The sequence below is a fragment of the Mycobacterium sp. genome, assembly GCF_035506235.1.
In the GTDB taxonomy this organism is placed as follows: Bacteria; Actinomycetota; Actinomycetes; order Mycobacteriales; family Mycobacteriaceae; genus Mycobacterium.
Window position 1 is genome coordinate 56729 of sequence record NZ_DATJPU010000140.1, and the last position, 57281, is coordinate 114009.

Consider the following 57281-nt stretch of genomic DNA (forward strand, 5'->3'; position numbering starts at 1 on the left):
CGGCCGCGGCGCCTACGGGATCTCGGCCGCCGCGAAGGCGTACTTCGACAAGCCGGTCGAGCAGCTCACCGTCTCGGAGGGGGCGCTGCTGGCGGCGCTGATCCGCCGGCCGTCGTCGCTGGACCCGGCGGTCGACCCGAAGGGCGCCGCGGAGCGCTGGAACTGGGTGCTGGACGGCATGGTGGAAACCAAGGCGCTGTCACCGAGTGACCGTGCGGCACAGGTCTTCCCGGTGACCTTGCCGCCCGATCAGGCCCGTGCGCAGAACCAGACCACCGGCCCCGACGGGCTGATCGAACGCCAGGTGACCAAAGAGCTGATGGAGCTCTTCAACATCGATGAGCAGACGCTGAACACCCAGGGCCTGCAGGTCACCACGACGATCGATCCGAAGGCCCAGCAGGCCGCCGAGAAGTCGGTGTCGAAATATCTGGACGGGCAGGACCCCGATATGCGGTCGGCCGTGGTGTCGATCGATCCGCACAACGGCGCAATACGCGCCTACTACGGCGGATCGGATGCCAACGGTTTCGACTTCGCTCAGGCCGGGCTGCAGACCGGATCGTCGTTCAAGGTGTTCGCCCTGGTCGCTGCGCTGCAACAAGGCATCGGCCTGGGCTATCAGGTCGACAGCTCCCCGCTCACCGTCGACGGGATCAAGATCACCAACGTCGACGGCGAGAGCTGTGGGACGTGCAATATCGCCGAAGCGCTGAAGCTCTCGCTCAACACCGCCTACTACCGGCTGATGCTCAAGCTCAAGGGCGGACCGCAGGCCGTCGCGGACGCCGCGCACCAGGCCGGCGTCGCAAAGAGCTTCCCCGGCGTCGCGCACACCCTCTCCGAGGACGGCAAGGGCGGCCCACCGAACAACGGAGTAGTGCTGGGCCAGTATCAAACCCGACCGATCGACATGGCCTCGGCGTACGCCACCCTGGCCGCGTCCGGCGTCTATCACCGACCGCACCTGGTGCAGAAGGTCGTCAATGCCGAGGGGCAGGTGCTTTTCGACGCGGGCAACTCCGACAACAGCGGCGAGAACCGAATCGACAAGGGCGTCGCGGATAACGTCACCGCCGCGATGCAGCCGATCGCCGCCTACTCGCGCGGCCACAGTCTGGCCGGGGGCCGCCCGTCGGCGGCCAAGACGGGGACGGTGCAGCTGGGCGACACCCAGGCCAACAAGGACGCCTGGATGGTCGGATACACGCCGTCGCTGTCGACGGCCGCGTGGGTGGGCACGGTCCAGGACAACGTGCCGCTGGTGACCGCTTCGGGCGCTGAGGTTTACGGCTCCGGGCTGCCTTCCGACATTTGGAAGTCGACCATGGACGGCGCCCTCAAGGGCAGCTCCAACGAGAGCTTCCCCAAACCCAGCGAGATCGGCGGCTATGCGGGCGTCCCCGCCGCGCCCCCGCCGCCGGCGCCGCCGCAGGTGAGCGTCATTCAGCCCACCATCGAGGTGGCCCCGGGCATCACGATCCCGGTCGGTCCGCCCACGACGATCACCAACGCGCCGCCGCCGCCGGGCGGCAACCAGCCGGGCGGCCCGCAGCCGGGCGGCCCGCAGGCGGGCGGCCCGCAGCCGGGTGGCCCGGGCGGGTTCCAGCCGCCCGGCGTCCCACCGGCCGGCCCGCAAGCGCCCCCGCCGCCACCGTGACCGGCGCTCGGCAGCAGAGCGCCACCATCTCACCGCAGCCGTTGGCGGCTGATCTGCGCGGCCTCGACAACCGCGATTGCCCAAGCCGCACCGATTTCTTGGGCGCTGCGCTGGCCGAGGTCGGCGGCGGGCCCGTGGGTCGGCACGCGCTGATCGGCCGGACCCGGGTGATGACGCCGGTGCGGGTGATGTACGTGATCGCGTTGGTGTTCCTGGCGCTCGGCTGGTCGACCAAGGCGGCGTGCCTGCAGAGCAGCGGCACCGGAACGGGCGATCAGCGGGTCGCCAATTGGGAGAACCAGCGCGCCTACTACGAGCTGTGCTACTCCGACACCGTGCCCCTGTACGGCGCGGAGTTGTTGAGCCAGGGCAAGTTTCCGTACAAGTCGAGTTGGATCGAGACCGACTCCAGCGGAGCTCCCCAGACCCGCTACGACGGGCGGCCCGCGGTGAGATACATGGAGTATCCGGTGCTGACCGGCGTCTATCAGTACGCGTCGATGGCGGTGGCCAAGACGTATACCGCGCTGAGCAAGCTCGCCCCACTGCCGGTTGTCGCCGAGGTGGTGATGTTTTTCAACGTGGCGGCGTTCGGCTTGGCGTTGGCCTGGTTGGCCACCGTCTGGGCGACCGCGGGCCTGGCGGGCAGACGCATCTGGGACGCGGCCCTGGTGGCCGCCTCGCCGGTGGTGATCTTTCAGATTTTCACCAACTTCGACGCCCTGGCAACGGCTTTCGCGATGGGCGGTCTGCTGGCCTGGGCGCGAAGAAAACCGGTGCTTGCCGGTGTGCTGATCGGCTTGGGCGCCGCGGCCAAGCTTTATCCGCTGCTGTTTTTCGGGCCGATGCTGGTGCTGGGGATCCGCACCGGTCGCCTCGGCGCCTTCGCGCGCACCGCGGGGACGGCCGCGGCGACCTGGCTATTGGTGAATCTTCCCGTGCTGGTGCTGTTCCCGCGGGGCTGGTCCGAGTTCTTCCGGCTCAACACCCGCCGCGGCGACGACATGGACTCGTTGTACAACGTGGTGAAATCGTTCACCGGCTGGCGGGGTTTCGATCCGAAGCTGGGCTTCTGGCAGCCGCCGACCGTGTTGAACGCGGTGGTCGCTGTGACGTTCACCGTGTGCTGCGCGGCGATCGCGTACGTCGCACTCACCGCTCCGCGGCGACCGCGGCTGGCTCAGCTGGTGTTCCTGGTGGTGGCCGCGTTCCTGTTGACCAACAAGGTATGGAGCCCCCAGTTCTCGTTGTGGCTGGTGCCGCTGGCGGTGCTGGCCTTGCCGCATCGCCGAATCCTGTTGGCCTGGATGATGATTGACGCCCTGGTGTGGGTACCGCGGATGTATTACCTGTACGGCAATCCGAACCGGGGGCTGCCGGAGCAGTTCTTCACCACGACGGTGTTGCTGCGTGACGTCGCCGTCGTGGCGCTGTGCGCGCTGGTGGTCCGGCAGATCTATCGCCCCGAGGAGGACCTGGTGCGCTGGGACGGCCGCGTGGACGACCCGGCGGGCGGCCCGTTCGACCGTGCCTCCGACGCACCGCCCCGGTGGCTGCCGGGCCGGCTGCGGCCGCCCGGGCTGCGGCGCGCGGACGCGCCGGCGCCGGAACTCGACACCGAAGCAGTGGCCTTGGGGTAGCCATGACGCTCGTCGCGATCCCGCTGTTCGATCGGTTCACCGCGCTCGACGCCGTGGGCCCCTACGAAGTGCTGCAACGGATTCCGTCGATCGACGTCGTGTTCGCGGGGCACCGCCGAGGGGAGGTGCGCACCGAGAACGGGATGCTCGGCGTCACCTGCGACGCCACCTTCGATGAGGTCGGCGCTCCCGATGTGGTGGTGGTCCCCGGCGGCATCGGAACCCGCCGGCTGATCCGCGACGCGGGAGGAGACGCCATCCGCGCGTGGCTGCAATCGGTGCATCCCAACACCACCTTCACCACCTCGGTGTGCACGGGCACGCTGTTGCTGGCCGCCGCGGGCCTGCTCGATGGAGTCACCGCGGCCACCCATTGGCGCGCCGCGGACCAGCTCAACGAGCTGGGCGCGCGTTACGTCCCGGACCGGGTCGTCGAGCACTTACCGCAGCGCATCATCACGGCCGCGGGCGTGTCCAGCGGCATCGACATGGCCTTGCGGCTGGTTGAACTCCTGGTCGATCGACGGGCCGCGCAGGCCGTCCAGTTGCTCATCGAATACGACCCGCAGCCGCCGTTCGATGCGGGCACGCTCGCCAAGGCCGACCAGCCCACCGTGGTCAGGGCGAACGAGTACCTGCAAGCCCGGCAGTAAGCAGGATTTTTCCGGTCGGCCCCGCGTCCGGTACCCTGGTGCGGTTGCCGACGCAGGCGACCCTCCTGCCACGGACAGGCCGTGGCCGCACAGACCAGAGGAGGTGGTGAGGTTTCCATGCGTCCATACGAAATCATGGTCATTCTTGACCCCACGCTCGACGAACGCACTGTTGCCCCGTCCCTGGAGACGTTCCTCAACGTCGTCCGCAAGGACGGCGGAAGCGTCGACAAGGTCGACATCTGGGGCAAGCGCCGGTTGGCCTACGAGATCGCCAAGCATGCCGAGGGCATCTACGTCGTCGTCGACCTGAAGGCCGAGCCGGCGACGGTGTCCGAGCTCGACCGCCAGCTGAGCCTCAACGAGTCGGTGCTGCGCACCAAGGTGATGCGCACGGACAAGCACTGAGTGCCGGTTGTCGTCGAAGCTGCGTAGGCTCGGCGAGACTACGCTCATGACGATCGCGCTTCCGCCGCACCCCGTGAGGGCGGATCGAGGAGGAAACTGTGGCTGGTGACACCACTATCACCGTTGTCGGCAACCTGACTGCGGACCCCGAACTGCGGTTCACTCCCTCGGGTGCTGCCGTGGCGAACTTCACCGTGGCGTCGACGCCGCGGATCTATGACCGCCAGAGCGGGGAATGGAAGGACGGCGAGGCGCTGTTCCTGCGCTGCAACATCTGGCGGGAGGCCGCCGAGAACGTCGCGGAGAGCCTCACCCGTGGCTCGCGGGTGATCGTCACCGGGCGGCTCAAGCAGCGTTCCTTCGAAACGCGCGAGGGGGAGAAGCGCACCGTCGTCGAGGTCGAGGTCGACGAGATCGGGCCTTCGCTTCGGTACGCCACCGCCAAGGTCAACAAGGCCAGCCGCGGCGGCGGGGGCGGTGGCTTCGGCGGGGGCGGGGGCTCTCGCCCGGCGCCGGCGCCGGCGCCGGCACAGCCGGCCAGTGCACCCGGTGACGACCCGTGGGGCAGCGCCCCGGCTTCAGGGTCCTTCGGTGGCGGCGACGACGAGCCCCCGTTCTGAGCCCAGAACTTCAGTTCAGTAGTAAACGAAAAGAAAGACAGGCATGGCCAAGTCCAACAAGCGGCGCCCGGCTCCGGAAAAGCCGGTCAAGGCGCGCAAGTGCGTCTTCTGCGCGAAGAAAGAGCAAAACATCGACTATAAGGACACCGCGCTGCTGCGCACTTACATCAGTGAGCGCGGCAAGATCCGGGCGCGCCGTGTCACCGGCAACTGCGTGCAGCACCAACGTGACATCGCGACCGCGGTGAAGAATGCCCGCGAGGTGGCACTGCTGCCCTTCACCTCTTCGGCGCGTTAGTCGCCGAAAGACCAACGGAGAGTTTGTAACGATGAAGCTGATTCTGACTGCGGACGTCGACCACCTCGGGACCGTCGGCGACGCGGTGGAAGTGAAGGACGGGTACGGGCGCAACTTCCTGCTCCCGCGCGGCTTGGCGATCCTCGCCTCGCGTGGGGCTCAGAAGCAGGCGGACGAAATCCGGCGGGCCCGCGTGACCAAGACGGTCCGCGACCTCGAGCACGCCAACGAGATCAGGTCGGCGATCGATTCGCTGGGCCCGGTCACGCTGCCTGTCAAGGCCGCGGGCGACTCGGGCAAGCTGTTCGGCTCGGTGACCGCCGCTGACATCGTCGCGGCCATCAAGAAGGCCGGGGGGCCAAACCTCGACAAGCGTACCGTCCGGTTGCCCAAGACCCACATCAAGGCCGTCGGCACGCATCGGGTGTCGGTGCATCTGCACCCGGAGATCGACGTCGACGTCGCGGTCGACGTTGTCGCGGACAGCTAAGTAAGTAGCGTTTGCTCTTTTCGGGCGGCGGCCGCAAGTCGGCCGTCGCCGGATTTTCGGCGCCTGGCGTGCGCTTTGCCCAAGCCTTGCCCGCCCGTCGTGCCTGGCCGGCTGGCGAACTATTTCCAGGGGCTCGTCGCGCGAACCCCTTAACCACCCCGTAACGCGGCGAAAATGTGGTTGAAAGCCAACACGCCCGGCGCAGTAACCTGCGCCGACACGCCGTAGAGATTCTTGTCCACACCAAATGGGACAGGTTGTACGACCCTTATCAGCAGTAATGTCACACTGCGTCGAATTAATCCACAGGTTCTCCACAGCCCGCTCAACACAGGTGTCGAAGGATATGCACACACGATGCACAGCGTTATGAACAAGCGCCCCTTTAAGTGCTGGCCAGCAACGTTTACGGTCGTCCCGGCGCGATGCGATATGGGTGCATGTGGTCGTTGGGTGTCGGCGTCTTGACTTAAGCTCTGACCGTCGGTTATCGAATGTATGTTCGGGTACTCGTGCTAGGGGAGGTTGAGAGTCCATGGCGGTCGTCGATGACCTGACGTCTGGCGTGGGTTCGTCGCCGCCGAGTGAAGACTTCGGTCGTCAGCCCCCGCAGGATCTCGCCGCGGAGCAGTCGGTGCTGGGCGGGATGCTGCTGAGCAAGGACGCCATCGCCGACGTGCTGGAACGGTTGCGGCCCGGCGACTTTTACCGCCCGGCGCACCAGAACGTCTACGACGCGATCCTCGACCTCTACGGGCGGGGTGAGCCGGCCGACGCCGTGACGGTGGCCGCCGAACTGGACCGCCGCGGCTTGCTGCGTCGCATCGGCGGGGCGCCGTATCTGCACACCCTGATCTCGACGGTGCCGACGGCCGCCAATGCCGGCTACTACGCGGGCATCGTCGCCGAGAAGGCGCTGCTGCGCCGGCTGGTTGAGGCCGGGACCCGGGTGGTGCAATACGGCTACGCGGGTGCCGAAGGCGCCGACGTGGCCGAGATCGTCGACCGCGCCCAGGCCGAGATCTACGACGTCGCCGACCGTCGGCTGTCCGAGGACTTCGTACCGCTCGAAGACCTGCTGCAGCCGACGATGGACGAGATCGACGCCATCGCCTCCAGCGGCGGTGTATCGCGCGGCGTGCCGACCGGCTTCACCGAACTCGACGAGGTGACCAACGGCCTGCATCCCGGGCAGATGATCATCGTGGCGGCCCGACCGGGCGTGGGCAAAGCGCTCGCTTTGAATACGCCGCTGCCCACCCCGTACGGCTGGACGACGATGGGTGACGTCGCGGTCGGTGATGAGCTGCTCGACGCCGACGGGAAGCCGACACGGGTGGTGGCCGCGACCGAGGTCATGCTGGGCCACCCGTGTTACGAGATCGAATTTTCTGACGGGACGGTCATTGTCGCCGACGCCGCGCACCAATGGCCCACGACTCGCGGCATCCGGACATCGTCTCAGTTGCGGTGCGGTTGGGACACTATCGCCGCGGCGGGGTCAACGATGCGCTCCGCCGAGCACGGGACCATTACGACCGTGTTGGCTCCGGTATTGCAGATCGAGTCGGTGCGACGGGTGGACAGCGTTCCCGTGCGCTGTGTCGAGGTGGACAATGCCTCGCGCCTGTATCTGGCCGGCCCAGGAATGGTGCCGACGCACAATTCCACACTGGGACTGGACTTCATGCGGTCGTGTTCGATCAAGAACCGCATGGCCAGCGTCATCTTTTCGCTGGAGATGAGCAAGTCGGAGATCGTGATGCGGCTGCTGTCAGCGGAGGCGAAGATCAAGCTCGCCGACATGCGTTCGGGCCGGATGAACGACGACGACTGGACGCGGTTGGCGCGGCGGATGAGCGAAATCAGCGAGGCACCACTGTATATCGACGACTCGCCCAACCTCACCATGATGGAGATCCGGGCCAAGGCGCGCCGGCTGCGGCAGAAGGCCGACCTGAGGCTGATCGTGATCGACTACATGCAGCTGATGACGTCGGGCAAGAAGCACGAGTCGCGTCAGGTGGAAGTCTCCGAATTCTCAAGGCATCTCAAGCTTTTGGCCAAAGAGCTCGAGGTGCCGGTGGTGGCGATCAGCCAGCTCAACCGTGGCCCCGAGCAGCGCACCGACAAGAAGCCAATGTTAGCTGATCTAAGGGAATCCGGGAGCCTGGAGCAAGATGCCGACGTCGTCATCCTGCTGCACCGGCCCGACGCGTTCGAGCGCGACGACCCGCGCGGGGGAGAGGCGGATTTCATTCTCGCCAAACACCGTAACGGCCCGACCAAGACAGTCACCGTCGCGCACCAGCTGCACTTGTCGCGGTTCGCCAACATGGCGAGGTGACCGCCCCACTGTAAACGTTGCTGGGGGGCGGAAATTCTGCAACTGTAGGTTTCAATCCAAGATGGCGCAATTGCCGCCTTCGTGACGTACAAATGGCGGATCTGCCACAAGCCGGGAGACGGGTTAGCACTAGGTGTCTGACAGTGCGTGAGCCCTAGCCACCCGCTTACGCCGGGCCTGCGTTTTGCGCTGGCCCTTCGCGGACGAACGTGCGATCCGGAAATCAGCGGTCGGCGCGGACGGGTACGGTCGCTCTTGGGTGCGCCGCGGCGGTCAGCAGATTATGGTCCGGGCGTAAGGATTCGCTGATAGGCATGGTGGTGAAGTTGTGGCAATGACAGCGCCACACCGCTGGGAATAAGCAGGGGCGCATGTGAAGCTTGCCGACTGTCCCGTCTTTCCCGCCGAGGCGGGAACCGCCCTAAGCACGGACCGCGGCTTGGGTTGGCGCCTGGGGCGACAGGCCGGTCCGGTTTTGCGAGATCCACGGGCTAACTGGGTGTTCGTCGTCGGGCGGGAGCAGGTATTAGCGCATCTGGACGATACAAGGTTGGATCGCGCCCGTGCCGTTCCCGACCGCGATCTCGAGGTTAACCAGCAGCTATTCGCGCCAAAATCAGCTCATGACATTGCGGAGGTGTTCCGTCCGACCGCCGCCGCGCTGATCGATCGTTTCGCCGCCGCCGGCGGCGGTGACGCAGTAGCCGACGTGACCACGCCGATCGCTCTGCGAAATCCTTTGTGCCGCAGCGCCGCTCGATGCATACGGCATGCGTGAAAGCTGTTGTGCTGCAGCGCAAGCCCGGGGGAGGTGGCCCGTGAGCTCTCCGGCCAGGCCTTGCCGCGAGGGCGGTGCTAGCCTGCCCCAATGGGCATGGCTGACGGCTACGACGAATCGGAGGATCGCGATTCGGCCGATGCGTTTTTCGATATGGAACGGCCACCAGTTTCGGTATGCCTGGCGCGTTAAGGCCGGGCCGCTTGATTGCAGGTCGCCCGCCCATATTGCCGCGGAGGCCGAAGGGTTCGGTCTCCTTGGGAATCTTGGCCTGGCCGACCTCGGAGTCGACCAATACACCTCGGGCAAGCTCGACCGCTGTGAACGATTCTCGAAGGTCTACTCGATCGCGTTTGCGGCGTTGATGTTCATCGCCAGCATCGCGTTCTTCGTGTGGTTCGCGTGGGCAATCATCACGGGGAACATTCACCGCCACTGACCGTCACCGAAGGCGGCCGCCGTCACCATGGCGGCCACCTCAGCGGAAGCGAATGTTCAACGTCGCCAGGCCGAAGATCTTCCGGCCACCGGACTTCGCGGAGACAATGACGACACCGGTGCGGGTCGCCGGGTCCAGCGACTTGATCCGGCCGCTGAATTCGATGTCCGCGCCCTCAGCGGCCGACACGATCGCCGGCTGGGACAACCGCACCGCGTAACGAGTAACCGCGCCGGGGTCGCCCGACCATGCGGAGCCGAATCCGGCGCCCAGGCCCATGGTGAGCATTCCGTGGGCGATCACATCGGGCAGGCCGGCCAGCTTGGCGATGTGCTCGTCCCAGTGAATCGGGTTGGCGTCGCCGGCCACGCCGGAATAGTTCACCAGGTCCCCGCGGGACAGTCGGGCGTGGCGCACCGGTAGCTCGTCGCCGACCTGGACGTCATCGAAGGACGGCGTCCCCGGCGCGCGGGCCATTCCTTCCTCGGCGATCCGGACCGCACCCTCGGGACGGACCGTCTTCCGGTAGGGGCCATCGGAATTGGCGATCGCGAGGATGTTCACGTCGTGCATCATGATGTTCGGCACCGCCGACTTGATCGCCGGATCGACGTCCTCGGCGGTGACGCCGACGACGGTGGTGTGCAAAGTGTGCACCCGCTCGCCGGCGGCGTCGGTGAAGGTGTTGGTCACGGTGATCAGGTCTCGGCCGGCGACCCGGCGCACCGACGACAGTTCGACGTCGATGCGCAATTCGTCGCCGGCCACGATCGGGCGGTGTTGCTCGAAGACTTCTTCGGTTTGCATGTAGGTGTCGTAACCGACGACCACCGATTCGAACATGCGCCGATTGCAGGCCATGCCCGGGACCGAGGTGAAGGTCAGCGGCGCCACCAGGCCCGGGTAACCCAGGTCCGCGGCGGCGGCGACATCCCAATGTACGGGGTGGTAGTCCTGCACAGCGCGGGCGTACTCGCGCACCTTTTCGCGGCCGACCAGGTAGGTGCCGTCCATCTGGTAGTAGTGGCCGACCCGCGATTCGAGCGCCGACGCTTCTGTTGCTGCGGTCATCAATTTGCTCAACTTTTCTGTCGGCTTGTTCGCTAGGCCGACCCAAGCACACTAACGTGCCGACACCGCTGCGAAACACGCCGATACGCTTCGCCGGTTCGTGTCGCCGTGATCGTCGGAGGCGTCCCGCGTGTCAGACGGCCGGTGTCGGGGTGGCTCCCTACACTCCGGTTGTGCCTTGCTGGGAACAACCTTCGACCATCGCGCCGTGCGGTCACTGTGGTGCAGAGACGGTGTGGCTGAACACGGCTTATGGCGGGTGGGGATTGTTCGATGCCGAGATGGTCCCGACGACGGAAAGCTATCAGGGCAACCGCTTCGCGATCGATCGCCGAACACGCCTGGTAGTCGATCTTGATTGCACCCGCGAAAAGCGTTGGCCTTCAGACTGTTTGCACTTGCACAAGTTCTCATGCCCCGAGACCTACGACGAGGCCCGGTTTCACCCGCGCAGGCCTCGCCAGCAGGGCCAGGTGGAGCTCGACGACTTTTGGGATCGCCTGATGCGTGTGGGAACGGCGCGACAACGAAAGACGAGCTAGCGAGCACTGCGTCCAGGACACCTTATTGCCTGCTAGATCACCGCGACGCTGCTGGTTCCCAGCGCTGGTCCCACCGGGAAACGGCCGGGGCAACAGCCACCGCGTCATCGATCTCGTCGGCGAAGCCTGCAACCGCGACCAGTGTCTGCCGCAGCTGCCTGAGCGCCGCTGTCATGCCCCGCGGAGAGTTGGCCAACTGATCACGCGGCGGATACCTGACCGTGGCACCGTACCCGTGTGCGTGCTGAATTGCGTTCCGGCCGATCACGGCGGGTCGACCGATTCCATCGGTTCTGCGAGGCGGTCGTCGGTCGGCTTCCGTTCGGGATCGGATCGGTCATCGCGCCGACCTTCCTCGGCTTCTGCCTCATCAACGGCCTCACCTTCAGCATCGACCTGGCGATCCTCACGGGTCTACACAGCGGGCTCCGCCTTCCGGTGCCGGTCGCCGTCACAGTCGCTTACGCGTGTGCGTTCGCCCTCAGCTACGCGCTCAATCGGACCTTCAACTTTCGGTCCCATGCGCCGGTCGGACCCCAGGTTGTGGTCTACGTCGTGGTCGTCATCGTCAATTACCTGGCGTTCATCCTCGGGGTGTCAACCCTATTGGCGGCGATCGGGGTGCACTATCAGTTGTCGCGACTCGTAGCAGGTGTTTGCGAAGCGGCGTACATGTACAGCGCGATGAGATGGATCGTTTTCCGCCGCTGAATTGAGCTTGAAAATCGTGCGTTAGTGCGTTGGAAGGCATCGATCTTCGCCGGCAAGCGATCACGGGGACAGTCTTGCGATCAACCGTCGCATGCTGCGGGTCAGCGATCGCGGAACGTGGTCCGGATCCATCAATTCGTTCTCGGCCAGCGGGCTGTCCTCGTTCGCCACGGCCCGGCTCGTGAACCGCCGCAGCGTCTTGCCCTGACCGCGGAGCGTCTCTACGGCCTCCAAGAACGACTTCCCTTGTCGCATCGTCCGTTCGAATTCGCCGGTCGGCACATCCAAGTGTTCATATACCAGTTGGTGCCGCACCGACTCGATGGCCCGCCGGATATGTTGATGCGCCTCGGCGTTCGGGTCCGCCTCGACGGCGAGGTCGCACTCGCTGTCGAATCCCAACGACCGGTTGTTGAAATTCGACGAGCCGATGCGCAACAGCCGATCGTCGACGATCAAAACCTTCGAGTGAACGTAGATCGATGACCCGCCGTCGGTCTCCGGCCAGTAGACGCCTAACCGACGGTGATCATCGGCGGCCCAGAGGTCTTGGATCAGGCGGTGGCGGGCACCGTCCATCGTCTCCCGCTCGAGGCGGTTCAACCCTCGACGAGGAATGACGATGACGACCTCCGGCCCGTCGCGTTCCCTGAGCCGGGCGGCCAGCGCCTCGACAACCGACCGGGCCGCCAGGTACTGGTTCTCCAGGTAGACGGTGCGGCGCGCCGCCGCGATCGCGGCGAGATTGAGCGCCTCTACCTCGCGAACCTCCGCACGATCATCCAGCGTGGGCAACGTACGCGCGATTCCGACGTCGATCCCGCGCAAACTCGGCCGCAACCCCGACGGCCAGACGGTATGCGCGCCGTTGACCGGGTCCAGCGATTGATCGGTCGCGCTCTGCCACCTGTCGCGGGCGACCTCGGCGAGGGCGGCGGCCGCGGCGCCGTCCACCGCGGTGGCGACCTCGTGCCGAGGGCCGTACCGGCGACCGAGCGCTCGGCGAAACCGGTTGTCGTGCTTGTGTTCCGGGGTGTCCCAACGGTCCAGGGTGAGGTCGATGCCGCCACAGAACGCCAAGACATCGTCGACGATCACGATCTTCTGGTGATGGACAGAACCGGTCGGCCGGGCCCCGTCGATGGCCAAATGCAACCGCCTGCTGCTGAGCCGATTCACAACCGACACCGGGGTGATGCCGTACCAGATGCCGTCGAACACCGGCAGCAGGCGCAGATTGGATTTCAATACATGGATCTCCAGAGTCGGCCTTCGCCAGAGCAGCCAATACAGGAAAGCGCCCAACTGGTTGGGGCCGGCTAATTTCTGCCCACCCCGTTCGAATGCCGCCCTGGTGTCGAAGTCCCAGCCGACCAGCATGATTCGATGTTTGGCGCGCAGCATCGCCGCCTTGACGTGCCGGAAATAATCGGCGGCGTCGATGGTGTAGCCCAACTGGTCAGCCCGCTCGACCCGCCAGCACGTCTGCCCTGTGATCAGCAAGCGGTCGTCGCGCATATCCGGTGGGCTGAGGGTATAGGTGGCAAGGCGCGGCAGCAGCGTCTCTACCGCGTGCTCTCATCGGGGAGGTCGCGCCGGGACTGGTGCAAACCGGGTCCGTCCGGGTCGTCGTTCTGGTGCTCCAGCTTTTCCTGCAGTTCCCGTTGCTCGGCGGTGGCCTTCCTCGCGTCTTCGGGCGCGGGCGGTGGGTCGATGTTGACTTGCTGGTCCACGCGGCATCTCCTCCAGAGCTCCGACTGATGTTTCTAGGCAGGATCTCCCGAATCGCACAATTCGAAACCCTATTCACAGACGCCACATAGCGCTTGCACAGGGTGCGGCGAAATGATCCGGGCAGGCTCTGAATTACCTGGTATTGCGGCACTTAACGCCGAATGGCGTGAGAGTGGGGAGGGACATTGAGCTACCAGATCGATGTGGCCCCACAGCCTGAGCCGTTCGGACCGCCCGCTGTTGTCGCCGGCGCCCTGACCAAGCCTCGGCTGCGCGGCTGGATCCATCAATACTGCGCCGTCGCGGCCGTCATCGCGGGTGCGCCACTGGTGGTGGTGTCGTGGGCGGAGGCGTCCAAGCGGGCTGGGCACTCGACGCTGACATACACCCTCGCGATAGTGGCGATGTTCGCCGTCAGCGCCGTTTATCACCGCGTCCACTGGGAGTCCGCGGTCTTCCGGAATTGGATGAGGCGGCTCGACCACTCGATGATCTTCGTGCTCATCGCCGGCACCTATACGCCGTTCGCGAGGCTGGCCATGCCCCGCGGCACCGGGCACGTGGTGCTTGCGATCGTCTGGGGCGGCGCGCTGGCCGGAATCGCGCTGACACTGTTCTGGCCGACCGCCCCGCGCTGGCTGGGGGTGGCGCTCTATCTGCTGCTGGGCTGGGTGGCGGTCTGGTACACCGGGCTGATCCTGCACAACGCCGGAATGGCCGCGACGGTGCTGCTGGCCGCCGGCGGCGCGCTGTACAGCGTCGGTGCGCTGTTTTACGGGCTGCGCTGGCCCGACCCCTGGCCGACGACGTTCGGCTATCACGAGGTGTTTCACGCCTGCACCGCGCTCGCGGCGATCTGCCACTACATCGCGATCTGGTTCGCGGTCTTCGGCCGATAGCCTGTTGACCTAGTCAACCGGAGGAATGACCAGCGTCACCAACCCGATTCCGCCACAAGATCTTTCGGGAATCGTCCGACACCGCCCCCCAGGACCTGCCCCGCGGCTGGTCCAGCCGCACCGACTGACGGACCGAAACATGCGTCACTTCAGGTCAGCGGCGACCCGCTCGAGTGCGGCGAGGTGGTCGTCGACGGTCGCCAGGCCGGCGTTCATGGTGTTCACCGAGAGGTGGGTGGCCCCGGCGGCTTTCCAGTCGGCGATGTCGGCGGCGGCCTTGTCGGCATCGCCGGTCCAATTGACCCGGCCCTCCATCCCGAGGCCTCCGGTATCGCGGCCCGCGGCCGCCGCCGCGCGCTCCACCTGCTCACGCGCGTAATCGAGACCGGGTCCGGGCCCCATCATCGGAAACCAGCCGTCGCCGAGCCGTCCGGCGCGTTCGTAGGCGCGCTCGGAAGCCGCGCCGAACCACACCGGGATCGGCCGCTGGATCGGCATCGGGGCGAGGCCGGCGGCGGTCACCATGTGGTACTTACCGTCGAAGGTGACCGACCGTTCGGTCCACAGCTTGCGCATGACCTCGACCTGCTCCTCGGAGCGCTTGCCGCGGTTGCTGAACTGCTCGCCGAGCGCCTCGTACTCAACGGCGTTCCACCCCAACCCGATACCGAGCCGAAACCGCCCCTCGGTCAGCAGATCGACCTCCGCGGCCTGCTTGGCCACCAACACCGACTGACGCTGCGGCAGGATGATGACGCCGGTGACGAGTTCGAGCGAGGTGACCGCGGCCAGGTACCCGAACATCACGAACGGCTCGTGAAATGTCGAATCGATGTCGTAGGGCCCCTGCCAGCCCTGGTGCACCGCCGGATCGGCGCCGACGACGTGGTCGTAGGCGAGGATGTGGGTGAAGCCCAATTCCTCGACGCGCCGCCCGTAGGCACGTACGACTGCGGGGTCTCCACCCAGCTCGGTCTGCGGGAACACGACACCAATGCGCACTGAGCGTTCAACCGAATCGCACCGCGATTATTTCCGCCCGCCCACCCGATAGGCCCGCGGCCTCGCCCAGTAAACACACGTTCACAGCGAACTCCAGCGAACCCGGTACCGCGGGTACGCATGAGTCGCGGTGTGTGTGGGTACCCGTCCCGTTGGACGGTCGCGAAGTGGCGGCCCGCGTTCCGCCCTTGGATCGGCCGCTTCCTCAAAAAGACGAAGGGGAGAGCATCTGATGCCCGAGGTCCAACTTCACCACGAAGGACATCCGAAGTATCGGCGGATGGTCCGCTTCGACTGGTCGGAAACGCCGCTGCACTGGGTGCCCGGCGACCCGTTCTCGACGCACATGATCAACGTCCTGCACCTGTTGCTGCCGGAGGGCGAGCGGCATTTCATCAAGGCGGTCCTCGAAGCGTCGTCGCTGGTCGACGATCCGGAGTTGGAGGCGGCGATCAAGCCGTTCATCCAGCAGGAGTCCTGGCATGCGTGGGCGCACCAGGTGGTGCTGGATCACCTGGCCGAGCAGGGGATCGACACCAAGCCGTACACCGACCGGCTCGGGAGGCTGTTGTCGAGGACGCTCGGCGATGCGCCAAAGTGGTTTCCGCCGGCGATGAAGCGGTGGTGGCTGTACCGGCGGCTGGCCGACGTGGCCGCGCTGGAACATTACACCGCGATGCTGGGCCAGTGGGTGCTGACGAACCGGGGCCTGGACTACGCGAAGGCCGACCCCATGATGCTCGACCTGCTGCGCTGGCACGGCGCCGAAGAGGTCGAGCACCGGTCGCTGGTGTACGACGTCTACCAGCACGTCAGCGGCAACTACTGGATCAGGGCGTTCTCCATGTTCTTCACTACGCCGCTGTTCATCGCCTGGTGGGTGGCGGGTGCCCGCTACCTGATGGCCCAAGACCCGACCACCGACCAAAAGTGGCGCTGGCGCGATTGGCTGTGGGCCGCCCGCGAGTACCGGTTGCCGGGCCCATGGAAGCTGATGGTGACGACGCCGGTCCGGTACCTGCGGCCCAGCCACCATCCCAATGACGAGGCGTCCACGCAGATGGCGGTCGACTACCTGAACTACTCGCCGGTGGCGAAGGCCGCCCGGGAGCGCGCGCTGTCCCAGGCAAAGTCACCGGATCAATCCCAGGGGATCGAGACTTCAGGCAACCGAGCTCGAAAGGTGGACGTCCGATGAAGGTTTCGGTGGATCTCGACACCTGCGACGGCAACGGCGTGTGCATGAGCATCTGCCACGAGGTGTTCGACGTACGGGAAGACGGACTGCACGTCCTCCAAGACGAGCCACCGGAGGAACTGCGCCAGCAGTTGATCGGCGCGGAGGTGTCGTGCCCCACCCAGGCGATCAAGGTGAAGGAGTGATCCGATGCCGAGCCGTCAGCTGAGGGAGGTTGTCGTCGTCGGTGCCGGCGTGGCGGGGACGCGCGCGGCGGAGACCCTGCGACAGGAGGGCTACGACGGTGGCCTGACCATCGTGGGGGCGGAGCGGCACGCCCCGTACCACCGGCCGCCGCTGTCCAAGAAACTGCTCACCGGCCAGGTGCACCGGGCCGGTGTCGACTTGGCGCCGCAATTCGAGTTGGAAGCGCGCGTGTTGCGGGGAGCATCGGCGATCAAGCTCGACCTGTCCTCGCGCACCGTCCATCTGCGCGACGAAAACCAGGACCTGGCTTTACAATTCGATGGGCTGGTAATCGCCAGCGGTGCGACGCCGCGCGAATGGCCGGGCGCCCCGGTGCCCGATGGGGTGCTGATGCTCCGCACCGTCGAGGACTGCCTGGCGATCCGGGAACGGCTGGGCTCGCGACCGCGGGTGGTCGTCGTCGGCGGCGGATTCATCGGCGCCGAGGTGGCCGCCAGTTGCCGATCCATCGGGCTGGACGTGGTCTTGGTCGAGAAGGCGGCCAGCCCGCTGCTGGCCGCGTTGGGCAAGGAGCTCGCGCCCCGCTGGGCCGAGCTGCACCGGGAGCACGGCGTGGATGTTCGGCTCGGCGAGGGCGTCGAGGCCTTCGTCGGTAACGGGCGAGTGGAGGCGGTTCGGCTGACCGATGGTTCGCGGGTTCCGGCCGACGTCGTCATCGTCGGACTCGGCGTCATCCCCGCGACCGACTGGCTGGACGGCTCGGGGTTGTGCGTGGACGACGGGGTGGTCTGCGACGCCACGGGAGCGGCGGAGGGCGACACCGGGGACGCCGCCGTCGTGGCCGCCGGTGATGTCGCGCGCTGGTGGCATCCGCTGTACGAGCGGCACCTGCGCACCGAGCACTGGGACGACGCCGGGCGTCAGGGCGCGGCCGCGGCCCGGACGCTGTTGGCGGGCCCGGACCGCGCCGAGACGTACGACGAGTTGCCGTATTTCTGGTCCGACCAGTATGACGTCAAAGTCCAAATGCTGGGCGTGCCAACGGGTTACGACGCGATCAAGGTCGTCGAAGGCGATCCCGACGCGTGGGAGTTCGTCGCCGCGTACGGACTGGGCGGCCGCACCATCGCGGTGCTGGGAACGATCCCCAATCGCGTGTACGCCTACCGCGACGCCATCACCATTCGCGCCGAGTTCCCGCCGAAGCGGACGCAGTAAGAAGCGAGGGCGTTCGCGCGTCGTCATGATGGACGCGTGACGGTGAACAAGACCAACGCGGTGCTGCGGGTCGGCAAGTTCGAGCCCACCTTCGCCGACGAGCTGGCCCTGCGATACGACGTCCCCTCCCTTCCCGACGGGCGGGAGCGCGCCCAGTTCCTGGCCGAGCATGCGGCCGACATCCGGGTGGTCGTGACATCGGGCCAGCCCGGTGTCGATGCCGACACCATCGCGGCGCTGCCCAACCTGGAGGCGATCGTCAACAACGGAGCCGGGGTGGACGCGATCGACCTGGAGGCGGCGAAGCGCCGCGGTATCGGCGTGAGCAACACTCCCGACGTCCTGTCGGACACCGTCGCCGACACGGCCCTGGGCCTGATCCTGATGACGCTGCGCCGTTTTGGCGCGGCCGACCGTTACGTGCGGGCGGGTCGATGGGCGCGCGACGGCCAGTTTCCCTACGCCAGGGACGTCAGCGGCCTGCAGGTCGGGATCCTCGGCTTGGGCCGGATCGGGTCGGCCATCGCGGCCAGGCTGCTCGGCTTCGACTGTGCCATCGCCTATCACAACCGCCACCCAATCGAGGGATGCCCCTACCGCTATGCGGAGTCGCCGGCGCGGCTGGCCCAGTCGGTCGATGTTCTGGTGGTCGCCACGACGGGCGACCACCGGACGCGCAAGCTTGTCGATCGCACCGTCCTCGAGGCCCTGGGTCCCGACGGCTACCTGATCAACATCGCGCGCGGCAGCGTCGTCGACCAGGAAGCGCTGGTGGAGTTGCTCGTGGGTGGCGGGCTGGCCGGAGCCGGGCTGGATGTCTTCGCCGACGAACCTCACGTGCCCGCCGAGCTGGTGAGCCTGGACAACGTGGTGTTGTTCCCTCATATCGGCAGCGCGACGGCGCGGACCCGCAGGGCCATGGCGTTGCTCGCGATCCGCAACCTCGACAGTTACCTCGACACCGGAGAGCTGGTGACACCGGTGTTGCGTCCGCGTCGATGACATCGTGTCGGTCGAGTTCGCGCTTGGTGGGGAATGGATCGGCCGCGCGGCCGCGTTGAGAGGGCCATGACGGACGGGATTGAGCTGAGCCCCAGAGATTGGGTGCGCGACCAGACCGAACAAATTCTGCGACAAGGCACGACGGACGGGGTCGAGATCTTCGACCGGCCCGTCGTCCTGATGACCGTGACGGGGGCCAAGTCCGGCAAGCAGCGGTACGTGCCACTGATGCGCGTCGAAAAAGACGGTCGTTACGCCATGGTGGCGTCCCAGGGCGGCGCTCCCTCCCACCCCTCGTGGTACTTCAACGTCAAGGCCAACCCGACGGTGACGGTGCAGGACGGCGAGAAGGTCGTCGCGCGCACCGCGCGCGAGCTGGAAGGGGCTGAGCGAGAGCAGTGGTGGCGGCTGGCCGTCGAAGCCTTTCCGCCTTACGCCGAATACCAGACGAAGACGGCCAGGCAGATCCCGGTCTTGGTGCTGGAGTAACACGCCGAAGCGCCACTGCCTTATAACCAACGTCACACTCCGTCGAGGCGTGGCTCACCGATGAGCGGGTATTCACGGCTGGCCGTGAGAACCCGAAATGAGTGAGACGATTCAACGCCGGCTCGGCGAATACGACAGCCCGATCGAGGACCGGCTCGAGGACGCCTTCAGCAGGATGCTGAGCGAGGGCACCCAACGCATGCACCGCTCCTGGCGCGGCGTGCTGGTCACCGGCTTCTTCGGCGGCACCGAGGTCGCGTTGGGCGTGCTGGCTTACCTGTCGGTGCTGCATGCCACCCACCAGCCGCTGCTGGCGGGTTTGGCCTTCTCGATCGGCTTCCTGGCGCTGCTGCTGGGCCACAGCGAATTGTTCACGGAGGGCTTCCTGGTGCCCGTCGTCACCGTGGCCGCCAAGCGCGCCGGCATCGGGCAGCTGCTCAGGTTGTGGGGCGGGACGCTGTTGGCCAACCTCGTCGGCGGCTGGGTGATCATGTGGCTGATCATGACCGGGTTCCCCCAGTTGCACGAGCAGACGGTCGAATCGGCCACTCACTTCGCCACGGCGCCGATGTCGGCCCAAACTCTGTCGCTCTCCGTCCTCGGCGGGATGGCGATCACGTTGATGACCCGGATGCAACACGGCACCGAGTCGGTGCCCGGCAAGATAGCCGCCGCCGTCGCCGTGGCGTTTCTCCTCGCCGGCCTGCAGATCTTCCACTCGATCCTCGACTCGCTGCTGATCTTCGGCGCGCTGGTCTCCGGGCGCGCACCGTTCGGTTACCTCGACTGGCTGGGGTGGTTCACCTACACGGCGGTCGGCAATGTCGTGGGCGGACTGGGCCTCGTGACGCTGCTGCGGCTGCTGCGCAGCAAGGACCGGCTGCAGGAGGAGCGCGCAGCCGTCGACGCCTCATGACCGGGCTGGCCGGCGCGAATCATGCTGCGGCATCCGCGATCTCAACTGAGCGCAATCTGTGGCCGAAGCGAGACGCGGACGGGTTGTCGACCGGACGACGACTGGGTATGCGTGTTTTATGACCGCAGATCCACTGATGGCCGCCACCCCGCCGCGATTCGTCCGCGCCGGCGACGCCGACGCCGTGACGGCAACCGAGTTGCGCCATGCGCTGCGAGGGTGGCTGCACGAGGCGACCAAACTGCCTGCAAACGTCTGCGACGACATCGTCTTGGGCGTCGGCGAAGCGCTCGCGAATTGCGTTGAGCACGCGTATCGCGCGCATCGCACCGTCGGCACCATGGAGCTCGAGGCCACCCACGATCCCGCCGCCCGATCGATCAGCGTGTGCGTCAGCGACCGCGGGACCTGGCATCGGCCCTCGCAGGCGAAGCCCAACGACCCTCGGGCGTCGCGCGGCATCATGCTGATGCACGCACTGGCCGATCACTGCACCATCGAGGCCCGCCCTGGCGGCACCACGGTGTGCCTGGATTACACCACTGACGCAATGACCTTGAGGAGCAACAACATCTGACGCCTATGGGCCGGGTAGTCCGAGAACCCGCACAGACAAACCCTCCCGTATTCCACGCTCGATCTCGCCCCTCTGATCGGCCCCGCCGGCCGGAGCCGCCTCTCGGCAGTCGCAGCGAAGGCCGCCGTAGGGGTTTGGGTCGGCTCCGACCGCATCCGGGTCGGCCTGCGCGGGTGCCGTTCCCGTAACACAGCAGCCGGCGGCAATCACCAAGCCGCCCAGCACTTTTGAGACTGACATTGCGGACCTTCCGTCAGCGCCGATAACGCTTGTACCTAGAATGACGCGATCGAAAGGCGGTTCGTTCCACTGCCACCGCGCGCTTTCACGCGCCGAAAGCGCGCTCCAGATCCTTCAGCGACGTCTCCAAATGACCGAGCAGCCGCTGCACGTGCGGGACGCTGCGACGGCAGCCGACGAGACCGAAGTCCAGGTTGTCGGCGTTGTTGGTCACGGTGATGTTGACCGCTTGCCCGTCGAGCGGGATCGACAACGGATAGTTCCCATCCAGCCGGGCGCCGCGCCAATACAGCGGCTCGGAGGGCTCGGTCGAGACATTCGAGATGACGATGTTGAACGGCGGTGAGGCCGTCGAGAGATATCCGGGAATCAGCCCGAAGAACAGCCCGCCGATGTTGAACGCCGACAGAGCCAGCTGCTGCACCGGGGGCAGTTGCCGGAACACGTCCTTGGTGTCGCGGATCGACGAGCTGATGGTCTCCAGCCGCTGCGCCGGGTCGTCGAGGTCGGTCGCCAGGTTGCACAGGAAGGTGCCGACCATGTTGCCGCCACGGTCGTCGCCGTCCTTGCGGAGGTTGACCGGCACCATCGCGGTCAGCGGCGCGTCCGGCAGGGCGTTGTGCTCGAGCAGGTAGGCCCGCAGCGCCCCGGCGGACATGGCGAGCACCACGTCGTTCACCGTCACGCCGGCGGCCGACTTGACTGCCTTGATGCGGTCCAGCGACCAGGACTGCGCGGCCACCCGTCGAGCCCCGCCGATCCGGACGTTGAACATGCTGCGCGGCGCCCGGAACGGCAGGGTCAGCTGCTGTTCGAGCAGCGCGGCGCGGGCGAGCCGCACCGTTGACGGGGCCAACGCGAACGCCGACCCCGCGGTCCGGCCCAGCCGTTCGAGCGGCGACTCCCGCGTGCGGGGCTCGCTGCGTTTTCTCGGCGGGAGGTTCCACGGAACCCTTACCTCGTCGTCGCCCGGATCGGAGGTGAAGGCGCGCTGCACCAGCCGCAGCGCCGACACGCCGTCCATCAGGGAGTGGTGGTACTTCGTGTAGACGGCGTACCGCCCGTCCTGCAGCCCCTCGACGAGGTGGGCTTCCCAGAGTGGACGGTGGCGGTCGAGCAGGCTGCCGTGCAACCGCGAAGCCAGCTCCAGCAGGTCGCGGACGCGTCCCGGCTCCGGCAGGGCCGAGCGGCGGAGGTGGTAATCGAGCTCGACGTCCCTGTCGAACGACCACGCGACGTTGGTGATGCCGCCAAAGAAGGCCGGGTGCTTGCGGAACGTCGGCTGAACATCGGTGCACTCGAGCATCGCCTGATAGGACTCGCGGACGAAGTGCGGCCCGGCATCCTCCGGCGGCGCGAAGAGCTGCAGCGACCCCACGTGCATCGGATGCTCGCGTGACTCGCCGATCAGGAACAACGCATCCGTCGGCGATATCGGTTCCATGGTCGTCGCCCCATTCCTTTTCCGGGTTTGCCGTCCCTCGGACACCCGCTCTATCTCCTATTAACCGGAGCGGGTGTCGGCCACACCTGAATCTTCGGCGCCGGTGCCCCGAAAGGCGGCGGTGATCTCGCCAACCCGCGGGTCGGCGCGCAGCTGTTCGAGGGTTTCCGGCAGGGGCAGCCGCCAGTTCGGGTACTCGTCGACCGTCCCGGGCAGGTTGGGTTGCCGGAGCTCGCCGACCACGTCGTAAGGCGCGATCAACTTCAGCCGGCTCGGTGTCGAGGCCAGGAAGCGGTGCATCGCGGTGATGATCGCCGCGTCGTCCGCCTCGGACGGCGCAAGCAGCCCTTCGGAGCGCAGCAACGCCAGCCACTCGGCTCGTTCCTTCTGAGCCGCGGACTCCGCAGCGGGCACATCGTCGAGCAGACCGAGGTCGGCGCGCGCCCGCACATGCTCGCCGCGCAGGAATCCGGCCGCGGTGGGCAGGTCGTGCGTCGAGATGCTGGCCGCCGCGCGTGCCGGCCACCTTCTGGCCGGGAGAAGGGGCTCACCGGGCGCGTCCTCATCACGGGTGAACCACGAGACCGCCGACCCGAGCATCCCGTTCTCGGCCAGTGCTTGCGTGACCTCGGGTTCGACGGTGCCCAGATCCTCACCGACCACGATGGCTCCCGCGCGGTGCGCTTCCAGCGTCACAACGGCGAGCATCACGTCGGCGCCGTAGTGCACGTACGTTCCCCGATCCGGGCCGTCGCCGGGGGGAATCCACCACAGCCGCCACAGCCCGGCGACGTGGTCGATGCGCAGGCCGTCGGCGTGGCCGAGGACGGCGCGGAGCACGTCCCGCAGCGCCGCGTAACCGGTGGCGGCGAGACGGTCGGGCCGCCAGGGCGGTAGCCCCCAGTCCTGTCCGCGCGGTGTGAAGTTGTCCGGCGGCGCTCCGACGCTCACCCCGGTGGCGAACACGTCGGCCAGCGCCCAGGCGTCGGCGCCCTCGGGATCGACCCCAACCGGGAGGTCGTGCAGCACGCCCAGAGCCATACCGGCGTTTCGCGCCGTGTCCCGCACGGCGGCCAGCTGCTCGGCGCACCGCTGCTGCACCCAGGCGTGGAAGGCGAGCCTCGGCGCCAGCTCGCCGCGCGCCGCCGCCACGGCCGGCCCGGCGACATCACGCAGCGGCTCGGGCCAACGGGTCCACCGGCCGCCGTGCCGCTCCGCCAGGGCGCAGTAGGTCGCCCAGTCCCGCAATCCGCGGGAGCCGGGCGAATCGTCCAGCACGCTCGGCCGCCCCTCGGCCCGCCACAGCAGTTCCAGCGCCGCCCGCTTGGCCGCCCACACCAGGTCGTAGTCGATGCGCTCGGTGTTCGCCGAGACGCGTAGCGCGTCCAGTTCCGCGCGGGTGACCGGGTCGACCCGACGGTAGGCGTCGAGGTCCTGGATGCGCAGCGCCAACGGGTTGGCGAATCGGCGGCTCGACGGGGTGTAGGGCGAGGCCTGGACCGGATGCGTTGGTCCGGGCGCGTGCAACGGGTTGAGGAGCACCGCGCCCGCGCCGTGCGCACCGGCGGTCCAATCGATGAACTCCCGCAGATCGCCCAGGTCACCGATGCCCCAGGAGTTGGCCGACCGCAACGCATAGAGCTGCAGCATCCAGCCCCAGGTCGACGGAGCCGGCGGCACCTGGGGCGGCGCCGCCACCAGGGTGGCCTCCTGGCCGTCCCGCATGTGTAGCCGGTACCAGCCCGGTGCCAGCTCGCCGGGCAGCTCGTCGCGCAGCTCGATCCGTTCGCCGTCCTCGCCCACCAGGAGCGCGGCCCCGGGCAGCGGCTGAGGCCGTCCGCTCACGCGAACGGCGACCGTAGGCGGCACCGCTCGCGTGCGGTGACGCTCCTCCAGCCTGGTCAACTCGCGGCGCCGGTCGGCCCCGGAACGGGCATCGACCTCGAGCAAGCCCAGCACGCGGATCACCACGTCCGCGTCCACCTGGACCGGCTCGCGCCGCTCGTTGCGGTAGGAGGTGGCCACGCCATGCCCGGCGGCCAACCGGCGAAGGTCGTCCGATACCGGCTTCGGGTCCGCAATCACCCGGCCCGCTCCAGTAACCCGACGCAACCGATAAGGGCGCCGCCGGGGCGGCGCCGACGTTCATGCATTGCGCTGGTATACCCGGGCCGGGGTGTCTCACACTCACGTACCGGGGCCAGACGACGAATCAGTCTGCGCGACTTACGTTTCGGGGCGTCGGTGACTGCGCTGCGGAGACGGATCGAGCGGGCCTGTCGCCCGACGCCGGCAGGGCGTGCGGCGCCACCTCGAACGGCCGGATACACTGACAGGTCAGTCAAACTCGCGCGGCTGAGATCACACGCCGCTGAGCCCAGCAAAATCCACGTCAGGGGTTGTGCCGTGCCCGAAAATCAGAGGCAAGCCGTCAGCTTGGAGCCGCACTTCGACGACGTGCAGGCGCACTACGACCTGTCCGACGAGTTCTTCGAACTCTTCCTGGACCCGACGCGGACCTACAGCTGTGCCTATTTCGAGCGCGACGACATGACGCTGGAGGAGGCGCAGCTGGCGAAGGTCGACCTCTCGCTGGGCAAGCTCGGCCTGCAGCCGGGCATGACGCTGCTCGACATCGGGTGCGGCTGGGGCACGACGATCATTCGCGCCCTCGAGCGCTACGACGTCAACGTCGTCGGCCTGACGCTGAGCCGCAATCAGCAGGCGCACGTGCAACGACGCCTGGACCAGCATCCCGGCGCGCGAACCAAGCGAGTCCTGCTGCGGGGCTGGGAGCAGTTCGACGAGAAGGTGGACCGCATAGTGTCGATCGGCGCCTTCGAGCACTTCGGACGCGACCGCTACCCCGACTTCTTCAAGATGGCCTACGAGGCGCTCCCCGCCGACGGCGTGATGCTCTTGCACACCATCATCAAGCCCAGCGACGAGGAGTTCGCCGAGCGCGGACTGCCCATCACCATGACCAAGCTGCGGTTCATGAAATTCATCATGGACGAGATCTTCCCGGGCGGGGACCTGCCCAACGCCCAGGCCGTCGAGCAGCACGCCGCGAACGCCGGCTTCGTCGTCAAGCGGGTCCAGCAGCTGCGCCTGCACTACGCCCGCACGCTCGACACCTGGGCCGCCGCGCTCGAAGCGCACCGTGACGAGGCCATCGCGGTGCAGTCGCAAGAGGTCTACGACCGGTACATGAAGTACCTCACCGGGTGCGCCGACCTGTTCCGCGAGGGCTATACGGACGTCGCGCAATTCACCCTGGCCAAGGGCTGAACGGCCTCGCGCGGTTTATCGGCGTGGCGCTGCGGGTAACACCACGAGCAACAACCTGATTCGGTAAGCACCGGCATTTGTCGGCGTAAAACCGCAGGAAGGATTGACCGTGGGCGCCAAGCATCGCATGAGCGAATTGCCGGAGCAAAGACGACCGTCGGCGCACCGGAGCGTGCGGCGCAGGATGTCGGGTGCTGCCACGGTGTGCGAAATCGTCACCGGTGCGGTGGTGTGTGCCGCGTGCCTGACGGCGTTGGTGACCAACGCGGCCCAGCCCGAAAAGCCAACGGTCGAGGCGACCTTGGGGCCGGCCCCCGTTCCGCAGCCGGTGCGTCAGGAGGGGACGGTGATCGCCGTGTCTGCGGACTCGGTGACCGCGCGCAGCGCTGACGGGTTCACCCAGACCTACCTCGTCACCCCCAACACGACCCTCATCATTGCCGGCGACGGCCGATCCGTAACCGCCGCTTCACATTTCGCGATCAACGACCACGTCGACATTATCGGGACGATCAGGAACGGTACGGCGCTGGCCACCACGGTGGCCGACCGCGAAGCGACAAACGGCAACGGGTCACCGATGGATCACGTTGTGGCGCACCAGGTTGGCGCCGCATCCGATGGCGCCTGAGTCCTACCTTTCGGCCAAATGCGCGCTGCCGTCGTCTAAGTCGTCGCGGCGCAAGCCCATAGGAGTCGCGGCGGGGATGTCGCCGAAGGCGACCACCGCGCGGGTGACCGGGGTGAGCGCCTGGAACAGCGTCTCCACCTCGCCGTCGGTGAGCGCGTCGAGCGCCGACAGGGCGAGCGTGTCGGTGCCCGATTCGATGTCGTCCTTCAGCCGGCGGCCGGCCGCTGTCAGCGAGCCGTCCTCGTCGAGCAGCCCCCGCCCGGCCAGCCGCCGCTCGTGGTGACGCCACGCCGCCTCGTCATAGTCGCGGGTGCGGGCGATGTAGTCGCGCCGGACCCGCCCCGCCGCGGCGTGCAGCACGTTGGATTCCCGACCCGAGATGCCGGCGGCGGCCAGCACGGCCACGTGCGCATCGCCGCGCTGCTCGCGCAACAGCGTGGTCGCATGCCACAGCGCGGCGAGCGGGTCCTCCGGCCAGGGCAGCGCCAGGTTCGCGGCGAACAGCGCTCTCCCGTCGAGAGGCGCCTCGCGCGCCGCCCTGCCCGCCAATTCGGCTGCCAAAGCGACGTTTTCATCGCCGGTGATGCCATAGCGGCGCAGCGCCGCGACGGCGGATTCCAGTCGGGCGCGCAGCGCGGCTTCCGGGCCGGCGATCTCCCACGCAGTCGGCAGGGCCTTGGCGACCCGCTCGGGCGCGAAGTTGTAGAAGATCGCGGTCACCACCTCCCGTGGCACCTTGCCCAGCGGGGCCGACCGTGCGGCGAAGTAGCCCATCCAGAAACCCCGGTAGCCCAGCCCGTCCAACGCCGCCCGCGCTTCCGGCGCGAAGTAGGTCACGGCGTGCACCGGCTCGAATCGATCGAAGAAGCGTCGGGCCAATCCCGGTTCTCTGCGCACGGTCGCAGTTAACCACCCGGTGCCAGCCGCCGAGCGAACGGGCTCACTCCGGCCCGAACCGTCGGCTCATTGGCCTTTCAAGCTGCCTATGCCGAGTGAAAAGTCCGTGCGTTTGGACGGCGCCTTGTTCTCGACACTTTCGACGTACCGCGCGGGATCGCGGTCGACGATCGCCAACCCCTCGGTGGTGGGGTGCTCGGTCATGAACTCGCCGTATTGCCGGCCCAGGGCTTCGCGGAGGCCGATCGGGGCATTGCGACGAAAGTCCGACAATCCCTCCCGCTCCTCTTCGCTCATGTGGTCGTCGTTGGCCGACCGCGTTCGGTCGACCGCTGCCCACCACTCCTCGGTGCCGACTTGCGCGGCGTCGGCGTCGCGCACCCCGTCCCGAATGTCATTGTGATCACCGATTGCATCGAGCGTCTCGCCCTCGGGATCGTCGGTGCCGCGCTTCAGCAGCTGCGGGTAGAAGATCTTCTCCTCGATATAGGCGTGCACGTCGAGCTTGTCGGCGAGCGGACGCCACACGCGTTCGAGGCCCGAGTAATCGACCGGTTCCCGCGCGCGCAGCGAGTCCAGCTTCGCGAACTGCTCGCGGAACCAGTCGTGGTCGGCGCGGATCGCGACGGTGATGTCAGCCATTCAAGCCATCGTGTCCATGCGTGCGGGGCCAGTCAACCCGCGCCTGATCATCGGAATCATTAAGCCGGGTCTCAGCACCCACGGCCGCTGCGATGGTAGAAGTCGGTTGACACACCTGACGAAGGGAGCGCGGCAGTGGACACCGAGACCGTGGATCGCCAATTCGGCGCGTTGCAGCAGCAAGCTCAACAAACCGCGACCCTGATCCAAAGGCTGGCCGAAAAATTGGCCACCGCGGCCGGCGCGGGCGATCCCAACGCCCGCGAATGGGGACTGGACCTCAAGGAGATCGCGCTGGCGATCCGCGACGAGCAAAGCACCACCACGGAGCTTCTCCAGGCGATTCATGCCCTGGTCGACGGTCACGTCGCGGCGGCCGAACCCCCCGCCGCGCCCTACTACCCGCCACCCGCCCAATACGCGCAGCCGCCGCAGTACCAACCGCAGTACCAGCAGCCCGCCCCAGCCGGGGGTGGGGCGTTGCAGCATTTCCTGGGCGGACGCTTCGGCCAGGCGATCGTCACCGGCGCCGGCATCGGCATCGGCGACGACCTCGTCAATACGATCTTCGACAGACTCTGACCTGCAACGGCATTCGGGGCCTCGCCTTTCGGGCCAGACGCCCTGGATGCCGCCGGACCGATGGAAGGCGCGGCATTGGAACAGGCGGGCTCCGGTCGAGACGACCACCGATACGTGATCGTCGGCGCTGGCGCCATCGGCGGCACTGTGGGCGCCGTGCTGACGCGGGCCGGCACTCCGGCGGTACTGGTTGCGCGGGGCCGGCACGCCGAGGTCCTGGCCGGTGCCGGCCTGACACTGAGGACGCCCGACGGAACCTTCCTCACCGCCGTGACCGCGGCGTCCCGGCCCGGGGACGTGCGGTTGACCGAGCGCGACGTGCTGGTCTTCGCCACCAAGACCCAGCAACTCGAGGCCGCCCTGCAGGAATGGGTGGACCGGCCGGTGCATGGCCCGGATGGCGTCGTCGGGACCGCGGGCGAACGGCTGCCGGCGATGACGGCGCTCAACGGCGTTGCCGCCGAGGAGAAGTCGCTGCGCTATTTCCGTCGGGTGTTCGGCGTGTGCGTCTGGCTGCCTGCCGTGCACCTGGAACCGGGCGAGGTGATCGTGCGGTCGTGGCCGGTAGTCGGCCAGTTCCATATCGCTCGGTGGCCCGCTGCGCTGAGCACCCCGGACGATGCCGACTTCTTGGCTCGCCTCAGCCAGGAGTGGAGCGCCGCGGGGATCCGGGTCCGCCTCCCCGATGACCTCGCCCCCTGGAAGTACAACAAGCTGCTGAGCAACCTCGGCAATGCCGTCGGTGCGCTGACGGCCGAGGCGGCCGGCGCACGCGAAGTGGTGGCCGCGGTCCGCAGGGAGGGCGAAAACGTGCTACGGCATGCGGGCATCGAATTCGTCTCGTTCGACACCTCGACGGCGGCGCGGGCGGACGGACCGACCATACGGCCGATTCCCGGATGGGACGCGGGGTCCGGCAACTCGACCTGGCAGTCCTTCAGTCGCAAGACCGGCGACGCGGAGACCGACTTCCTCAACGGGGAGATCGTCCGCCTCGCCCACCGGCACGGGATCGTGGCGCCGCTCAACGCCGCGCTGGCCCGCGCCGCACGCACCGTGGTCCGCAACGGCCTTGGGCCGGGCCATTACTCGGCGGCGCAACTGGCCAAACTCGTCGGGATCGATGCGTCTACCCTCGCACAGGACTGACCCCGAGCGCCGGTGACCCGGGGGCGGCCGTGTCTTACTCCGAGTGCCGCGTCGGACTCTGCGCAGATTCCCATTTCGAAGCGAGCGACCTCTTGACCGTGGTGCCGGATGGCAGGTCGATCTGGAAGGTTTCACCTGCGTCGCCCTCGAGCGTGACGAGGTGTCGCCCGTCGGTGAAGTCCTTTAATACCACCTTGTGCGGCTGTTCGTCGACGGCGATGATATCGCCGGGCGCGACGTCGTCGATTCGGTCGTTACCGGAAACTTCAGTCATGCCTTCGACGGTAGCCGGTTGCGGCGCAGCCCAGTCCGGCGCCGGACACGCTGCTATTCGGTCATCTGCACCAGGAACTCGTGGCACCGTTGCGCACGCTTGGAATCCTCCGCCATCACGTCTTCGAAGAACGACGCGATGGCGTCGAGCCCCGCGTTCTTCGCGTCGCGCACATACTGGCCGTAATCGTGCCCGGCCTTCAGCGAGTGGTACTGCACCGAAACGAGGTCGAAGGTCACGTCGTCGAAGCCGGTTTCCCCTGTCGCCACCGGAATCCTCCTTGGTCCGTCACTGCGTCACCACGGGCCTACCCGTGTTGGCGCGGCTAAACCGGCGAGCGGCGACGCTCCCGGGGAGCCGGTACAGACGCCCGTTACCGTCGTCTAGCCGGCCTGTCACCTGACGGACGCGCATTGTTTGCCCGCGGGCAACCGGCGGGCGGATTGGGTCTGCAAACCTTGACCGACGCTCCGAGACCGGGAGTCGCCGCGAAACAGGGAAGGGCGGCCATGACGGAACACTTGCGCGCTTACAACAGTCTGTGGCAGGTCCGCAGCGACTCGTGGTGCCGATTGGAGGAGGCCGCCGACCGGCTGACGCGCCCCACCACCGAGGGAGAGTTGAAAGCGAAGTGCATCAGCACCTGCCAGGAATTGCTCACCCGGCTGAGCGCTCTCGAGCCCTACTGGGCCTACCCCGGATCGCCGCAATTCGCGCGCGTCCAAAGGCTTTTCGCCGCCGGTAGCTATGACAAGTTCGCGCAAGCCCTGGTGCAGATCAATCGTGCGCTGACCACCGAGTCGTACCGCTCGGGCGACGTGGAGAACGCCGGAGCCGACGACCTCGACATGTTCCCGTCCGATCCGCGTCAGCTCGTTGAACATCAACCGGCCACGCAGCGCGACCGCCCGTATTTCGAGGTGCTCGTCGTCGAGAAGATGACCGAGGACCAGGAACGGGCGCTGCGCAACGAGGTCCGCAAGTGGCGGCGCCCCGACGACGAATTCGTCTACGAGCTCGTCGTGGTGTCCAGCGGCGACGAGGCGCTCATCGCGGCACGGCTCAACGTCAACTTGCAGGCGGTGGTGATCCGGCGGCGCTTTTCGCACCAATCGACCCGGGACCTGTCGGCGCTGGCGGAGTTCGTCGATACCGGGGTCTCGCACGAGTTGGCGGATCACCAGTCGCCCGAGGAACGCGCCCGGATCCTCGCGGTTTCACTGGCGAAATTGCGGCCCGAACTCGACCTGTACCTGATGACCGAAATCGAGGTGGAGGACATCGCCGGCCGGCTCGGCCAGTACTTCCGCCGGGTCTTTCACGCTCGCGAAGGCATGCTGGAACTGCACCTGTCGATCCTCCAGGGCGTGGCGGCGCGCTACCGCACCCCGTTTTTCAGCGCGCTCAAGCAATACAGCCACCGGCCCACGGGCGTCTTTCACGCCCTGCCGATTTCGCAGGGCAAGTCGATCGTCAACTCGCACTGGATCAGGGACATGGTCGGCTTCTACGGCCTGGACGTGTTCATGGCCGAGACGTCGGCGACCTGCGGCGGCCTCGATTCGCTGCTCGAGCCGACGGGGCCGCTGCGCGAAGCGCAGCAGCTCGCGGCCCAGGCCTATGGGTCGCGCCACACCTACTTCGTCACCAACGGAACGTCGACGGCCAACAAGATCGTCACCCAGGCGTTGGTGGCACCCGGCGACATCGTGCTGCTGGACCGCAACTGCCACCAGTCGCATCACTACGGGATGATGCTTGCCGGCGCGAATGTCGTCTACCTCGAGGCGTATCCGCTCAACGACTACTCGATGTACGGCGCGGTGCCGTTGCGCGAGATCAAGTCGAAGTTGTTGGCGCTCAAGCGCGCCGGCAAACTCGACCGCGTCAAGATGATGTCGCTGACCAACTGCACCTTCGACGGCATCGTCTACGACGTCGAGCGGGTCATGGAGGAGTGCCTGGCCATCAAGCCCGACCTGGTGTTCCTGTGGGACGAGGCATGGTTCGCCTTCGCCCGCTTCCACCCGGTCTACCGGACCCGCACCGCCATGGCCTCGGCGCGGGCGCTGCGGGAGCGGCTGGCCGATCCGGACTACCAGCAGCGCTTCGAGGAGCAGCTGGCGGCCGGCCCGGCCGGCGACGACGATCTGCCGGACCGTCGCCTCATTCCCGACCCGGCACGGGCCCGGGTGCGGGTGTATGCCACCCAGTCGACGCACAAGACGCTCACCGCGTTGCGGCAGGGATCGATGATCCACGTCTTCGATCAGGACTTCGACCAGAAGGTGGCGGAGCCGTTCCACGAGGCCTACATGGCGCACACCTCGACCTCGCCCAACTACCAGATCCTCGCGTCACTGGACCTCGGCCGCCGGCAGGTGGCGTTGGAAGGTGTTGAACTGGTGCAGCGGCAGATCGAAAACGCGATGCAGCTGCGCGACGCGATCGACAACCACCCGCTGCTGAGCAAGTACATGCGGTGCCTTCGTACTTCGGATCTGATCCCGGAGGATTACCGCCCGTCCGCCATCGCGCAGCCGCTGCGCTCGGGTCTGCGCAACATGATGGCGGCCTGGGATCAGGACGAGTTCGTGCTCGATCCGTCGAGAATCACGCTGTTCATCGGGCCCACCGGCTACGACGGAGACACGTTCAAGCGCCAGCAGTTGATGGACCGCTACGGGATTCAGATCAACAAGACGTCGCGCAACAGCGTGCTTTTCATGACCAACATCGGCACCACACGCAGCTCCGTCGCGTTTCTGGTGGAAGTCCTGGTCAACATCGCCCGCGAGCTGGACCAGGACATTTCCGAGATGAGCCTCGGTGAGCGGGAACACTTCGCCCGGGCCGTTTATCGGCTTACCGAAATGCCTTTGCCCCTGCCCGATTTCAGCGGCTTTCACCCGGCGTTTTTGGATCACGGCGGAAGCGAGGCGACGCCCGAGGGCGATGTCCGACGGGCGTTCTATCTCTCCTACGACGACACCAATTGCGAATACCTCACCGGCGAGCAGATTCTTGAACGGCTGGACGCCGGAGTCGACATCGTGTCGGCGACGTATGTCACGCCCTACCCGCCGGGATTTCCGGTCCTGGTTCCGGGCCAGGTGTTCAGCCGGGCGATACTGCAGTTCATGCGCGACCTGGATACCCCCGAAATCCACGGCTACCTGCCGAATTTCGGCTATCGCGTGTACACGGAGAAGGCCATCGAGATGGTCGGCGCGTCGATAGGGTTGACGACGCAGAACGGTCACGGGCCGGCGGCGACCGCGGACGAGCCGGCACCGCAGAAGGCCCCGAAGAAGAAGCCGGCCAAGCGCGGAGGGTCCAACGGCGAGGGGAACGTCCCCGAAGTCGGTCAGGACGAGCTGATCGGCCAGCAGTACCCCGGTGACGCGGTGCACCCCGACACGGGTTCCTAGTGCAGTGGGACGTGTCAATCCATCCGCAGGTGTTCTCAGGTCTCGACGGTACCCACCGAACCACACATACCGGGCCATTCGACGGACGTCGTCGGGCATCTTCGTACGTCTTCATCGCGGCTGTCCGTCGCGTCGCGACCCGCGATGATCCACTTGTCGTAGCATGTGTTTCATCGCCGTCAGAAGCGGCCATGGCGAGCCGGAAAGGAGCGACTCCGCGCACTCATTCTGAGAGTCTGTAGCCGTCTGCGACCCCGAGCCCTCAAGGCGAAACTCGTAGGAAGCAATTCAAATGGACCTCGACCGCATCACCCACCCGTTAAGACTCGCCAGGGGATCCCACCAGCCGGGGTCTGGCAAAGGGTGTGCAATGAATGCGATTTCATACATCAACGGCGACGAGCACGTCACCGACTTCCCGTCGACTTCGGCCCGCCCGCTCGCTTCCTTCGTCCAGTTATGCAACGACCTGCTTGCGAGGCCCGACGGCTATCTGTCGCCGGAAGACAGCCTTCTGGTCCTCGACCTGGGTTGGCTAACCGTGGGAACCTCCGATGTTGCCGACGCCGTCGTGCACGCATGGGTGGCCAAGCTGTTGGTCAGCCCTCCGTGGGGCGTCATTCGATACGCCGATAATGTTGCGGCCGAGGCGATCTCCGACATCGCCGAGCTACATCACAAGCTCGCCCCCGGCGAGATGCCGCCGATCGCCGAGTGGGACGGCGCCGCCCAAGCCGCGCGCGCGGTCGCTACGACGCCGCTCACCGCCGAAAGGTACGCTCTGCGGGCCGCATACCAATCGACCGCACTCGTTGAGGCCGACGATTGGGACACGCTGGATGCCGTAACCGGCAACGCCCTGAAAGCGCACAGACTGGCGAACGGGGATACCGGAGTCGCCCGTATCGTGGAGGTCACGCGCAACGCCATCCGCTCCTGGCGTCGTCTCGCCGGATTGAGCGTGGTCAGCAACACCCCACTACCGGTCGCCGCCGGGCGACGCAAAAGCGCGGCGGCGTAAGACGTGTGAGCTCCTGAATCAGTGCTAGCGGTGAATATCTCGGCGCAGGCGCACGGCTCGAATCACCGCTGTTCCCAACGCAACCAACGCCATGGTGGCGAGGATGAAGGCCGAGAGCGCAGGCCCGACTGTGGTCAATATCAGGGGCAGACCGAAGCCGATGTAAGTCACCACATAGAACGCTCCGACGAGCGCACCCCGCAGGCGTTGCGGCGCAGCGGCTTCGAGATCGATCAAGCCCTCGCGCAAACAAAGTCCGGATGCGCACCCCAGAACCAAGAAAAGCGACAGGCCCAGCGGCAGCGACATGCTCGCCGGCGCCACCGCGGTTACCGCGTAGCCGAGCGCGGCCAGCACTGCACCGGCGGAGCCGGCGTGCGGCCCCCATCGGAGCGCGCGGGCGACTACTTGAACGAGTCCGCTGACGCCGTTGACCATCAGCGTGGCGGTGCCCGCGGCCAGAGGAGCCGCCAGCCCGGTGTGCACCCGGCTGGGGATCGTGATGAACCCCAGGGTCGCCGAGGCGAACACCCACGGGGCCAGCGGCATGGCCCAACTCAGCGCCCACGCGGTACCGCGCCGCGCCGCCGCCGACGGCTCCCAGTTATGCGCCGCTACCCGCGCGGTCTCGCTTCCGCGCCGCACCGCCAGGACCGAGAACACCATCGCCGCCACGACAAGCGCGGCGGCCAGCCCGAACGAGCACCGAATGCCGGGTTGTCCGGCCCGCGCGATCACACCCGCGGCGAACGGGCCGACGGCGAAGCCGGCGAGCAATACCGCTCCGGCGGTGCCTGCTCCGGCGGGGCCTTTCAGATCGGAGGCCCATGCGGTGCAGGAACTCATCAACAGACCCACACCGATTCCCACGACCAGACGCCCCGCCAGCAGCACGTCGGGTTGCTGCGACAGCAGCATCGCGAAAGTTCCCACTAGCGTGGCCGTCGCGCCCGTGAGCGCCACCGCCTGACGCCCGAGCGCATCGGACAGACGCCCGCCGATGAGCAGTCCGGGCAGCAATCCCAGCGCGTAGATCGCGAAGATCGCGTCGAGCCGGGCCGCGTCGAGGTGTTGGCGATCGCTGATCAAGGGCATCAAAGCGACGAAGTGGTTGGCGACCCAACCCGTCGACAGCAACAGCGCCAGGACACCGACGAACGTCGCTTGCGCCGCGCGCGGGTCGGAGCGCTCGTCCAGCGTGACCACGGCCGCTCCCGGGCCGCTGGTCAGGTCGGTCGACCCTTTCGACGAGAGCATGGCTTCTCCTCCCCCTGGGGTCTCCGAACGCAGGCGGCCGACGAAACGTATTGGACAAAGCCGCCTACGAAGTTATTCCCGCTGAGCCGCAAGATGCACAGGCTTCCGCCACGCCCTTACACCTCGGCCCTGCAAACGCGCGGCTCGCCGCTGCAAAGCTCAAGTGAGGTTTGAAATCACCCGGTTTGGTGTACAGATACCCCACTGCGACACCAGGAGGGCAAATGATGAAGCAAATTGCTGCGGCAACGGTTGCCGTCGCCGCACTGCTGTCCGGCGCGTGTTCTGCCTCACAGGTGATCAACACCGGCGGCGACACCAAATGCAAGGACTTCACCACGCAGGACGAAAAGAAGCAGAACGACGAGGTCAGCAAGATGCTCAAGGACAAGAGCGGCGCCGACCCGACCGGCGTGGAGATCTCGGCCACGCGTTTGTCGGCCACGACCTGGTGCCAAACGCTGGGCAAGCCGAACTCCAAGATCTCCGAGGCTCCCCACGGCTGACGGGCGTATCTTCGCGTCGACGCCGATCTCGATCAAGCGTTATCGCCACGCGCCTATAGCGGCGGCACCGGCTCCGCTTCCGCAGCTACGGTCTCGGTTCGTCGGCGGCTGACGTGCGCTTCGGCCCGCAACCGTTCCACCATGTGCGGGTAGTGCAGCTCGAAAGCCGGCCGCTCCGAACGGATCCGGGGCAATTCGGTGAAGTTGTGCCGCGGCGGGGGGCAGCTGGTGGCCCATTCCAGCGAGTTGCCGTGGCCCCAGGGGTCGTCGACCAGCACCGGTTCGCCGTAGCGCCAACTCTTGAACACGTTCCACACGAACGGCAACACCGAGACACCGAGAATGAACGCCCCGGTGGTGGAGACCATGTTGAGCGTTTGGAACCCGTCGGTGGGCAGGTAGTCGGCGTAGCGGCGCGGCATCCCCGAGTTGCCCAGCCAGTGCTGCACCAGAAACGTCGTGTGGAAGCCGATGAAGGTCAGCCAGAAGTGCAGCTTGGCCAGCCTCTCGTCGAGCAGGCGCCCGGTCATCTTCGGGAACCAGAAGTAGATGCCCGCATAGGTGGCGAACACGATCGTGCCGAACAGCGTGTAGTGGAAATGCGCGACCACGAAATAGGTGTCGCTGATGTGGAAGTCGAGCGGCGGGCTGGCGAGCATGACGCCGGTAAGCCCGCCGAGCAGGAAGGTGGTCAGGAAGCCGAACGCGAACAGCATCGGTGATTCGAACGTCAACTGACCCTTCCACATGGTGCCGATCCAGTTGAAGAATTTGATGCCGGTGGGCACCGCGATCAGGAAAGTCATGAAAGAAAAGAACGGCAGCAGCACGGCGCCGGTGGCGTACATGTGGTGGGCCCACACCGCCACCGACAGCGCGGCGATCGACAGCGTCGCGTAAACCAGCGTGCTGTAGCCGAAGATCGGCTTCCGGGCGAACACCGGGATGATCTCGGAGATGATGCCGAAGAACGGCAGCGCGATGACATACACCTCCGGATGCCCGAAGAACCAGAACAAATGCTGGAAGAGGATCACGCCGCCGTTGGCCGGATCGTAGACGTGCGCGCCGAGGCGGCGGTCGGCGGCCAGGCCGAACAGCGCGGCGGTCAACAGCGGAAAGACAATCAGCACAAGGACACTGGTGACCAGGATGTTCCAGGTGAAGATCGGCATCCGGAACATGGTCATGCCCGGGGCGCGCATGCAGACGACGGTGGTGATCATGTTGACCGCCCCCAGGATGGTGCCCAGGCCACCGACGGCCAGACCCAGAATCCATAGGTCCCCTCCCGGGCCGGGACTGTGGGCGGCGTTCGACAGCGGCGTGTAGGCGGTCCATCCGAAATCGGCGGGGCCGCCGGGAACGATGAAGCCGCTCAAAGCGATCAGCGCTCCGAAGACGAACAGCCAGAACGACAGTGCGTTGAGGCGGGGGAAGGCCACGTCGGGCGCCCCGATCTGGAGGGGCAGCACCAGGTTGGCGAACCCGAAGACCACCGGGGTCGCGTAAAACAGCAACATGGCCGTGCCGTGCATGGTGAACAGCTGGTTGTACTGCTCGTTGGACAGAAATTGCAGTCCCGGGGCCGCGAGCTCGAGCCGGATCAACAGCGCCATCAGGCCGGCGATGAAAAAGAAGATGAAGCAGGCGACCATGTACATGATGCCGATCATCTTGTGGTCGGTCGTGCTGATGACCTTGTAGAGGAGGCTGCCCTTCGGGCCCGTGCGCGCCGGAAACGGCCGGCGAGCCTCGAGGTGGGCGGCGGGCGGTGCTTCAGCGGTCACGGGGCTACCTCCACAGGCCTGGCAAACTGGCCGTCCAAGTATTCCGAGGCGGCATTCGGCGGACCTAGGGCCGAACGTCCCTAACTTCCTGCGGATTCTGCGTTCTGCCGCGCAGGAAGGGAAGCCTTCCCAATGTTCGCAGCCAACTTCGGGACCATCGTGCGGTGTGGTGTTGACTGCCGGCCCCACGAAAGACGAACATCAAGCGACGCGGCGATCAGCAACCGCACCCTAGGAGAACCGCATGGGCACCCGGATCATGGACGAGGCCGCACGGGTTCTGGCGGACCCGTCGGCTTACGCCGACGAGCAGCGCCTACACGAGGCGCTGACCTACTTACGGGCCCACGCCCCGGTCTCCTGGGTCGATGTCGAGGGTTACAAGCCGTTCTGGGCGATCACCAAGCACGCCGACGTCATGAACATCGAGCGGCAGAACGACTTGTTCACCAACTATCCGCGCCCGCTGCTGATGGTCTCCGAGGGTGAAGACGTGCTGCGCGCCCAGATGGAGGCTGGCATCGGCCTGCGCACGCTGATCCACATGGACGACCCCCACCACCGCGACATGCGAAAGATCGGCGCCGACTGGTTCAGGCCGAAGGTGATGCGGGACTTGAAGTGTCGCGTCGACGAGCTGGCCGAGATCTACGTCGACAAGATGGTCCAGAAGGGGCCCGAGTGCGACTTCGTCCAGGAGGTCGCCGTCAACTATCCGCTGTATGTCATCCTGTCGCTGCTGGGTCTGCCGGAGTCCGACTTCCCGCGCATGCTCAAGCTCACTCAGGAGATGTTCGGCGGTGACGATACCGAGTTCCAGCGGGGCAACTCCACCGAGGACATGCTGGCCGTGTTGCTGGACTTCTTCGACTACTTTGCCGCGCTCACCGCGTCGCGCCGCGAGCATCCGACCGAGGACCTGGCCTCGGCGATCGCCAACGCCACGATCAACGGTGAGCCGTTGTCGGACATGGATACCGCCTCCTACTACGTGATCGTGGCCAGCGCGGGCCACGACACCACCAGCGCCGGGATCGCCGGTGGCATGCTGGCGCTGCTGGAGAATCCCGGCGAGCTGGCGCGGCTGCAAAAGGACATGGGCCTGATGGGCACCGCGGTCGAGGAGATGATCCGCTGGGTGGTGCCGGTCAAGGAGTTCATGCGGACCGCGCAGGCCGACACCGAGGTGCGCGGGGTGCCGATCGCGAAGGGGGAATCGGTTCTGCTGTCGTATGTTTCGGCCAACCGGGACGAGGACGTGTTCACCGACCCGTTCGGGTTCGACGTCGGGCGCGATCCCAACAAGCACCTGTCGTTCGGCTACGGGGTGCATTTCTGCCTGGGCGCCGCTTTGGCGCGGATGGAGATCAACAGCTTCTTCTCCGAGCTGGTCCCGCGAATCGAGTCGATCGAGCTGGCCGGCGATCCGGAGCTGATGGCCACCACCTTCGTCGGCGGCCTCAAGCATCTGCCGATTCGCTACTCGCTGAAGTGAATTCGTATGTCGATCACGTAACGGCCAGCTCGTTGGGCAGCTCATCTTTCAGCACCGCCTGTGCGAGCAGCTCGCCGAGCAGAGGCCCGAACTTCATGAGGTTGCTGCCGACGAACGCGACGACGCGGCCGCGGCGCGCAACGGTCCAGCCGTCGCCCCCGGAATCCAGCCAGGGGGCGTGAACCGTGACGCAGTCGATCTGACTCACGGGTATCAGCGTCGGGAACAGCGCGCGCACGGTCGCGGGGTCCGGCGTCTCCTGCCCGAACGCCCAGCGGCCCGTGCTGCCCAGCGGCAACCCGTAGCCCTCGGGCGCCGACAGGCACGGCGCGCCGGTCGCGTCGGCGCCCTCGTAGGTGAACCGGGTGTGCGGGGCGAATTCGACGCCGAGCGGGCCGAACAGCGCGGGTGTTCGGATACCCGCGCAAATGAGCACGCGGTCCGCCCGCACCACGGTGCCGTCCGCGAGCGTCGACGCGGCGTCGTCGCCGACAGACACCACGTCGCCGCGCCTGACGACGACGCGCCGGGCCAAGGCGTCGAGCGCGCGGCGGATGCGCAGGCTGCCGCCGAGCGGATCCAGCACACCGGCCTCCCACGGCGGGGCGGCGAACGGGATCCGCGTGGCGATATCGGAGCGGTCCAGCCAGCCGAATGCCGCGCCGGCCTCCGTCATCGCCGCGGCGGTCGCCTCGCAGGCGCCGGCGGTGATGAACCCCTCCGGGCCCAGCAGCCGGCCGACACCTAGCTCGGACTCCCAGCGCCGCCAGCCATCGCGGGCCCGCATCGCGAGTGTGCACAATGTCGGGCGCCGGTGCGCGATGCGGAAAATCCGTGCCAAACCGGCGGATTGCTCACCGAACGGCTCGCCACGTTCGTACACGACGACGTCCTGGCCGCGCCGCGACAGCTCGTAGGCGGCGGCCAGCCCGCATATCCCGGCCCCGACGATCACGATCACGTTCACTCCACCCCCGGCGCCATCAGAAGAAGAATCCCGCGTGCGGTGCCTCGGCCACCGCGAACAACCGATCGGCGACGGCCAGCGCCGCCGGATCGTCGGTGCCGGCGAGTCCGGCCGCGGCGAGACTGCGCCAAGTGGTGCCGCCGAGCAGAACCGCGGCGAGCCCCTCGATACCGGCGTGCAGCCGGGCGGGCCGCTCCGTCGGTTGCGCGTCGTCGCCCGACACGGTGAAGCTGCGCGAATTATTCGGCAGGAGAGGGTCTTTCACCGTGATGGTGAGCGTGCCGTCCCCGGCGTATCGGCGCGTTGCCAGCGCCGCTTCGGCGTCGATGACACGAAGCCACGTTTCGTCGCGCACCGCGGTCACCCGCACGGCTCGCCGATCCACCAGCAACCAGGGCAGCGGATCGTCGACGGGCAGCATCCAGAACACCACACGATCGATGAGATCGAGCCCGAGCAAAAAGCGCAGCAGTCCGAGGTAGGCGTCGCGGGTGGGCGCGAAGAAATCCTCGACCGCGATGGTGCGCTGGTCGCTGACGAACCACGCCTCGGTGTCGACGGGACGGTAGCGGGCGAAACCGGACTCGGACCCCGGCTCACCGTGCACGGCCACATACGAAGGGCCCGGGGAGGATTCGGCCCGCAGCCGCAGGGCCCGCCACCACACCTGCGGGCGGTCGATGGTTCCGGGACGGGACGGACGGTGGGCGGCATAGATCCGGGGCAGGACGTCCCACGCCTCACCTGTGTCCAGCAGTCGCACCGGGCCGCCGGTTCCCACGTCGGGACGCAACGCCGCCCGCGCCGTCCGGACCTCAACCGTCTGCGACAAACTCGCGACCCCGTAGCCGTACCGCTCATAGATCGTCGCCTCCGAGGCGCGCAGCGTCGCGACCACCTCCCCCCGCGCGGCGAAGTCGCGCAGCTGATGGCGGATCAGCTCGGTGGCGATGCCTTTGCGGGTGAACGACGGCAGCACCCCGATGTGTGTCACGGCGGCATGACCGACGACCGCCCCGCCGGGCAGCGTGAGCCCGCTCGTCACGGCGTCGGCCGTGCCGACCAGCTGACCGCCGGCGAAGGCGCCGACCGTGCGGCCGGGTTCGAGCAGCTTGCTGATCTGGCCGGGCGCCAGGTTCGACAGCGGCGGGAACCCGACCATCGCGGCGCGGAACACGTTGGCCGCGGCGATCAGCTCGTCCTCGCTGCCGAGGATGCGGATGTCGGTGCTCATGCCGCCATCATGTCGGGTGGCCCCGGCGGCGGTTCCGGCGCGGTGGCTAACGGATTTGCAGGCCGGTCACTGCCCGCGAAATGACCAGGCGCTGAATCTCGCTGGTGCCCTCGAAGATGGTGAAGATCTTTGCGTCGCGGTGCATCCGCTCCACGGGATAGTCGCGGGTGTACCCGTTGCCGCCCAGGATCTGGATTGCCTCGTCGGTGACGTAGACCGCCGTCTCGCTGGCCACCAGCTTGGCCATCGAGCCCTCCGCCGAGTCGAAGCTCTGGTTGTTGCGCGCCATCCAGCCGGCGCGCCACACCAGCATGCGTGCCGCGTCGATGCGGCTCTTCATGTCGGCCAGCTTGAAAGCGATGGCCTGGAATTCGCCGATCTTGCGGCCGAATTGCTCGCGTTGGCAGGCATAGTCGAGGGCGTATTCGTAGGCGGCCCGCGCCACGCCGACGGCCATCGCCCCGACCGTGGGCCGGGTGCGTTCGAAGGTCTTCATCGCGGCCTGTCCGCGCGACGAGGCGCCGGACTTGACCCGGGCGATGCGCTCCTCGAACTTCTCCCGGCCGCCGAGAATCGTGTCCTCGGGGAGCCGCACGTTGTCCAGCACCACCTCGGCGGTGTGTGACGCACGGATCCCGTGCTTCTTGAACTTTTGGCCCTGCGACATCCCGTGGGTGTCCGGCGGGATGACGAAGGTGGCCTGGCCGCGGGTGCCGAACTCGGGATAGACCGAGGCCACCACGATGTGCACGTTGGCGATGCCGCCGTTGGTCGCCCACGTCTTGGTGCCGTTGAGGACCCATTCGCCGGCCGCCTCGTCATAGCGTGCCCGGGTGCGGATGGCGCCGACGTCGGAACCCGCGTCCGGCTCCGACGAACAGAACGCCCCGAGTTTGGGTTCGTCTGCGGTGCCGAACATCTCGGGCAGCCAGCGGCCCAGCTGCTCGGGAGTTCCGTTGCCCGCCAGCGCCGCTGCGGCCAGCCCGGTGCCCAGGATGGACAGCGCGATGCCGGCGTCACCCCAAAACATCTCCTCGAACGTGGTGAGAAAGCCCAGACCCGTCGGCTCGGCCGCCTGCTGGGCAAAGAAGTCGGGCGAGTACAGGCCCACCTTGGCGGCCTCCTGAATCACCGGCCAGGGAGTTTCTTCCCGCTCGTCCCATTCCGACGCGGCGGGGCGGATCACTTCGGCCGCGAACTTGTGCACCCAGTCGCGCACCTCGATCACGTCGTCGCTCAGTTGCAGTGAGAATGTCACAGCTTGACTCCTGAAATAGATTGGTGGTTAACGGTTTCGGTATTGGGCGAGGACGCTCAGCGTCTGGTTGACCCACGCCTCGAAGTAACGGTCTTCGCCGATGTTGCCCGGCAAGCGCCCCGTAAGGGCTTGCAGCGTCGCGGCGTAGGACAGCGACCCGATCGCCACGGCCGCGGTCGCCTCGGGATCGGGTATGCGCGTGCGCCCGGACCGATTGGACGCGGCCAGCTCGTCGGCGAAACGCTGATACGCGTTGTCGGTGATGACCTGCCAGGTCTTCTCGTCCAGATCGCCGAGCTCGTCGGGCTCGCGCAGCATGACCTTGAGCAATTCCTCGCTCTGTTTGAGGTTGTCCCAGATCAGCCGGCCCGCGGTGCGCACCGCCTGCTCGACGCTGCCGGGTTCTCCGGCGTCGAACCGCTCCCGCGCCGCCACGATGCTGTCGATCCGGTAAGCGACCGCGGCCTCCAGCAGCTCGCGCTTGGAGCCGAAGTGCTTGTACAGCGCGCCGGAACCGGGTGCGAGGCCGGACGCGCGCTGGATGTCGGCCACCGAGGTCGCCGCGTAGCCCTTGGCGGCGAACAGCTTCAGTGCTTCGGCCAGCAGCCGGCCACGACCCGACGTCTGCATGGTGAGAGAGTACTCACTCACTATGGATGAACGCAAATGACCCGCGAGGAACTAGCATCCGAAGCGTGACTGACCGACACGACGTGGCCGAGGTCGATCGAGTGCTGAACATGCCGGGACAATCGTCTCGAGCCCGCGCTCGCGAATCGACGGAGGACAACTTCATGGAAAGTACCGCCCGCTATGGCGTTGGCGGTGCCAGTCCAGCGACGGCCGACGATATCCCGTTGCTCGGTCACGTACGGCTGCCGATGCGGGTGCTGTCGCTGCGCACCATCGTGATCGTCGCCGCCCTCGGGGTGATCGCCCTTGTCGTCCTGTTGGGGACCTGGGTCTGGGTCGGCGTCACCAACGACCAATACAGCCAGCTCGACCGCCGCCTGGATTCGGTGACCAGCCTGGGTGATATCAACACGCTGATCAACAACGGACAGCTCGCCACCTCCGACCGGCCCATGCCGGACGGCAACCTGATCCGTACCGCGCGCATCGGTGACGTGACGGTGTCCGTTCCCGGCAACATAGTGCTACCCCAACTGCCGAACGGATACGCGAACACCACCATCAACGGGGTGCAGTACCGGGTGCGCACCTTCACCGCCGGGCCGGCTTCGATCGCGCTCGCCGCGCCGTTGGCCGAGGCGCAGCATCGAATCAACGAGCTGCACCTGCGGGTGTTGTTGATCTGCGGCAGCGTCATCGGCGGTACCGTGCTCGTCGGCTGGGTGATCTCCTTGATCATGGTCAATCCTTTCCTGTTGCTGGCGCAGCAGGCCCGCGCCATCAACGCTCAGTCCAGTCCCGACGAGTTGCAGGTCCGGGGGGTACGCGAGGCCGTGGAGATCGCCGAAGCGGTCGAGGGCATGCTGGCCCGCATCGGCAACGAGCAACAGCGCACCAAGGCCGCGCTCGAGTCGGCCCGCGACTTCGCCGCCGTCGCCTCGCACGAGCTGCGCACCCCCCTGACGGCCATGCGCACCAACCTAGAAGTGTTGTCCACCTTGGAATTACCTCCCGAGCAGCGCCACGAGGTGCTCGGCGACGTCATCCGCACCCAGAGCCGGATCGAAGCGACGCTGACGGCGCTCGAACGCCTGGCGCAGGGGGAGCTGACCACGGTCGACGATTTCGTGCCCTTCGACATCACCGAACTGCTGGACCGCGCCGCGCACGACGCGCTTCGCATCTACCCCGGGGTGGACGTGTCACTGGTGCCGTCGCCCACGGTTCTGATGGTGGGACTGCCCACCGGGCTGCGGCTGGTGATCGACAACGCCATCGCCAATGCCGTCAAGCACGGTGGCGCCACCGAAATCCAGCTCAACGTGAGCAGTTCCGCTGAGGGCGTAGAGATCGCCGTCGACGACAACGGTACCGGCATCCCGGAGGACGAACGCACCGCCGTCTTCGCACGCTTCTCCCGGGGATCGACCGCATCGCGCGCGGGCTCCGGGTTGGGGCTGGCGCTCGTCGCGCAGCAGGCCGAATTGCACGGCGGCTCTGCCTCACTGCACGCCAGCCCGCTGGGGGGCACGCGTCTCCTGCTCAAGCTCGCCGGTGATGGCCGCGGCCCGGCGTAACGCCTTGCGCCGGGTCAGCCGGCTTGACATGTATCAGCCAGGTTGATATGCCCCATACACGCGGATTTCGCCCCGGCGTTGTTGGTGCTCAGGTTGTGTACGCCTACGACAACGCGATCGTCGGCAATTACATCGGGGTGGCCTGCTGGGCCAGGTTCAGCAGGACGTAGGCGACGCAGAAAAGGAAGTTCAGCACGACCAGGACCAAGCCGGCGAACATCAGTGACCGGGTGCCCTGGCGCTTGAGGCGCTTGACCCGCGCGCCGCGCGCCTCACGGTTCAGCTGCAACGCGATCAGAGCGAAATTGACATCCGTCACTTCGTCGTCTTTTACGGGCGCGCCCGCCACCATCTGTCGCAGCCGCTCGGGAGCGGTGTGGACGCCGACGCGCTCGAAGCGGTGACACAGCCGTCGCGCACGCCTTCGGCCGAGTGCCTGACATCGCATCTGTACCTGATGCACGAGTTGCCGCCGTTCGTGGCCCCAGCCGTCAGACGGACTCGTCACAAGCCGGGATTCTAATGCGCATATACCCGTTTTCGGGAGGCCTATGACCCCATTACGTCGGCACCTTTTGATCGCCGATCATCCGCTCGTCCCCGGGCAGCTCGAGGTTCCGATGCAGGTTGATCACTCGCCCTTCCTCGCTGGGCGAGCGCCAAGTGCGTGAAGCCGGGCTGGTGCAGGCCGCTCTGCGAGCTCCGCTCAGTGCCCTGACGGGGGCGCGATACGGCTGCGATCAATTTCGGGGATCAAACTCGACTTGCAGGGTGGTGGGACCGCCGAGCGCGTTCACCGGTTTCCATGGAGCTGGGCCGGCGCGGCGGGCGTTGGGCATGCGCCGTGTCATGGCGGTCAGCGCTTCGGCCAACTCGAGGCGCGCGAGATTGGCCCCCAGGCAGTAGTGCATTCCGCCGCCGAATGTTTGGATCGGCGGGGTGCCCGTGCGGCGGATGTCCAGACGGTCGGGATCGTCGCAGACCGCGGGATCCCGGTTGGCCGCGCCGGTATTGACGACGACGATCGTGCCGGCAGGGATCATGACACCAGCGAGTTCGACATCCTCGATAGCGATGCGCAACGTGACGAACGTGATCGGTGAATGGCGGATGAGCTCGTGCACGGCATTCACCGCGAGCTCCGGGTGCCGGCCCAGGAGCGCCCATTGGTCGGGGTGATCGCACAGCACGTGCGCCGCGCCACCCAACTGGAGGCGGGTGGTGTCGGTGCCCGCCATCAGCAGCGAGGCGACGAGCATGCGAAGTTCGTCGGTGCTGAGGCGATCGCCTGGAAAATTTGGGTCTTCGGCGCGGATCAGCTCGGAGATCAGGTCATCAGTCAAGGTGTGGCGCCGGCGCGCGATCATGTCGTCGATGTAGGCATCAAGAGCTGCCCAGGATGCCAGGATCGTTGGTGTTTGGCTAGCCGCGTTCCAGCCGAAGGCCTCCAAGATGTGATCGGTCCAGTCGGAGAACAGTTCCCAGTCTTCGGGTGGGGCGCCGAGTAGTGCGCAGATGACCGGTATCGGGTATTGGCGCGCGATGTCGGTGACCACGTCGCAGTGCCCGCGGGCGCTGTGGCGGTCGACCAGTCCGGTGATGATGTCGACGATCGTCGTGCGCAGGCGAGCGGTGGCTTTGGGAGTGAACGTTTTACTGACCAGCCGGCGCAGCCGCTGGTGTTCTTCGCCGTCGAGGCTAAGGATGTTGACGGCGATCCGGTCCCACAGCGGCCCGGAGGTGATGCCTTGGGCGGCAAGGAACATCCCTTGGGGCACCCGGAATCGCGAATCGCGAAGCGCGGTGTGCACCAGATCGTAGGTGAGCAGTTCGGGACCGTATGGCCCGATCGCGATAGGCGCCTTCGCGCGGGCCTGGCTGATGATTGCGTGGGCTTCGTCGGGGTGCTGGGCATGTCCGTAGTTGATGGTCGGTAGACCAGCTTCGAAAACGGTGGTGGTCATGACTCGACTATGTGATTTCGGGAGCGTCAGACCATCGGGGAGAACTCTGAAATGAGCGATGGCCAGTCGTATCCGTGTTGCTGAGGGCGAGCTCGGCGGAAGCGTTGACTCTGCGGCTATGGCGAAAAAGTGCGAGAACCCCCCGCCCTCAGCGCAGTGTCAATGGCCTTGGTGCGCGCAGATGATTGACGATTTGCCCACCTCAGCGCGACAACCATGCGGGCACGTACGGGGTTTCCCTGATGTTTGCGGCTCGCCGCGCCGGGATGCTGGCTAGCATGACCGAAATTGATCCACGCGCGGAGTTGAACTGGAGCGACGTGCTTCCAACCGGAACGGTGACGCTGTTGCTCGCCGATGTCGAGGGCTCTACGCGGCTGTGGGAGACCCAACCCGAGGAGATGACGGCCGCCGTCGCGCGCCTGGATCGCGCGCTGGTCGACCTGCTGGCGGCCCACGGCGGGGTGCGGCCGGTTGAGCAAGGTGAGGGCGACAGCTTTGTGGTGGCGTTCGCCCGGGCGACCGGGGCTGTCGCATGCGCGCTGGAGTTGCAGCGTGCGCCGTTGGCGCCGATCCGGTTGCGTATCGGCGTGCACACCGGCGAGGTCCAGCTGCGCGATGAGGGCAACTACATCGGTCCGACGATCAACCGGACCGCGCGGCTGCGTGATCTCGCGCACGGTGGGCAGACGGTGCTGTCCGGCACCACTGAGGATCTGGTCGTCGACGCGCTTCCGCCCGACGCGTGGCTGACCGATCTCGGCAGGCATGAACTGCGCGGTGTCGCCCGTCCCGAACGAGTGGCGCAGCTCTGCCACCCGGACATTCGCAACGACTTCCCGCCGCTGAAAACGTCGAAATCGGTTGCCGCTCAACATTTGCCGGTGCAACTCACCAGTTTCGTCGGCCGCGGCGCGGAGCTTGACAACGTGCGCCAGCTCCTCACCGCCAATCGGCTGGTGACCTTGACCGGCGCCGGCGGTGTGGGCAAAACCCGGCTTGCCATACAGGTCGCGGACCGGATAGCCGACGAATTCGGCGATGGGGTCTGGTACGTCGATCTGACCCCGATCGCCGACCCCGGCCTTGTCCCGGTCGCGATGACGGATGCCCTCGGCTTGGCGGATCAACCGGGGCGCTCCACAATCGACACGCTCACTCGGTTCGTCGGAGACCGTCGCATGCTGGTAGTACTGGACAACTGCGAGCACCTCTTGGATGCTGTCGCCGAATTGGTTACCACGGTGCTGAGCGCCTGTCCCGGATTGATGTTGTTGGCAACGAGTCGGGAGCCGATCGGGTCGTCCGGCGAGGTGATTCGACGGGTGCCGTCCCTGTCGTTGGACGACGAGGCCATCGAGCTGTTCCTCGACCGCGCTCGCCGGGCGCGATCCGATTTCAATCTCACCGAGGCCGACACCCATACGGTGCGCGAGATCTGTCGTCGCATCGACGGCATGCCGCTGGCCATCGAACTGGCCGCGGCCCGGGTGCGGGCGTTGTCGCTGGACGAGATCGTCGGCAGTCTGAATGACCGGTTCCGACTGTTGACCGGCGGCGGCCGCAGGGCGGTGCGCCGCCAGCAGACGTTGCGGGCGTCGGTGGATTGGTCGCACGCGCTGTTGACCGAGTCCGAGCGGGTGTTGTTTCGCCGGCTTGCGGCGTTCATGGGCGGGTTCGACTTGTCCGCCGCCCGAGCCGTCGCCGGTGACACCGAGGTGGAGAGCTACCAGGTGCTGGATCAGCTCACGTTGCTCGTGGACAAATCGCTTGTGGTCGCGGATGATTCCGGCGGCCGGATGCGGTATCGGCTGCTGGAGACGGTGCGCCAGTACGCCCTGGAAAAGCTTGGTGAATCTGGTGACGCCGATACCGTGCGCGCTCGTCACCGCGACTACTACACCGCGCTGGCCGCCCAGCTCGATGCTCCCGCGGCCACAGGTCACCAGCAGCGGGTCGAGCAAATGGAAACCGAGATCGACAACCTACGCGCGGCGTTCGCCTGGAGCCGCGAAACCATGGATGTCGAGCGTGCATTGCAGCTCGCGTCGTCGCTTCAGCCGTTGTGGCTCACCCGCGGGCGCCTGCGCGAAGGGCTGAGCTGGCTCGACGAGGCACTGGCCGACCGTGACACCCTCGACCGCGAGGTGTCACCGGCGGTGCTGGCGCGGACGCTGGCCGACGCGGCGCTGATTGACGGCTGGATCGGGGTTCCGGAGCGCAGGGAGCAGGCCGCCGAAGCCTTGGTGATCGCTCGCCGACTCGATGATTCCGCCCTGCTGGTCCGCGCCCTCACCGCTTGCTGTGGTACCGGCGCGTTCAGCCCCGAAGATGCGGCAACATACTTTGGCGAGGCCATCGGGTTGGCGCGCGACGTGGGCGACAAATGGAGGCTGAGCCAGCTGCTGGGCTTCCAGGTGTACGGGGCCATCATGTCGGCTGGCGACGCGATAGCGGCGCGTGCGGTCGGCGAAGAAGGGCGCGAACTTGCCGACGCGATCGGTGACCGGTTCACCTCCGGCGTGTGTCGTGTGTGGGGTGTCGCCGGGGCGCGGGGCTTGCTTGGCGACCTGCGGGGCGGCGAAGCGATATTGCAGGACGTGATTGCCGATGCCGATGCGGCCGGCGACCCCTTGTGCAAGTTCAACGGCCTCCTCGTGCAGGCTATTTTCCTGGGGTGTCAGGGCAAGACGTCCGAGGCTCTCGCCGCTGCCGAAAGAGGCAGCGAATCCGCCGCCGAACTCGGCTCGGTCATCGAGGGCCTCGGACTTATGGGTTTGGGTGCTGCACACTTTGCCGCCGGCGACGTTGTCGCCGCGAACCTCGCTCTGGCACAGGGCCATAGCCTCATACCGGACGTCGCGTTTACGGCGTCGAACATGCGATATAGGGCCGAAACCGAGCTTGCCACAGGCGATCTGGCGGCGGCCCGATCGTGGGCCGACCAGGCCGTATCGCTAAATGCCGGATTTCACCGGATGTGGGCCCTGACCACTCGTGCCCGCGTGGCGCTCGCCGAAGGCGATGCAGAGGCCGCCGAGCGTGACGCACACGACGCACTCGTGTGTGCCGCCGATATCGAGGTGCAGCTGAACCTGCCCGATATTCTCGACCTCATTGCTCGGTTGGTCGCTCAGGCGGAGAGCTACCCCGAGGCGGCCCGCCTCTACGGCGCGGCCGAGGCCATCCGGCAACGCACCGGCGAAGTCCGGTATCGGATCTACCAAGCCGACTACGAAGCATTGGTGGCTGCGCTCCGGGATGCCATGGGCCAGAACGAGTTTGACACTGGTTACGCCGAGGGCGCGGCGCTGTCCACGCAAGAAGCGATCGCCTACGCGCGGCGCGGGCGCGGCGAACGCAAACGCCCGTCCACCGGCTGGGCTTCGCTCACCCCGGCCGAACTGGACGTCGTCGGGCTCGTCAGTGAGGGCTTGGGCAACAAGGACATCGCCACGCGGCTCTTCATATCGCCACGCACCGTCGAGACCCACCTCACCCACGTTTACAACAAGCTGGGCCTGGCGTCGCGCGTCCAACTTGCCCAAGAGGCGGCGCGTCACGCCTGAGTGGTCATCCGCTCGGACTCAGGAAGGTTGAGGTAGCGCTCGAGGTTGCGGTGCGTGTTGATCACGCGCCGTTCTTCGCTGGAGAGCACCAAGTGGGTGAAGCCGGGCTGGTGCAGGCCCCGCTGCAGGCCCGCGAGCAGCCGGATGTCCTGGGTGAGCACGACGCCGGGCTCGGCCTCGCCGGCTGTCGTGCGCATGTCCGCCGGCTTGGCGCGCGGCGCGCCCGGGGCCATCTGCGTCATCAGGAACATAACCAGCTCACCGTGATCCGGGTCCGGGCCGGGGCGCGAACACATGACGGTCAGGTGGTCGGCGTTGGCCAGCAGGGTCATGTTGGGGAACACGTTGTACTGGTGCAGCCGGGTGATCCGATCGGTGTCGGCCCAGTCGAGGTCCACGCCGCGGCCGGCCGCGAAGGCGCGCGTGCGCGCCGCGATCAAGTCGGCGACCGTCTCTCCGTGCCGGCGTTCATCGGCGGGGAACGGCGTGCCTTCGGCCGCACCCATCAGCGCGCCCTGCGTGTAGACGTAGGCCTCCCACACCTCTTCGTCGCTCAGCGCGCCGTCAAAGCGTGGGCTCTGCACCCCGTAGGGCTGGTCCGACTTGCCGGTGTGACCCCAAATCTGTTGTGGCGCATGAATATCGTCGACGCAGCGCAGCAACTCGGGATGCAGCGTCTGAATGTGGTACGTCTCGCTGAAGCCGTCGGCGATCGTCTTCCAGTTGGCGTCGACGTCGACGGTGAGGGTCGCGTAGCAGCGGAAGTCGCTCAAATGGCACCAGGCGATGTCATCGGGCACCGCCTCCAGGTACTCGGTCAACGGCATCGCGTCGATGTCGAGGTTGACGAAGACGAGCCCTTCCCAGGTGTCGACGCGGGCCGGAATCAGCGGGAAGTCCGACATTCGCAGCGAGCCGAAGCCCTTGCGGTCGGGCACCCGCTTGAGCGTGCCGGCCAGGTCCCACGTCCAGCCGTGGTAGCCGCACTTGAGCTCGCGCAGACCCGAGCCCGAGCCCGCGCACAGCGAGTTGCCGCGATGGCGGCACGCGTTCTGAAACGCGCGCAGCACCCCGTCGTCGCCGCGCACGATCAGCACCCCGTAGGGGCCGCAGCGGTACTCGAAGTAGTCGCCCGGCTCAGCGACGTGGTCGACCATGCAGGCGAGCTGCCACACCTTCGGCCACATCCGCTCGACCTCCAGCGCAGCGAATTCCGCAGAGTAATAGCGCGCGGCCGGCACCAGGGTTGGAGACTCGGGTGGGGTGCCGATCGCGTCCTCCTGGACGTGCGAGCGGGTGCGGGCCGGGTTGCCGGCGGCCGTCGTCATGCCCGGCCCTTAGCGCGCTCCGCGCACCAGGCGGCCCGGGCGGGCCCCGGTGTCGACATCGTTGCGCCGGGTCACCGTCCCGCTGACGATCGTCGCCGCATAGCCGCTTGCCCGCTGCAAGATCCGGTTTCCGCCCGCCGGCAGGTCCCAGGCCATCGCCGCGGGGTGCAGCCTCAGCGCCTCCACGTCGATCACGTTGATGTCGGCCTTCTTGCCGGGCTCGATGGTGCCGCGATCGGTGAGCCCGAAGAGGTGGGCGGTGTCGCGCGATTGCTTGCGGATCACGTACTCCAGCGACAACTTGTCGCCCCGGTGCCGATCGCGCGCCCAGTGCGTCAGCAGGAAGGTGGGATAGGAAGCGTCGCAGATCATTCCGCAGTGCGCGCCGCCGTCGGAGAGCCCCAGTACCCCGGCGGGGTGGAGCATCATTTCCCGGATCGCATCGCAGTTGCCGTCGGCGTAGTTGAACAGCGGCAGCATCAGCATGTTGGTGGCGTCGGACTCGAGCATGAGGTCGTAGAGGGTCGACAGCGGGTCCTCGCCGCGCGCCTCGGCGATCGCGGCGACGGTGCGGTCGGGCTCGGGCTCATAGTCGGGCGGATCCCCGAGCGCGTAGAGGCGGTGCAGCGAGTGCTGCACCAGGGCGAACATCCCGTCGAACAACAGGGTCGGGTCGGCGGGCAGGTCGTCCTCGGACAGGATCGCGGCCTTCACCGCGGGGTCGGCCAGGCGCTGCGTGAGTTCCTCGCGGCCGCATCCGGCCGCCAGCCGCCGATAGGTGGGCCGGTGGCTGAAGCCGTGGTGGCCCTGGAACCCGATCATCATGCCGAACGGGCGCGCGGCGATCTGTGGATACAACCGGCTGCCCGCCGCATGCGCGTCGGCGGACAGGTCCAGCATCTCGCGCCACAGCTTCGGGTCGGCGTCGACCTGGATGAGTGCGAACGACACCGGCCGGTCGATCTCACCGCCCAATCGCCGCATCCATTCGAGCTCTTTTTTGGGGGCGACGATGTCTTCGCCCGCGGCGCCCTGGGGGGCGAGCTCGAACACCGCCTGCCCACCGGCGGCCATGGCGCGGCCGAGGCCGAACAGTTCTTCTTCGGCGGCAAAGGTGCCGGGTACGGGCTCACCGTCCATCGCGCGGTGGCCCATCGTGCGGGACGTGGAAAACCCGAGCGCGCCGGCTTCGATCGCTTCGGTGACCAGCCGTGCCATCGCCGCGATGTCGTCGGGGGTGGCCGGCTCGTTGCGGGCGCCCCGCTCGCCCATCGCGTAGGCGCGGATGGCGCCGTGGGCGACCTGGCTACCCACGTCGATCGCGAACTCCTGCTTGCCGATCGCGTCGAGGTACTCGGGGTAGGTTTCCCAGCCCCAGGTGATGCCCTCGGTCAGGGCCGTGCCGGGGATGTCCTCGACGCCTTCCATCAACTCGATCAGCCACTGTTCGGTGCCGGGCCGCACCGGCGCGAAGCCGACACCGCAGTTGCCGGTGACCACCGTGGTGACTCCGTGACCGCTGGACGGCTCGAGCAGCCCGTCCCAACTCACCTGGCCGTCGTAGTGGGTGTGGATGTCGACAAAGCCGGGGGCCACCACATGCCCTGTGGCGTCGATGGTTTCGGCGGCCTCCCCCGACATCGCCGGGTCGTTGGCACCACGGCGCACGACGTCGACGATCTTGCCGTCCTTGATGCCGATGTCGGCCCGGTAGCGCTCCGCGCCCGTGCCGTCGACGACGGTGCCACCGGTGATCTTCAGGTCGAACATGAGGGCCTCTCCTTGTCGCCGGGCGGTGTCGTCGTCAGACACGCCGCATTACGCTACGCCGGGTAGCGTAAGTATGACGATATGCCTCCGGATAGTTCGAGTCAATGAACCTGGCGAACTTCGCGGCCGAACACCGCGAGCATGCGACCGCAGGGGGCTATAGAGAACTCTGCAGTGCCGCAACGGTTTCCAGGTCATCGAGGGCCGCCGCGCCGCGCCGCAGACCTTCCATGGCGATGCCTTCGACCTGCATTCCGCCCATCCCCGCGGTGATCAGCGGAGCGACATATCCGTACAGCGCGCTCTGCCGGTAGCGCAGCCACAGGTCGTCGCGATCCAGTTCGGGCCCGCCGGCCGCCGCGAGCGCGCGCCGGTAGTCGTCGAGCAGGTCGCGTTGAGTCGCGCGGCGGTCTTCTGGCGTCAGGCTCGTGATCAGCGTGTACGCCAGTTCGCGGGAGGGGTGTCCGCGCCGCACCGCCTGCCAGTCCAAGAGGCCCGCCTTGCCGCCGTAGAAGTACATGTTGCCGGGATGGGCGTCGCCGTGCATGACGGTGTGCGGGGGAGTGTCGATCAGTGCGGCGACGGCGCGATAGTTGTCGGCGATGAAGCGCCCGTTCTCGACCGGGAACGGGGTGTGCTCGCCGAGCCGCTTCATCGACGCGTGCATCAGCGAACCGGTCAACAGAGACGTCACGTCGCCGGACGGGGTGTACAGCCAGCCCAGCGGCCCGCGGCGGTCGCGCGGCAGGCGGTCCCAGAAAGCGGCGTGCAGGTCGGCCAGCAATTCGATGATCAGGCCGGCCTGGTCGGGGGAGATCGGGTGCAGCGTGTCGGGAAACTCGCACGACTCGGCGGGCAGGTCTTCCAAAACCAACAGGTACCGGCCCGTCCAGGTGTCGAACGCCGCGCCGTACGCATACGGCAGGCTGGTGAGCTGTGGCGCGAGCTGGTTGTAGAAGCGCACCTCGGTCTGCCCCAGTCGGCCGAGTTCACCCATCAACCGGGTGGCGGCGGTCCTGGCCGCGACCTTGACGAACACCGACTCTGGCACGTCTTTTCCGGTCAGCACCAGCCGGGCCCGTGACGATGTCCCCGCGTCTCGGTCCAGGACACGGACCGACCTGACGGTGGTCCCCAGCATCTTCGACAGGATCCCGGCGTCGATGTCTTCGACGGTGCGGGGCAACCCCAAACGGCTGCCCACCACGGCGTCGGTGGTCACGCGGAGCATTCCGTGGCCCAGGTGAGCGGCCAGGCCGATACCGGACAAGGCCTGCCCCGCAAGACTTTTCATATGTATCCGTCCCGGTTCCGTATGCCAGTCACTTGCGGGAGCGGGCCGCGAAATCGGCACGGCGCCCCTATCAGACAAAACTAGCCGAACGTCTGGAAGTCAGACAATTACGGATTATTGTCTGATTTCCGGCACCAGTGCCCGCACCACGAATTGCTCGACGAACTTGCGCTTGTCGGCGACCGGCCGATACCGCCACGACGGCGCCAGCAGGAACAACGTCGTGGTGTGCAACCACTGCACGATCGACCGGGGGTCGAGATCGGCGTGCAGATGCCCCGCCGCCTTCCACCGGTTCAGCAAGGGCTCGTAGTGCCGCAGCAGCAGCTTCACGATGGGTTCCGAACCCTTCTCCAGGGCCGTGGCCACCGCCGTGCTCTCGGCGGCGAACAGCGCCTCGTTCAGCGGATTGCCATCCACGGACTCCACCCGCGCCAGGACCATCTCGGGCACGGAGCGCACGGGGTCGTCCGGCGCGGGCAGCGAGCCCACCAGATCACCGAGCGCCTTGTCCACCCGCATCAGGATCAGCTCCAGCAACACATCGTCGCGGCCGGGGAAGTACCGGTAGACCGTGGACCGAGACACCCCGGCCTCGTCGGCCACCTCGCCCATCCGGAACTGGGTGTTGCCGCGACGAACGATGCAGCGGCCCGCGGCCTCGAGGATCCGTCTGCGCGCCTCCTCGTCATCGAGGATCGCGCGGTCGTCGCCCCACCACCGGCTCGGCTCCATGGCGCCGATGGTACGGATACGTTGTGGCACAGGCGCTCAGCCGAGCAGAGCGGGGCACTGACGGGGTACTCCGCGGTCTTTTGCGGGAGATCGCCACGCATCCAGCAGGCCCCGTGCGCTACCTGAGGCGCGTCCACACCAAGGTCACGTGGGTCCCATGGGGGGTGCGGTCGATGGTCACGCGGTCGGCGAGCGCGCGCATCAGCGGGATGCCGCGCCCGCGAATCTGTGGTTGGCGCTGCGCGGTGGCCGGTTCGGGACGGGTAGGACGCCATTGGCCGCGGTCGTTGATGGTGACCGCGAGCGTGTCGGAGTCGTCGTCGTAGGCTGCGCTGAGGTCCACGCTCCCGCGCTGCGGTGCCTCCACGTACGCGAATTCTGCGGCGTTTGTCAGCGCTTCGTTCACCGCAAGAAGCAGGTCGTTGGTCCGCTCGGCGCCCAGCGTGAAGTGCCTCTCGAGCCAGACGCCGAACTCGGCACGGGTTCGGGCCGCGCTTCGCGCGTCGGCGGCCACTTCCCTGCGCACGAAGCGGGATCGGTCATCGATGTCGGACACCTCATCCAGCCCACGTTCTTCAGCGTCCCATCTCCCGGCTGCATCCTCACTCTCTCAGGTTCAACCGTCGGCGAGACGGCTCAGCGCGCTGTCGAGCGTGCTGTAGAGCGACAAAATGCTGTCCAATCCCATGAGCTTGATGGGCCTGCTGGTGGCAGGCCCGTTCGCGACGACCGCGAATTGGGTGGGGGGCGCGACCTCGGCCTGCGCTGTCACCAGGACGGTCATCCCGGCTGAGGCCAGAAAGTCCACTTTCGTCAGGTCGATGACCAGCGCCGGCGGTCCGGCGGCCAGTGTGGCGCGTATCGCCTCGGCGAGCTGCGGCGCGCTGAGCATGTCCACCTCACCCGAGACGCTGAGCACGACCGCCCCGCCTACCTGGTGTTTTGCTACGTCGAAGGTCGTCGGATCGACTGAATTGCCGGATTGTTCGATCATGCTTCGTCACTCACATTCGCCCCGCGCGGGACACCGAGAAATCAAACAGCCATTGCCAAGCCCGGGGCTGTCGACTCAACCCGCGTAACACGCCTTGCCGGGGAGAAACAGTATCTCTTCTGCACCGCTAGGCGGAGGCGCAGCCGCACGTGTTTAGCCGATTTTAAGCCATGCCGAAAACGGCGCTTGCAGCCGTGGCTTTGTGACCAATCCAACTGAACGAATCCTGGCGCCCCGACGTGGTCCGGGTGTGCGCGATGGCCGCCGCAAATGTTGCGCACGGCAGCCTCACGTGGGTGAATGCGTCCATCGAGTTCGTTCCCAGGCTGCGCGGCAAGGCCCGGAAATGCGGGAAAGGACGGTGGGCATGGAGCCCGGCGATCACGATGGCAGGCCCGACGACCAAACCGCTGAGACCAAGCCCGCGCAT

General features: G+C 67.0%; 54 protein-coding genes and 1 pseudogene (2 of these 55 running past the window's edge). 31 read left to right on the top strand and 24 right to left on the bottom strand.

All coding sequences use genetic code 11. The annotated features are described in order from the left end of the window. From VMD50_RS13120 to VMD50_RS13165, 10 genes and pseudogenes are all read left to right on the top strand, one after another. On the top strand, positions 1-1660 hold the 3' portion of the coding sequence (locus VMD50_RS13120; protein ID WP_414686058.1) for a transglycosylase domain-containing protein. Its footprint begins 917 nt before the window's first position; only the last 1660 of its 2577 coding nucleotides appear in the window; the start codon falls outside the window, past its left edge; the stop codon is at positions 1658-1660. Next, positions 1657-3346: pseudogene (locus VMD50_RS13125) on the top strand (glycosyltransferase family 87 protein); the annotation flags it as partial. The gene VMD50_RS13120 and the pseudogene VMD50_RS13125, both read left to right, overlap by 4 nt. Continuing rightward, complete coding sequence (locus VMD50_RS13130) at positions 3303-3953, top strand: DJ-1/PfpI family protein (RefSeq protein ID WP_325428177.1); 651 nt, start codon at positions 3303-3305, stop codon at positions 3951-3953. The pseudogene VMD50_RS13125 and the gene VMD50_RS13130, both read left to right, overlap by 44 nt. A 117-nt stretch (positions 3954-4070) precedes the next feature. Next, positions 4071-4361 carry a 30S ribosomal protein S6 gene (gene rpsF / locus VMD50_RS13135; RefSeq protein ID WP_061557737.1) on the top strand — a complete coding sequence of 97 codons (291 nt, stop codon included), beginning with the start codon at positions 4071-4073 and terminating at the stop codon, positions 4359-4361. Between the two features lie 98 nt (positions 4362-4459). Further along, a complete protein-coding gene (locus VMD50_RS13140; RefSeq protein ID WP_325428178.1) occupies positions 4460-4981 on the top strand; it encodes a single-stranded DNA-binding protein in 522 nt (173 codons plus the stop codon). Positions 4982-5024: 43 nt separating this feature from the next. Then, the gene (gene rpsR, locus VMD50_RS13145; protein ID WP_325428179.1) at positions 5025-5279 is read left to right on the top strand and encodes a 30S ribosomal protein S18; all 255 of its coding nucleotides are present in this window, start codon (positions 5025-5027) and stop codon (positions 5277-5279) included. A gap of 31 nt (positions 5280-5310) precedes the next feature. Beyond that, positions 5311-5769, top strand: coding sequence for a 50S ribosomal protein L9 (gene rplI / locus VMD50_RS13150; RefSeq protein WP_325428180.1), 459 nt, complete (start codon positions 5311-5313; stop codon positions 5767-5769). Between the two features lie 535 nt (positions 5770-6304). Beyond that, entirely contained in the window at positions 6305-8116 is a 1812-nt protein-coding gene (gene dnaB / locus VMD50_RS13155) for a replicative DNA helicase (RefSeq protein ID WP_325428181.1), read from the top strand. A 373-nt stretch (positions 8117-8489) separates the two neighbouring features. Continuing rightward, complete coding sequence (locus VMD50_RS13160) at positions 8490-8894, top strand: hypothetical protein (RefSeq protein ID WP_325428182.1); 405 nt, start codon at positions 8490-8492, stop codon at positions 8892-8894. Positions 8895-8934: 40 nt separating this feature from the next. Then, on the top strand, positions 8935-9333 hold the full coding sequence (locus tag VMD50_RS13165) for a hypothetical protein (protein ID WP_325428183.1): 399 nt from the start codon (positions 8935-8937) through the stop codon (positions 9331-9333). Between the two features lie 39 nt (positions 9334-9372). On the opposite strand, the gene VMD50_RS13170 is transcribed toward VMD50_RS13165, so the two are convergent. Further along, positions 9373-10404: a fused (3R)-hydroxyacyl-ACP dehydratase subunits HadA/HadB gene (locus VMD50_RS13170; protein ID WP_325428184.1), complete on the bottom strand. Its 1032-nt coding sequence runs from the start codon at positions 10402-10404 to the stop codon at positions 9373-9375. A gap of 233 nt (positions 10405-10637) precedes the next feature. Here VMD50_RS13170 and VMD50_RS13175 point away from each other — a divergent pair, with 233 nt between their 5' ends. Together VMD50_RS13175 and VMD50_RS13180 are read left to right on the top strand one after the other, a co-directional pair. Beyond that, a complete protein-coding gene (locus tag VMD50_RS13175; RefSeq protein ID WP_325428185.1) occupies positions 10638-10946 on the top strand; it encodes a hypothetical protein in 309 nt (102 codons plus the stop codon). A gap of 237 nt (positions 10947-11183) precedes the next feature. After that, a complete protein-coding gene (locus tag VMD50_RS13180) occupies positions 11184-11657 on the top strand; it encodes a GtrA family protein (protein WP_325428186.1) in 474 nt (157 codons plus the stop codon). Between the two features lie 60 nt (positions 11658-11717). On the opposite strand, the gene VMD50_RS13185 is transcribed toward VMD50_RS13180, so the two are convergent. Next, a complete protein-coding gene (locus tag VMD50_RS13185; RefSeq protein ID WP_325428187.1) occupies positions 11718-13175 on the bottom strand; it encodes a phospholipase D-like domain-containing protein in 1458 nt (485 codons plus the stop codon). Positions 13176-13222: 47 nt separating this feature from the next. Further along, positions 13223-13390, bottom strand: a complete 168-nt coding sequence (locus VMD50_RS13190) for a hypothetical protein (protein WP_325428188.1) — start codon at positions 13388-13390, stop codon at positions 13223-13225. A 186-nt stretch (positions 13391-13576) separates the two neighbouring features. Here VMD50_RS13190 and trhA point away from each other — a divergent pair, with 186 nt between their 5' ends. Then, a complete protein-coding gene (gene trhA / locus VMD50_RS13195) occupies positions 13577-14290 on the top strand; it encodes a PAQR family membrane homeostasis protein TrhA (RefSeq protein ID WP_414686059.1) in 714 nt (237 codons plus the stop codon). Between the two features lie 144 nt (positions 14291-14434). Here trhA and VMD50_RS13200 read toward each other — a convergent pair whose 3' ends face one another. Further along, positions 14435-15292 carry an LLM class F420-dependent oxidoreductase gene (locus tag VMD50_RS13200; protein WP_325428189.1) on the bottom strand — a complete coding sequence of 286 codons (858 nt, stop codon included), beginning with the start codon at positions 15290-15292 and terminating at the stop codon, positions 14435-14437. 232 nt (positions 15293-15524) lie between these two features. Here VMD50_RS13200 and VMD50_RS13205 point away from each other — a divergent pair, with 232 nt between their 5' ends. From VMD50_RS13205 to VMD50_RS13235, 7 genes are all read left to right on the top strand, one after another. Continuing rightward, a complete protein-coding gene (locus tag VMD50_RS13205) occupies positions 15525-16490 on the top strand; it encodes a metal-dependent hydrolase (RefSeq protein WP_325428190.1) in 966 nt (321 codons plus the stop codon). Then, positions 16487-16675, top strand: a complete 189-nt coding sequence (locus VMD50_RS13210; RefSeq protein ID WP_325428191.1) for a ferredoxin — start codon at positions 16487-16489, stop codon at positions 16673-16675. The genes VMD50_RS13205 and VMD50_RS13210 overlap by 4 nt, the downstream gene beginning before the upstream one ends. 4 nt (positions 16676-16679) lie before the next feature. Next, a complete protein-coding gene (locus tag VMD50_RS13215; RefSeq protein WP_325428192.1) occupies positions 16680-17894 on the top strand; it encodes an NAD(P)/FAD-dependent oxidoreductase in 1215 nt (404 codons plus the stop codon). Between the two features lie 36 nt (positions 17895-17930). Next, complete coding sequence (locus VMD50_RS13220) at positions 17931-18896, top strand: 2-hydroxyacid dehydrogenase (RefSeq protein WP_325428193.1); 966 nt, start codon at positions 17931-17933, stop codon at positions 18894-18896. A 66-nt stretch (positions 18897-18962) separates the two neighbouring features. Then, a complete protein-coding gene (locus VMD50_RS13225) occupies positions 18963-19385 on the top strand; it encodes a nitroreductase family deazaflavin-dependent oxidoreductase (RefSeq protein WP_325428194.1) in 423 nt (140 codons plus the stop codon). 97 nt (positions 19386-19482) lie between these two features. Then, complete coding sequence (locus VMD50_RS13230) at positions 19483-20301, top strand: formate/nitrite transporter family protein (protein WP_325428195.1); 819 nt, start codon at positions 19483-19485, stop codon at positions 20299-20301. A gap of 136 nt (positions 20302-20437) precedes the next feature. After that, complete coding sequence (locus tag VMD50_RS13235; protein WP_325428196.1) at positions 20438-20878, top strand: ATP-binding protein; 441 nt, start codon at positions 20438-20440, stop codon at positions 20876-20878. Positions 20879-21203: 325 nt separating this feature from the next. On the opposite strand, the gene VMD50_RS13240 is transcribed toward VMD50_RS13235, so the two are convergent. Then, on the bottom strand, positions 21204-22562 hold the full coding sequence (locus tag VMD50_RS13240; protein ID WP_325428197.1) for a WS/DGAT/MGAT family O-acyltransferase: 1359 nt from the start codon (positions 22560-22562) through the stop codon (positions 21204-21206). A gap of 60 nt (positions 22563-22622) precedes the next feature. Further along, the gene (locus VMD50_RS13245; RefSeq protein ID WP_414686060.1) at positions 22623-24647 is read right to left on the bottom strand and encodes a 4-alpha-glucanotransferase; all 2025 of its coding nucleotides are present in this window, start codon (positions 24645-24647) and stop codon (positions 22623-22625) included. Between the two features lie 321 nt (positions 24648-24968). Between VMD50_RS13245 and VMD50_RS13250 the strand changes: the two genes are divergently transcribed. Together VMD50_RS13250 and VMD50_RS13255 are read left to right on the top strand one after the other, a co-directional pair. Next, positions 24969-25853: a cyclopropane mycolic acid synthase family methyltransferase gene (locus tag VMD50_RS13250; protein ID WP_325428198.1), complete on the top strand. Its 885-nt coding sequence runs from the start codon at positions 24969-24971 to the stop codon at positions 25851-25853. Positions 25854-25962: 109 nt separating this feature from the next. After that, positions 25963-26484, top strand: a complete 522-nt coding sequence (locus tag VMD50_RS13255) for a single stranded DNA-binding domain-containing protein (protein WP_325428199.1) — start codon at positions 25963-25965, stop codon at positions 26482-26484. A 3-nt stretch (positions 26485-26487) separates the two neighbouring features. Here the strand turns inward: VMD50_RS13255 and VMD50_RS13260 are convergent, their stop codons facing one another. After that, complete coding sequence (locus VMD50_RS13260) at positions 26488-27381, bottom strand: SCO6745 family protein (RefSeq protein WP_325428200.1); 894 nt, start codon at positions 27379-27381, stop codon at positions 26488-26490. A gap of 66 nt (positions 27382-27447) precedes the next feature. Further along, positions 27448-28023: a hemerythrin domain-containing protein gene (locus VMD50_RS13265; protein WP_325428201.1), complete on the bottom strand. Its 576-nt coding sequence runs from the start codon at positions 28021-28023 to the stop codon at positions 27448-27450. A gap of 135 nt (positions 28024-28158) precedes the next feature. On the opposite strand from VMD50_RS13265, the gene VMD50_RS13270 reads away from it, so the two are divergent. Next, complete coding sequence (locus tag VMD50_RS13270; RefSeq protein ID WP_325428202.1) at positions 28159-28605, top strand: hypothetical protein; 447 nt, start codon at positions 28159-28161, stop codon at positions 28603-28605. Between the two features lie 75 nt (positions 28606-28680). Beyond that, positions 28681-29754, top strand: coding sequence for a ketopantoate reductase family protein (locus VMD50_RS13275; RefSeq protein WP_325428203.1), 1074 nt, complete (start codon positions 28681-28683; stop codon positions 29752-29754). A 34-nt stretch (positions 29755-29788) separates the two neighbouring features. On the opposite strand, the gene VMD50_RS13280 is transcribed toward VMD50_RS13275, so the two are convergent. Continuing rightward, positions 29789-30028 (bottom strand): hypothetical protein, encoded by a 240-nt coding sequence (locus VMD50_RS13280; RefSeq protein WP_325428204.1) that lies wholly within the window; start codon positions 30026-30028, stop codon positions 29789-29791. A 53-nt stretch (positions 30029-30081) separates the two neighbouring features. Beyond that, positions 30082-30297 (bottom strand): acyl carrier protein, encoded by a 216-nt coding sequence (locus VMD50_RS13285; protein WP_325428205.1) that lies wholly within the window; start codon positions 30295-30297, stop codon positions 30082-30084. 240 nt (positions 30298-30537) lie between these two features. On the opposite strand from VMD50_RS13285, the gene VMD50_RS13290 reads away from it, so the two are divergent. Together VMD50_RS13290 and VMD50_RS13295 are read left to right on the top strand one after the other, a co-directional pair. Next, positions 30538-33459 carry an aminotransferase class I/II-fold pyridoxal phosphate-dependent enzyme gene (locus VMD50_RS13290; RefSeq protein ID WP_325428206.1) on the top strand — a complete coding sequence of 974 codons (2922 nt, stop codon included), beginning with the start codon at positions 30538-30540 and terminating at the stop codon, positions 33457-33459. A 292-nt stretch (positions 33460-33751) separates the two neighbouring features. Then, on the top strand, positions 33752-34480 hold the full coding sequence (locus tag VMD50_RS13295) for a hypothetical protein (protein ID WP_325428207.1): 729 nt from the start codon (positions 33752-33754) through the stop codon (positions 34478-34480). A gap of 24 nt (positions 34481-34504) precedes the next feature. On the opposite strand, the gene VMD50_RS13300 is transcribed toward VMD50_RS13295, so the two are convergent. Beyond that, positions 34505-35737, bottom strand: coding sequence for an MFS transporter (locus VMD50_RS13300; RefSeq protein ID WP_325428208.1), 1233 nt, complete (start codon positions 35735-35737; stop codon positions 34505-34507). A gap of 224 nt (positions 35738-35961) precedes the next feature. Between VMD50_RS13300 and VMD50_RS13305 the strand changes: the two genes are divergently transcribed. Next, positions 35962-36243, top strand: coding sequence for a hypothetical protein (locus VMD50_RS13305; RefSeq protein ID WP_325428209.1), 282 nt, complete (start codon positions 35962-35964; stop codon positions 36241-36243). Between the two features lie 53 nt (positions 36244-36296). Here the strand turns inward: VMD50_RS13305 and ctaD are convergent, their stop codons facing one another. Continuing rightward, on the bottom strand, positions 36297-38033 hold the full coding sequence (gene ctaD / locus VMD50_RS13310; protein ID WP_325428210.1) for an aa3-type cytochrome oxidase subunit I: 1737 nt from the start codon (positions 38031-38033) through the stop codon (positions 36297-36299). 244 nt (positions 38034-38277) lie between these two features. On the opposite strand from ctaD, the gene VMD50_RS13315 reads away from it, so the two are divergent. Further along, positions 38278-39528: a cytochrome P450 gene (locus VMD50_RS13315; protein WP_325428211.1), complete on the top strand. Its 1251-nt coding sequence runs from the start codon at positions 38278-38280 to the stop codon at positions 39526-39528. Between the two features lie 13 nt (positions 39529-39541). Here VMD50_RS13315 and VMD50_RS13320 read toward each other — a convergent pair whose 3' ends face one another. From VMD50_RS13320 to VMD50_RS13335, 4 genes are read right to left on the bottom strand one after another with little or no spacing between them, the layout of a single operon-like run. Next, positions 39542-40489, bottom strand: coding sequence for an NAD(P)/FAD-dependent oxidoreductase (locus VMD50_RS13320; protein ID WP_325428212.1), 948 nt, complete (start codon positions 40487-40489; stop codon positions 39542-39544). 22 nt (positions 40490-40511) lie between these two features. Beyond that, the gene (locus VMD50_RS13325) at positions 40512-41729 is read right to left on the bottom strand and encodes a GNAT family N-acetyltransferase (protein ID WP_325428213.1); all 1218 of its coding nucleotides are present in this window, start codon (positions 41727-41729) and stop codon (positions 40512-40514) included. Between the two features lie 46 nt (positions 41730-41775). Further along, a complete protein-coding gene (locus VMD50_RS13330) occupies positions 41776-42987 on the bottom strand; it encodes an acyl-CoA dehydrogenase family protein (protein WP_325428214.1) in 1212 nt (403 codons plus the stop codon). A 27-nt stretch (positions 42988-43014) separates the two neighbouring features. After that, the gene (locus tag VMD50_RS13335; protein ID WP_325428215.1) at positions 43015-43617 is read right to left on the bottom strand and encodes a TetR/AcrR family transcriptional regulator; all 603 of its coding nucleotides are present in this window, start codon (positions 43615-43617) and stop codon (positions 43015-43017) included. Between the two features lie 251 nt (positions 43618-43868). On the opposite strand from VMD50_RS13335, the gene VMD50_RS13340 reads away from it, so the two are divergent. Then, a complete protein-coding gene (locus tag VMD50_RS13340; RefSeq protein WP_325428261.1) occupies positions 43869-45197 on the top strand; it encodes a sensor histidine kinase in 1329 nt (442 codons plus the stop codon). A 127-nt stretch (positions 45198-45324) separates the two neighbouring features. Here VMD50_RS13340 and VMD50_RS13345 read toward each other — a convergent pair whose 3' ends face one another. Together VMD50_RS13345 and VMD50_RS13350 are read right to left on the bottom strand one after the other, a co-directional pair. Then, positions 45325-45705: a hypothetical protein gene (locus VMD50_RS13345; RefSeq protein WP_325428216.1), complete on the bottom strand. Its 381-nt coding sequence runs from the start codon at positions 45703-45705 to the stop codon at positions 45325-45327. Between the two features lie 232 nt (positions 45706-45937). Next, complete coding sequence (locus VMD50_RS13350) at positions 45938-47161, bottom strand: cytochrome P450 (RefSeq protein WP_325428217.1); 1224 nt, start codon at positions 47159-47161, stop codon at positions 45938-45940. A gap of 266 nt (positions 47162-47427) precedes the next feature. Here VMD50_RS13350 and VMD50_RS13355 point away from each other — a divergent pair, with 266 nt between their 5' ends. After that, positions 47428-50730 carry a helix-turn-helix transcriptional regulator gene (locus VMD50_RS13355; protein ID WP_325428262.1) on the top strand — a complete coding sequence of 1101 codons (3303 nt, stop codon included), beginning with the start codon at positions 47428-47430 and terminating at the stop codon, positions 50728-50730. Here VMD50_RS13355 and VMD50_RS13360 read toward each other — a convergent pair. The 6 genes from VMD50_RS13360 to VMD50_RS13385 form a co-directional block, all read right to left on the bottom strand. Beyond that, a complete protein-coding gene (locus VMD50_RS13360) occupies positions 50721-52058 on the bottom strand; it encodes an aromatic ring-hydroxylating oxygenase subunit alpha (RefSeq protein ID WP_325428218.1) in 1338 nt (445 codons plus the stop codon). The two genes, VMD50_RS13355 and VMD50_RS13360, sit on opposite strands and share 10 nt — an antisense overlap. 9 nt (positions 52059-52067) lie before the next feature. Beyond that, positions 52068-53828 (bottom strand): N-acyl-D-amino-acid deacylase family protein, encoded by a 1761-nt coding sequence (locus VMD50_RS13365; protein ID WP_325428263.1) that lies wholly within the window; start codon positions 53826-53828, stop codon positions 52068-52070. Positions 53829-53985: 157 nt separating this feature from the next. Further along, complete coding sequence (locus tag VMD50_RS13370) at positions 53986-55122, bottom strand: phosphotransferase (RefSeq protein ID WP_325428219.1); 1137 nt, start codon at positions 55120-55122, stop codon at positions 53986-53988. Positions 55123-55236: 114 nt separating this feature from the next. After that, positions 55237-55857: a TetR/AcrR family transcriptional regulator gene (locus VMD50_RS13375; RefSeq protein WP_325428220.1), complete on the bottom strand. Its 621-nt coding sequence runs from the start codon at positions 55855-55857 to the stop codon at positions 55237-55239. Positions 55858-55975: 118 nt separating this feature from the next. Beyond that, complete coding sequence (locus VMD50_RS13380) at positions 55976-56413, bottom strand: ATP-binding protein (protein WP_325428221.1); 438 nt, start codon at positions 56411-56413, stop codon at positions 55976-55978. Between the two features lie 60 nt (positions 56414-56473). Further along, the gene (locus VMD50_RS13385; protein WP_325428222.1) at positions 56474-56851 is read right to left on the bottom strand and encodes an STAS domain-containing protein; all 378 of its coding nucleotides are present in this window, start codon (positions 56849-56851) and stop codon (positions 56474-56476) included. A gap of 367 nt (positions 56852-57218) precedes the next feature. Here VMD50_RS13385 and VMD50_RS13390 point away from each other — a divergent pair, with 367 nt between their 5' ends. Continuing rightward, positions 57219-57281 carry the start of a catalase family peroxidase gene (locus VMD50_RS13390; protein ID WP_325428264.1) on the top strand. The gene runs 1077 nt beyond the window's last position, so 63 of the gene's 1140 nt are visible here — the first part of the coding sequence; the start codon lies at positions 57219-57221; its stop codon lies off the right edge, out of view.

What these genes read in the sequence shown, in the direction of transcription:
- VMD50_RS13130 (WP_325428177.1), top strand. Translation starts at nt 3,303, where the DNA reads ATGACGCTCGTCGCGATCCCGCTGTTCGATCGGTTCACCGCGCTCGAC.
- rpsF (WP_061557737.1), top strand. Translation starts at nt 4,071, where the DNA reads ATGCGTCCATACGAAATCATGGTCATTCTTGACCCCACGCTCGACGAA.
- rpsR (WP_325428179.1), top strand. Translation starts at nt 5,025, where the DNA reads ATGGCCAAGTCCAACAAGCGGCGCCCGGCTCCGGAAAAGCCGGTCAAG.
- rplI (WP_325428180.1), top strand. Translation starts at nt 5,311, where the DNA reads ATGAAGCTGATTCTGACTGCGGACGTCGACCACCTCGGGACCGTCGGC.
- dnaB (WP_325428181.1), top strand. Translation starts at nt 6,305, where the DNA reads ATGGCGGTCGTCGATGACCTGACGTCTGGCGTGGGTTCGTCGCCGCCG.
- VMD50_RS13170 (WP_325428184.1), bottom strand. Translation starts at nt 10,404, where the DNA reads ATGACCGCAGCAACAGAAGCGTCGGCGCTCGAATCGCGGGTCGGCCAC.
- VMD50_RS13185 (WP_325428187.1), bottom strand. Translation starts at nt 13,175, where the DNA reads ATGCGCGACGACCGCTTGCTGATCACAGGGCAGACGTGCTGGCGGGTC.
- VMD50_RS13205 (WP_325428190.1), top strand. Translation starts at nt 15,525, where the DNA reads ATGCCCGAGGTCCAACTTCACCACGAAGGACATCCGAAGTATCGGCGG.
- VMD50_RS13210 (WP_325428191.1), top strand. Translation starts at nt 16,487, where the DNA reads ATGAAGGTTTCGGTGGATCTCGACACCTGCGACGGCAACGGCGTGTGC.
- VMD50_RS13215 (WP_325428192.1), top strand. Translation starts at nt 16,680, where the DNA reads ATGCCGAGCCGTCAGCTGAGGGAGGTTGTCGTCGTCGGTGCCGGCGTG.
- VMD50_RS13225 (WP_325428194.1), top strand. Translation starts at nt 18,963, where the DNA reads ATGACGGACGGGATTGAGCTGAGCCCCAGAGATTGGGTGCGCGACCAG.
- VMD50_RS13230 (WP_325428195.1), top strand. Translation starts at nt 19,483, where the DNA reads ATGAGTGAGACGATTCAACGCCGGCTCGGCGAATACGACAGCCCGATC.
- VMD50_RS13235 (WP_325428196.1), top strand. Translation starts at nt 20,438, where the DNA reads ATGGCCGCCACCCCGCCGCGATTCGTCCGCGCCGGCGACGCCGACGCC.
- VMD50_RS13240 (WP_325428197.1), bottom strand. Translation starts at nt 22,562, where the DNA reads ATGGAACCGATATCGCCGACGGATGCGTTGTTCCTGATCGGCGAGTCA.
- VMD50_RS13265 (WP_325428201.1), bottom strand. Translation starts at nt 28,023, where the DNA reads ATGGCTGACATCACCGTCGCGATCCGCGCCGACCACGACTGGTTCCGC.
- VMD50_RS13280 (WP_325428204.1), bottom strand. Translation starts at nt 30,028, where the DNA reads ATGACTGAAGTTTCCGGTAACGACCGAATCGACGACGTCGCGCCCGGC.
- VMD50_RS13290 (WP_325428206.1), top strand. Translation starts at nt 30,538, where the DNA reads ATGACGGAACACTTGCGCGCTTACAACAGTCTGTGGCAGGTCCGCAGC.
- VMD50_RS13295 (WP_325428207.1), top strand. Translation starts at nt 33,752, where the DNA reads ATGGACCTCGACCGCATCACCCACCCGTTAAGACTCGCCAGGGGATCC.
- VMD50_RS13300 (WP_325428208.1), bottom strand. Translation starts at nt 35,737, where the DNA reads ATGCTCTCGTCGAAAGGGTCGACCGACCTGACCAGCGGCCCGGGAGCG.
- VMD50_RS13305 (WP_325428209.1), top strand. Translation starts at nt 35,962, where the DNA reads ATGATGAAGCAAATTGCTGCGGCAACGGTTGCCGTCGCCGCACTGCTG.
- VMD50_RS13315 (WP_325428211.1), top strand. Translation starts at nt 38,278, where the DNA reads ATGGGCACCCGGATCATGGACGAGGCCGCACGGGTTCTGGCGGACCCG.
- VMD50_RS13325 (WP_325428213.1), bottom strand. Translation starts at nt 41,729, where the DNA reads ATGAGCACCGACATCCGCATCCTCGGCAGCGAGGACGAGCTGATCGCC.
- VMD50_RS13335 (WP_325428215.1), bottom strand. Translation starts at nt 43,617, where the DNA reads ATGCAGACGTCGGGTCGTGGCCGGCTGCTGGCCGAAGCACTGAAGCTG.
- VMD50_RS13340 (WP_325428261.1), top strand. Translation starts at nt 43,869, where the DNA reads ATGCGGGTGCTGTCGCTGCGCACCATCGTGATCGTCGCCGCCCTCGGG.
- VMD50_RS13350 (WP_325428217.1), bottom strand. Translation starts at nt 47,161, where the DNA reads ATGACCACCACCGTTTTCGAAGCTGGTCTACCGACCATCAACTACGGA.
- VMD50_RS13355 (WP_325428262.1), top strand. Translation starts at nt 47,428, where the DNA reads ATGCTGGCTAGCATGACCGAAATTGATCCACGCGCGGAGTTGAACTGG.
- VMD50_RS13360 (WP_325428218.1), bottom strand. Translation starts at nt 52,058, where the DNA reads ATGACGACGGCCGCCGGCAACCCGGCCCGCACCCGCTCGCACGTCCAG.
- VMD50_RS13365 (WP_325428263.1), bottom strand. Translation starts at nt 53,828, where the DNA reads ATGTTCGACCTGAAGATCACCGGTGGCACCGTCGTCGACGGCACGGGC.
- VMD50_RS13370 (WP_325428219.1), bottom strand. Translation starts at nt 55,122, where the DNA reads ATGAAAAGTCTTGCGGGGCAGGCCTTGTCCGGTATCGGCCTGGCCGCT.
- VMD50_RS13375 (WP_325428220.1), bottom strand. Translation starts at nt 55,857, where the DNA reads ATGGAGCCGAGCCGGTGGTGGGGCGACGACCGCGCGATCCTCGATGAC.
- VMD50_RS13385 (WP_325428222.1), bottom strand. Translation starts at nt 56,851, where the DNA reads ATGATCGAACAATCCGGCAATTCAGTCGATCCGACGACCTTCGACGTA.